The organism is Pseudomonas chlororaphis (genome assembly GCA_001023535.1).
GTDB lineage: Bacteria > Pseudomonadota > Gammaproteobacteria > Pseudomonadales > Pseudomonadaceae > Aquipseudomonas > Aquipseudomonas chlororaphis_E.
In genome coordinates this window covers 516,143-572,932 of record CP011020.1, presented here as the reverse complement: position 1 = coordinate 572,932, position 56,790 = coordinate 516,143, and the positions used below count along the sequence as shown (strand labels likewise).

General features: G+C 60.1%; 51 protein-coding genes and 3 pseudogenes (1 of these 54 running past the window's edge). 31 read left to right on the top strand and 23 right to left on the bottom strand.

From position 1 onward, the window contains the following. Window positions 1-2,161: 2,161 nt before the first annotated feature. Window positions 2,162-3,556, bottom strand: a pseudogene (locus tag VM99_02370) (hypothetical protein). A 1,289-nt stretch (window positions 3,557-4,845) separates the two neighbouring features. On the opposite strand from VM99_02370, the gene VM99_02365 reads away from it, so the two are divergent. The 5 genes from VM99_02365 to VM99_02345 are packed head-to-tail and all read left to right on the top strand — an operon-like array spanning window position 4,846 to window position 8,293. Further along, window positions 4,846-5,196: an ArsR family transcriptional regulator gene (locus VM99_02365; protein AKK01674.1), complete on the top strand. Its 351-nt coding sequence runs from the start codon at window positions 4,846-4,848 to the stop codon at window positions 5,194-5,196. 22 nt (window positions 5,197-5,218) lie between these two features. Further along, window positions 5,219-6,508, top strand: a complete 1,290-nt coding sequence (locus VM99_02360; GenBank protein ID AKJ96946.1) for an arsenical pump membrane protein — start codon at window positions 5,219-5,221, stop codon at window positions 6,506-6,508. Window positions 6,509-6,517: 9 nt separating this feature from the next. Further along, on the top strand, window positions 6,518-6,988 hold the full coding sequence (locus VM99_02355) for an ArsC family transcriptional regulator (GenBank protein ID AKJ96945.1): 471 nt from the start codon (window positions 6,518-6,520) through the stop codon (window positions 6,986-6,988). Continuing rightward, complete coding sequence (locus tag VM99_02350; protein ID AKJ96944.1) at window positions 6,988-7,722, top strand: NADPH-dependent FMN reductase; 735 nt, start codon at window positions 6,988-6,990, stop codon at window positions 7,720-7,722. Before VM99_02355 ends, VM99_02350 begins: the two co-directional genes overlap by 1 nt. Before the next feature lie 19 nt (window positions 7,723-7,741). Then, window positions 7,742-8,293 (top strand): acetyltransferase, encoded by a 552-nt coding sequence (locus VM99_02345; GenBank protein ID AKJ96943.1) that lies wholly within the window; start codon window positions 7,742-7,744, stop codon window positions 8,291-8,293. Between the two features lie 481 nt (window positions 8,294-8,774). Here VM99_02345 and VM99_02340 read toward each other — a convergent pair. After that, window positions 8,775-8,960: pseudogene (locus VM99_02340) on the bottom strand (hypothetical protein). A 197-nt stretch (window positions 8,961-9,157) separates the two neighbouring features. Between VM99_02340 and VM99_02335 the strand changes: the two are divergent. The 3 genes and pseudogenes from VM99_02335 (at window position 9,158) to VM99_02325 (ending at window position 11,114) form a co-directional block, all read left to right on the top strand. Then, the gene (locus tag VM99_02335; GenBank protein AKK01673.1) at window positions 9,158-9,721 is read left to right on the top strand and encodes a hypothetical protein; all 564 of its coding nucleotides are present in this window, start codon (window positions 9,158-9,160) and stop codon (window positions 9,719-9,721) included. Window positions 9,722-9,780: 59 nt separating this feature from the next. Then, window positions 9,781-10,170: a hypothetical protein gene (locus VM99_02330; GenBank protein ID AKJ96942.1), complete on the top strand. Its 390-nt coding sequence runs from the start codon at window positions 9,781-9,783 to the stop codon at window positions 10,168-10,170. A gap of 344 nt (window positions 10,171-10,514) precedes the next feature. Then, window positions 10,515-11,114: pseudogene (locus VM99_02325) on the top strand (magnesium chelatase). Between the two features lie 6 nt (window positions 11,115-11,120). On the opposite strand, the gene VM99_02320 reads toward VM99_02325, so the two are convergent. The 3 genes from VM99_02320 to VM99_02310 form a co-directional block, all read right to left on the bottom strand. Further along, window positions 11,121-12,335 carry a thioredoxin gene (locus VM99_02320; GenBank protein ID AKJ96941.1) on the bottom strand — a complete coding sequence of 405 codons (1,215 nt, stop codon included), beginning with the start codon at window positions 12,333-12,335 and terminating at the stop codon, window positions 11,121-11,123. Window positions 12,336-12,578: 243 nt separating this feature from the next. Beyond that, complete coding sequence (locus tag VM99_02315) at window positions 12,579-14,555, bottom strand: chemotaxis protein (GenBank protein ID AKJ96940.1); 1,977 nt, start codon at window positions 14,553-14,555, stop codon at window positions 12,579-12,581. Between the two features lie 187 nt (window positions 14,556-14,742). Beyond that, entirely contained in the window at window positions 14,743-15,663 is a 921-nt protein-coding gene (locus tag VM99_02310; protein ID AKJ96939.1) for a LysR family transcriptional regulator, read from the bottom strand. 156 nt (window positions 15,664-15,819) lie between these two features. On the opposite strand from VM99_02310, the gene VM99_02305 reads away from it, so the two are divergent. Beyond that, complete coding sequence (locus tag VM99_02305; protein AKK01672.1) at window positions 15,820-17,214, top strand: multidrug transporter; 1,395 nt, start codon at window positions 15,820-15,822, stop codon at window positions 17,212-17,214. A 106-nt stretch (window positions 17,215-17,320) separates the two neighbouring features. On the opposite strand, the gene VM99_02300 is transcribed toward VM99_02305, so the two are convergent. After that, window positions 17,321-18,985, bottom strand: coding sequence for a diguanylate cyclase (locus VM99_02300; protein ID AKJ96938.1), 1,665 nt, complete (start codon window positions 18,983-18,985; stop codon window positions 17,321-17,323). A gap of 275 nt (window positions 18,986-19,260) precedes the next feature. Here VM99_02300 and VM99_02295 point away from each other — a divergent pair, with 275 nt between their 5' ends. Together VM99_02295 and VM99_02290 are read left to right on the top strand one after the other, a co-directional pair. Next, window positions 19,261-21,270, top strand: coding sequence for an ATP-dependent DNA helicase Rep (locus VM99_02295; GenBank protein AKJ96937.1), 2,010 nt, complete (start codon window positions 19,261-19,263; stop codon window positions 21,268-21,270). Window positions 21,271-21,325: 55 nt separating this feature from the next. After that, window positions 21,326-21,898, top strand: coding sequence for a xanthine phosphoribosyltransferase (locus tag VM99_02290; GenBank protein ID AKJ96936.1), 573 nt, complete (start codon window positions 21,326-21,328; stop codon window positions 21,896-21,898). Window positions 21,899-22,025: 127 nt separating this feature from the next. Here the strand turns inward: VM99_02290 and VM99_02285 are convergent, their stop codons facing one another. The 6 genes from VM99_02285 to VM99_02260 all read right to left on the bottom strand — a co-directional run bounded on the left by VM99_02285 (window position 22,026) and on the right by VM99_02260 (window position 28,164). Then, window positions 22,026-23,948 (bottom strand): acetyl-CoA hydrolase, encoded by a 1,923-nt coding sequence (locus tag VM99_02285; GenBank protein ID AKJ96935.1) that lies wholly within the window; start codon window positions 23,946-23,948, stop codon window positions 22,026-22,028. A gap of 140 nt (window positions 23,949-24,088) precedes the next feature. Beyond that, window positions 24,089-24,502: a cytochrome C gene (locus tag VM99_02280; GenBank protein AKJ96934.1), complete on the bottom strand. Its 414-nt coding sequence runs from the start codon at window positions 24,500-24,502 to the stop codon at window positions 24,089-24,091. A gap of 184 nt (window positions 24,503-24,686) precedes the next feature. Then, entirely contained in the window at window positions 24,687-25,235 is a 549-nt protein-coding gene (locus VM99_02275) for an XRE family transcriptional regulator (protein AKJ96933.1), read from the bottom strand. 128 nt (window positions 25,236-25,363) lie between these two features. Then, window positions 25,364-26,437 (bottom strand): alanine racemase, encoded by a 1,074-nt coding sequence (gene alr / locus VM99_02270; protein ID AKJ96932.1) that lies wholly within the window; start codon window positions 26,435-26,437, stop codon window positions 25,364-25,366. Window positions 26,438-26,534: 97 nt separating this feature from the next. Beyond that, on the bottom strand, window positions 26,535-26,888 hold the full coding sequence (locus VM99_02265; GenBank protein AKJ96931.1) for a cytochrome C2: 354 nt from the start codon (window positions 26,886-26,888) through the stop codon (window positions 26,535-26,537). Next, window positions 26,860-28,164: an amino acid dehydrogenase gene (locus VM99_02260; protein ID AKK01671.1), complete on the bottom strand. Its 1,305-nt coding sequence runs from the start codon at window positions 28,162-28,164 to the stop codon at window positions 26,860-26,862. The genes VM99_02265 and VM99_02260 overlap by 29 nt, the downstream gene beginning before the upstream one ends. A 156-nt stretch (window positions 28,165-28,320) precedes the next feature. On the opposite strand from VM99_02260, the gene VM99_02255 reads away from it, so the two are divergent. Beyond that, window positions 28,321-28,809: an AsnC family transcriptional regulator gene (locus tag VM99_02255; protein ID AKJ96930.1), complete on the top strand. Its 489-nt coding sequence runs from the start codon at window positions 28,321-28,323 to the stop codon at window positions 28,807-28,809. A gap of 50 nt (window positions 28,810-28,859) precedes the next feature. Here VM99_02255 and VM99_02250 read toward each other — a convergent pair whose 3' ends face one another. Then, window positions 28,860-29,213, bottom strand: a complete 354-nt coding sequence (locus tag VM99_02250; GenBank protein AKJ96929.1) for a Fe-S oxidoreductase — start codon at window positions 29,211-29,213, stop codon at window positions 28,860-28,862. 145 nt (window positions 29,214-29,358) lie between these two features. Between VM99_02250 and VM99_02245 the strand changes: the two genes are divergently transcribed. Further along, window positions 29,359-30,672 (top strand): FAD-dependent oxidoreductase, encoded by a 1,314-nt coding sequence (locus tag VM99_02245; GenBank protein ID AKJ96928.1) that lies wholly within the window; start codon window positions 29,359-29,361, stop codon window positions 30,670-30,672. Window positions 30,673-30,790: 118 nt separating this feature from the next. Here the strand turns inward: VM99_02245 and VM99_02240 are convergent, their stop codons facing one another. Next, window positions 30,791-31,036: a hypothetical protein gene (locus VM99_02240; GenBank protein ID AKJ96927.1), complete on the bottom strand. Its 246-nt coding sequence runs from the start codon at window positions 31,034-31,036 to the stop codon at window positions 30,791-30,793. Window positions 31,037-31,212: 176 nt separating this feature from the next. Between VM99_02240 and VM99_02235 the strand changes: the two genes are divergently transcribed. Together VM99_02235 and VM99_02230 are read left to right on the top strand one after the other, a co-directional pair. After that, window positions 31,213-32,646 carry a GntR family transcriptional regulator gene (locus VM99_02235; protein ID AKJ96926.1) on the top strand — a complete coding sequence of 478 codons (1,434 nt, stop codon included), beginning with the start codon at window positions 31,213-31,215 and terminating at the stop codon, window positions 32,644-32,646. Window positions 32,647-32,707: 61 nt separating this feature from the next. Further along, on the top strand, window positions 32,708-34,273 hold the full coding sequence (locus VM99_02230) for a phospholipase (protein ID AKJ96925.1): 1,566 nt from the start codon (window positions 32,708-32,710) through the stop codon (window positions 34,271-34,273). A 27-nt stretch (window positions 34,274-34,300) separates the two neighbouring features. Here the strand turns inward: VM99_02230 and VM99_02225 are convergent, their stop codons facing one another. After that, the gene (locus VM99_02225) at window positions 34,301-35,443 is read right to left on the bottom strand and encodes an MFS transporter (protein AKJ96924.1); all 1,143 of its coding nucleotides are present in this window, start codon (window positions 35,441-35,443) and stop codon (window positions 34,301-34,303) included. Window positions 35,444-35,717: 274 nt separating this feature from the next. Further along, window positions 35,718-37,211 carry an aldehyde dehydrogenase gene (locus VM99_02220; protein AKJ96923.1) on the bottom strand — a complete coding sequence of 498 codons (1,494 nt, stop codon included), beginning with the start codon at window positions 37,209-37,211 and terminating at the stop codon, window positions 35,718-35,720. A gap of 239 nt (window positions 37,212-37,450) precedes the next feature. Between VM99_02220 and VM99_02215 the strand changes: the two genes are divergently transcribed. Further along, the gene (locus VM99_02215) at window positions 37,451-37,813 is read left to right on the top strand and encodes a transcriptional regulator (GenBank protein ID AKJ96922.1); all 363 of its coding nucleotides are present in this window, start codon (window positions 37,451-37,453) and stop codon (window positions 37,811-37,813) included. A 154-nt stretch (window positions 37,814-37,967) separates the two neighbouring features. Here VM99_02215 and rpmG read toward each other — a convergent pair whose 3' ends face one another. Beyond that, a complete protein-coding gene (gene rpmG / locus VM99_02210; protein AKJ96921.1) occupies window positions 37,968-38,123 on the bottom strand; it encodes a 50S ribosomal protein L33 in 156 nt (51 codons plus the stop codon). An 11-nt stretch (window positions 38,124-38,134) separates the two neighbouring features. Continuing rightward, on the bottom strand, window positions 38,135-38,368 hold the full coding sequence (gene rpmB / locus VM99_02205) for a 50S ribosomal protein L28 (GenBank protein ID AKJ96920.1): 234 nt from the start codon (window positions 38,366-38,368) through the stop codon (window positions 38,135-38,137). A 437-nt stretch (window positions 38,369-38,805) separates the two neighbouring features. Here rpmB and VM99_02200 point away from each other — a divergent pair, with 437 nt between their 5' ends. After that, the gene (locus VM99_02200; protein ID AKJ96919.1) at window positions 38,806-40,392 is read left to right on the top strand and encodes a peptide ABC transporter substrate-binding protein; all 1,587 of its coding nucleotides are present in this window, start codon (window positions 38,806-38,808) and stop codon (window positions 40,390-40,392) included. 135 nt (window positions 40,393-40,527) lie between these two features. Here the strand turns inward: VM99_02200 and VM99_02195 are convergent, their stop codons facing one another. Next, window positions 40,528-41,202 (bottom strand): hypothetical protein, encoded by a 675-nt coding sequence (locus VM99_02195; GenBank protein AKJ96918.1) that lies wholly within the window; start codon window positions 41,200-41,202, stop codon window positions 40,528-40,530. Window positions 41,203-41,348: 146 nt separating this feature from the next. Between VM99_02195 and VM99_02190 the strand changes: the two genes are divergently transcribed. The 4 genes from VM99_02190 to VM99_02175 all read left to right on the top strand — a co-directional run bounded on the left by VM99_02190 (window position 41,349) and on the right by VM99_02175 (window position 45,606). After that, complete coding sequence (locus tag VM99_02190; protein ID AKJ96917.1) at window positions 41,349-42,557, top strand: phosphopantothenoylcysteine decarboxylase; 1,209 nt, start codon at window positions 41,349-41,351, stop codon at window positions 42,555-42,557. 6 nt (window positions 42,558-42,563) lie between these two features. Further along, a complete protein-coding gene (locus VM99_02185; GenBank protein ID AKJ96916.1) occupies window positions 42,564-43,019 on the top strand; it encodes a deoxyuridine 5'-triphosphate nucleotidohydrolase in 456 nt (151 codons plus the stop codon). A 257-nt stretch (window positions 43,020-43,276) separates the two neighbouring features. Continuing rightward, complete coding sequence (locus tag VM99_02180; protein ID AKJ96915.1) at window positions 43,277-44,674, top strand: phosphoglucomutase; 1,398 nt, start codon at window positions 43,277-43,279, stop codon at window positions 44,672-44,674. A gap of 26 nt (window positions 44,675-44,700) precedes the next feature. Beyond that, window positions 44,701-45,606 carry an acetylglutamate kinase gene (locus VM99_02175; GenBank protein AKJ96914.1) on the top strand — a complete coding sequence of 302 codons (906 nt, stop codon included), beginning with the start codon at window positions 44,701-44,703 and terminating at the stop codon, window positions 45,604-45,606. 188 nt (window positions 45,607-45,794) lie between these two features. Here VM99_02175 and pyrE read toward each other — a convergent pair whose 3' ends face one another. Continuing rightward, complete coding sequence (pyrE, locus tag VM99_02170) at window positions 45,795-46,439, bottom strand: orotate phosphoribosyltransferase (protein AKJ96913.1); 645 nt, start codon at window positions 46,437-46,439, stop codon at window positions 45,795-45,797. Window positions 46,440-46,521: 82 nt separating this feature from the next. Here pyrE and VM99_02165 point away from each other — a divergent pair, with 82 nt between their 5' ends. After that, a complete protein-coding gene (locus tag VM99_02165) occupies window positions 46,522-47,301 on the top strand; it encodes an exodeoxyribonuclease III (protein ID AKJ96912.1) in 780 nt (259 codons plus the stop codon). 179 nt (window positions 47,302-47,480) lie between these two features. On the opposite strand, the gene VM99_02160 is transcribed toward VM99_02165, so the two are convergent. Together VM99_02160 and rph are read right to left on the bottom strand one after the other, a co-directional pair. Next, window positions 47,481-47,849, bottom strand: a complete 369-nt coding sequence (locus tag VM99_02160; GenBank protein ID AKJ96911.1) for an orotate phosphoribosyltransferase — start codon at window positions 47,847-47,849, stop codon at window positions 47,481-47,483. 30 nt (window positions 47,850-47,879) lie between these two features. Next, window positions 47,880-48,602 carry a ribonuclease PH gene (gene rph / locus VM99_02155; GenBank protein AKJ96910.1) on the bottom strand — a complete coding sequence of 241 codons (723 nt, stop codon included), beginning with the start codon at window positions 48,600-48,602 and terminating at the stop codon, window positions 47,880-47,882. Between the two features lie 249 nt (window positions 48,603-48,851). On the opposite strand from rph, the gene VM99_02150 reads away from it, so the two are divergent. The 6 genes from VM99_02150 (at window position 48,852) to VM99_02125 (ending at window position 54,146) form a co-directional block, all read left to right on the top strand. After that, window positions 48,852-49,715 (top strand): hypothetical protein, encoded by an 864-nt coding sequence (locus tag VM99_02150; GenBank protein ID AKJ96909.1) that lies wholly within the window; start codon window positions 48,852-48,854, stop codon window positions 49,713-49,715. A 12-nt stretch (window positions 49,716-49,727) separates the two neighbouring features. Continuing rightward, entirely contained in the window at window positions 49,728-50,348 is a 621-nt protein-coding gene (locus VM99_02145; GenBank protein AKJ96908.1) for a guanylate kinase, read from the top strand. Window positions 50,349-50,514: 166 nt separating this feature from the next. Next, window positions 50,515-50,778, top strand: a complete 264-nt coding sequence (locus VM99_02140) for a DNA-directed RNA polymerase subunit omega (protein AKJ96907.1) — start codon at window positions 50,515-50,517, stop codon at window positions 50,776-50,778. A 60-nt stretch (window positions 50,779-50,838) separates the two neighbouring features. Next, window positions 50,839-52,944 carry a (p)ppGpp synthetase gene (locus VM99_02135; protein ID AKJ96906.1) on the top strand — a complete coding sequence of 702 codons (2,106 nt, stop codon included), beginning with the start codon at window positions 50,839-50,841 and terminating at the stop codon, window positions 52,942-52,944. Between the two features lie 24 nt (window positions 52,945-52,968). After that, complete coding sequence (locus VM99_02130) at window positions 52,969-53,349, top strand: endoribonuclease (protein ID AKJ96905.1); 381 nt, start codon at window positions 52,969-52,971, stop codon at window positions 53,347-53,349. 56 nt (window positions 53,350-53,405) lie between these two features. Further along, window positions 53,406-54,146, top strand: coding sequence for a lipoprotein (locus tag VM99_02125; GenBank protein AKJ96904.1), 741 nt, complete (start codon window positions 53,406-53,408; stop codon window positions 54,144-54,146). 132 nt (window positions 54,147-54,278) lie between these two features. Here the strand turns inward: VM99_02125 and VM99_02120 are convergent, their stop codons facing one another. Further along, a complete protein-coding gene (locus tag VM99_02120; GenBank protein ID AKJ96903.1) occupies window positions 54,279-55,136 on the bottom strand; it encodes an oxidoreductase in 858 nt (285 codons plus the stop codon). Between the two features lie 187 nt (window positions 55,137-55,323). Here VM99_02120 and VM99_02115 point away from each other — a divergent pair, with 187 nt between their 5' ends. The 3 genes in view from VM99_02115 to VM99_02105 are tightly spaced (at most 6 nt apart) and all read left to right on the top strand, a layout consistent with a single transcriptional unit that may run on beyond the window. Further along, complete coding sequence (locus VM99_02115) at window positions 55,324-56,319, top strand: biopolymer transporter ExbB (GenBank protein AKJ96902.1); 996 nt, start codon at window positions 55,324-55,326, stop codon at window positions 56,317-56,319. Window positions 56,320-56,325: 6 nt separating this feature from the next. After that, complete coding sequence (locus VM99_02110; GenBank protein AKJ96901.1) at window positions 56,326-56,754, top strand: biopolymer transporter ExbD; 429 nt, start codon at window positions 56,326-56,328, stop codon at window positions 56,752-56,754. Beyond that, a protein-coding gene (locus VM99_02105) for an energy transducer TonB (protein AKJ96900.1) crosses the window boundary here: on the top strand, window positions 56,751-56,790 show its beginning. 719 nt of this gene lie beyond the right edge of the window; the window shows 40 of its 759 coding nt (coding positions 1-40); its start codon is at window positions 56,751-56,753; the stop codon falls past the right edge of the window. The genes VM99_02110 and VM99_02105 overlap by 4 nt, the downstream gene beginning before the upstream one ends.

Genomic DNA, 56,790 nt, shown 5'->3' with positions numbered 1-56,790 from the left:
TTAATGCATTGAGCGCTACATATACTTGTGTTTTATGATGCAAAGGATCATTGAGGGTGACGAAGCCGAAAATTAAAGAGTCGACAATACCTTTAAATAATGCGTCGGTTCCATTTTCCAAGCTAGATCCTCGCAAATGTACTTCTGCACTCTTAACATCCAGCGGGAAATAATCTGATGCTATCAGAATTTTAAGCTTTGCGAGAGCCGCCTTTCCTTGAACCGGCGGCATAGCAAGCACATGAATGACCGCATTTCTAATATGCAAACGCGCTTGCTCTGCTGAAGGATAATAAGGAACACCAAGATCCTGAAAAGAAGGGTGCGCACAACGATGTCGGTCCTCGCGCAAGCGCTCAAGGTCGACAAATTGTTGAGAGTCAAAGAATTGCAAGGTGTCTCTACAGGTTTCCAAAATTTTCCGCTCAAACTCAAGCGCCCCTTTAATGCCGTCCTGGCTTTGATTATTGATTTGAGCAATATACCCCGCATACTTAAGCTCTAGTAATTTTGCCGCGCCGTCCCCAGAAAGTGACAACTCCCTGATTTTGTCAAGCAGGTCAAATACTATAGCGATCCACGCAGTTACAATTGTTGCCCTGTATGCACCTGCTTTATAACAACGAATAGCTTCCGTTACGTGCTCACGGGATTGATCAGATCTACACCGATTTGCCAAAACCTCAATGTCGTAAAGGCCTTCATTCATATCAATACCTCGCTCTATGCAATTTGATTCTGTAACTCAGCTCTGCGCTAAAACGTTTTTACACACCCTCGGCCCAAGGCCGCAGTGGCGTTGGTGGAAGCAGCAGAGCGAAAAGGCTAGCAGGCACGCAACTGGTGCAGCCAAAATGCGGCACCATATTCAATTCGGGATGGGATTCACCGCTATTAACCTTTTTCAGCCGACCTCGCACACGGGTGGTTTAAATTGATCGCCGAACTCTTTCTCTGCGGCTTTCCTTCTTGCAATAACTTCTTTCGAAAATGCCCTAAGCTTGGCAATATCTTCAAGTATCTCCGGAGGAGCAGGCCGATTTTCTGTTAATGCTCGAGATTTGTCATGGCCAAACATCCAATTGCTAGTTTTAGTCATTTGTTGGGTGATGATATTCGCATCTGTAGGTTCAATACTAAGCTGATCCAGTCTAAGGGTTTGAACGCTATTTCTGCCTCGCGTTACGATCTGGCAAAATAGATCTTGTTCTATTAGCGCTTCCCACGCTTCCCGCAGTAAACAGTAGATCAGCGCTGCACGCTGGTTATAATTATCAATATCGCTTTCGTAAAAACCCTTGATGGCATGAGTATCTTCATCTAGTTGTTGTGCACGTTGAGCGGTACTCATACCGCGCCACGGTGCTTTGCTGTAGCAAAACCCTGAATCTGTACCATTTCTGCGTATAGTAAAGGTCGAGCGAGCAGGTCCTTTTCCGAGGCTAAGAGCGATATCATCGCACTTCCCCTCGACTTCCATAATAAGCGAAAGATCGTGTGTAAATATAATAATCTGTCGAGTTAGCGCTTCTTTCGATAGCCTCTCGGCGATTTTCTCTCGGTAAATATGATCAAGCGAGCTGACCGGATCATCCAATATTATTGGAGCGTTGTTTCTGAAAGTTTTTATTTCCGCCAAGAACGCTGATAGGGAAATTACTTTTTGTTCCCCCTCGCTCAGAATTTTTCCAGGCCGTTTAGTTGCTATAGAAAAACTGTGGGAAGTATCAGAGTCACGCACGACTGGGGAGATTTTTACATCAAGAGAAACCCCCATAAACTTCAATTCAGCCTTGAAATTTTCTATGAAATCTGGCGTGACTAGCTGTGAAATTATAGCTTTAGCTTTGGTGGAGAATTTCTGTTTCGTACTTTTTATTGCATTTAATGCGTCGGCTATTTTTTTATTGAACACAAGCGATTGCTGATATTCGATGATCAAATCTTTAGATATATGCAAGTTACGGTTTAGCTGTAGCTCAGTACGTCTACCGACATTCTCTTTATGTTTTTCAGGGGAAATCGTTTGCAATAGTTCTTGTCTTTTCTGGCTCAGCAACTCTATCAAAGTCTGCGACAGTAGATCAGCGTTTACTTCCTCGGAAGGGTATGCGGGACTTTGATCGCTGGGCTTTTCAAAGTAGTCTTTTCTTAATTTTATGATTTTAAATATAGTGCTAACTTTGTGATCACTATCAAGAATCTCTGCGAGATCGTTACAAAGTGGCTCATAAGATTCTTGATCTGGCACAACAATATCTTTAATTGCCTTTTTTGTTGCTTCAAGATTTGCAAGCGTTGTTTCGTATACCGTTTTGCTTTTGTCGATTATATACGATTCAAATCGCGACAACCTGTCTCTGGCCTCATGTTCTAGGGGCTGCATACACAACACGCACAGGGAACCATCATCAACGTTGGGGAAATCCTTGCCTACATAGGCATGGCTTTCTGAAAACTCTTTTGCAGCGTTAAAGAGTAGTTTCCATGCTGTGGTATGAACGCCTTCTAGCGGCTCCGTCATTTCTAACTTCGCGACAGCAATATCATAGGCCTGCTTCGTAACAGTTACGGCGTTCTCTAATTCAGATATTTCCCTTGCCTTTTGACTGCTAAGTATACCTAAACAGCTCTTAAGTTTCGAAATTGCCCTAGGGATACGTGTTTCGGTCAAGGCAGTAATTTTCTCAAGTTTCTTTGTGCTAGTACCGTTTTCATTTTCTTGTATGGCAACCCCCAACCTGTCTAGTTCAATCTGATTTTCATCGTTCCAAGAAAGCTTTGCTTTTATACTATGAGGAGTTGTTTCGTCAGAGATTCCCTTCAGCCATGCATGAAGGGCAGGAAATTTCTCAACATCGGATATCTCGGGAAGTTTCGCTATTTTGAGTTTTCCAGAAACTACTCTTTTAATCTCCTCGGTTATGGCGGCTACTTCATCAAATATCTCTACCCCTTTTGGCTTGTACGTGACCTGATTGTTCTTTTCTAAAAGTATCTTTCCAGAATCAGAGTCGTATACATTTATAACTGAAAGCTCTGTCAATGTTTTTCCGGGTGCCCACTCCCAAACCAATCGTTCTCCGTTCTTTATAAAAGAAATTTTTGCAGTCTGTGGACCTTTCTGGTTTTTATATACGTTTGGGAGAATTTCTGGCTCGACATGTTTGGAGAAGCAAGCATTTTTTAAAAGTCGAGTATATCCGGACTTTCCAGATCCGTTTTCACCATAGATAAGAGTGATCCCACTATGACTGAACGGAAGCGTCGATCCATTATAGATGGCGTTTATGTTTTCTACAGCATACACGCTGCATAGTTTGATTGGTTCAGATGATGGCCGATCGTCTATGATCTCGTTCTTAACAAATGGGGCTTTACAGTTTTTAAGCTCTCCATCTTCATTAATTCCGAAACTTGCGATGACGTTGCCAATAACTTGCTTAATGGAGTCCTCTGCTAATGTTCCATTTTCCAAAAGACGCCGAACTAAGTCTGCTTCCCAGTCAGAAAGGTCTGTAACGGCCCACTCAACGATTTCCTTGACAGAATTCATACGACGACATCCCTATTATTGGCATTGTGCCATCACTTCTACCTTCGCGGTACAATGATGTCCATACCCTTATAGTCGAAGAATCCATTCCCGGAGCAGGAGAGCCAAGCCATGCACATTCTGGAATGGGCGCTGCGGTGTGTTTTTACGTCGCTTAACCACTAGGCGGGATTGCGTGTAATTCAGCCCCTAACTCCACTGGCTAGCTCCGCTGAGGAGCACCACGTCCAGAGGTTCTCCGCTGTCCTGATACGACGCAGGATAGCTCCTAGGTATCACGCTCACCCTGCATTCCTCTCGCTGACCTGAATTCACTCGGTAGAAATTCGTGGATGACACCTTAGGCATCCGTTACTTTTGTAACTGTCGATGGCTAGACATCAGCCTAGGTGCTCGGGCCCACAAACGCGTTCAGGCACGGGAATTTAAAGCACCCGATATACGTGACATTGGGTAGGAATGGAGACAATGCAGCTTTCGCCTTTAAGAACGATTGTGAGGCTATTCCCGTTAGTGCCATGCCGTTCCTGTTCACATTCGGAGACCGTCATTCGCCTTATGCGGCAGGAGAGAATGGCTCTTCATCCGGTCCAGAGGCTGGGCTCTTTATCGCACCGAAAATCTTTGCACATCATGGATGGGAGTCTTGAGGCTGAATCTACTCGCGATACTGGTGCGATTCAGCGACTTCTTGCCAATCCGATACGGTGGTTCCTCCCTCTCCAGTACTATGCGTCAGTGAGTCTACGTATTAGTTCTGACCAGTAAAACAGCTTTCACAACGCTATTTGTAACGCGAAAATTTTGCGTAACAGGGGTTGTGTTACGCAAAATTTTTGCGTTACGGAGGCAGCACTACGGTAATCGTCGGGGAAAGCCATCAGGCCGTCCCTGCGGGACCAGGGAATAAAGATGACCCGGATAGAAGGGGGCAGTGATGGTGCTGAAATGGCGCTGATGAGGCACTCCTTGTATCGTGGAAATTACCCCTAGGATCTGACCACCTAATCCATAGCTGCTGACTACTCAATTGCATTCGACCTGACCAGTTATCCTGCCACTACGCTTACCGTAGTAATCCAGAAATTGCGTTCAGTGAGCAACCATTCGAGCATCCAACCTCCGCTCTCGTGCTGTGGTGAATGCTAACCCCCTCGTGTCGTGTCCCTAGGCCTACCTGTGAGCGTTGATCCCCGGATCGTACATTCCCGTCACTAGCATTTGTGCAAGCGAACCGAATGTGCTTACATTTGTATATTCGGTTTTCCACATATGCAGAGCGATTGCTTATGAGCCTTGCACCACACACATTCTTTAAATGCCTCGGAGATGAAACCCGCGCTCGGATCATGCTCATGCTTTCAGCTGAGGGCGAGCTATGCGTGTGCGAGTTGATTTGGGCACTGGACGATAACCAGTCGAAGGTTTCGAGGCATTTGGCCCAGCTGCGTGCCTGCGGGTTACTCGCGGATCGCAGGCAGGGGCAGTGGGTTTACTACCGGCTGCATCCGGAACTTGAACATTGGGCGCTTGATGTTCTGAACGTCACTACGCAGGCGCACCAGCCCTGGGTTAACGACCATCAAGGACGGCTGGCTTCCATGGAAGACAGACCCGTGCGCCAAGCATCCTGCTGCTGACCTCCTGACTTGGAACATGTCCATGCTCATCGCTGCGTCGATTTTCGTTGTTACGCTCGTGCTCGTTATCTGGCAACCAAAGGGCTTAGGCGTCGGCTGGAGCGCAGCAGCGGGTGCCGTTCTGGCACTGCTGACGGGCGTGGTGAGCTTGGGGGATGTGCCGGTTGTATGGCACATCGTCTGGAACGCTACCGCGACCTTCATTGCAGTGATCATCATCAGTTTGCTGCTTGATGAAGCGGGATTCTTCAAATGGGCAGCGCTTCATATGGCCCGCTGGGGTGGTGGAAAAGGCGGACGGCTTTTTGCACTCATGATCCTGCTCGGTGCAGCTGTCTCGGCACTGTTCGCAAACGATGGTGCAGCATTGATACTCACCCCCATCGTCATCGCAATGCTAACGGCGCTGCGCTTTAGTCCGGCATCGACCCTGGCGTTCGTTATGGCCGCAGGCTTCATCGCCGATACCGCCAGTCTGCCCATGGTGGTATCCAACTTGGTCAACATTGTTTCGGCTGACTTTTTCGGCGTTGGTTTCGGTGAGTACGCCTCGGTGATGTGGCCGGTGAACCTGGTGGCGGTTGCCGCGACGCTGTTCATGCTCTGGATGTGCTATCGCAAGGACATTCCCGCCCAGTACGACGCGAATCAACTTGAGGCGCCGGCGTCGGTGATTCGTGATCGGGCGACCTTCATTGCGGGCTGGTGGGTACTTGGCCTGCTGCTAGTTGGTCTGTTCGCACTGGAGCAGGTAGGTATCCCCATCAGCGCCGTTGCTGCTGCATGTGCAGTGATCCTCCTGGTCATCGCCGGAAAAGGCCACATAATCTCCACGAGAAAGGTCATAAAACACGCGCCCTGGCAAATTGTCTTGTTCTCGCTGGGTATGTATCTGGTGGTCTATGGCCTGCGCAATGCCGGGCTGACTGACTCTCTCTCCGGGATGCTGAACACTTTCGCCGAGCATGGACTGTGGGCCGCTACTTTGGGCACGGGTATCACCGCTGCGCTGCTGTCCTCGATCATGAACAACATGCCGAGTGTGCTTATCGGCGCACTATCCATTCAGGGTAGCGACGCTTCGGGGCTGATACATGAGGCCATGATCTACGCCAACGTCATAGGTTGCGATCTCGGCCCAAAGATCACGCCTATTGGAAGCTTGGCCACACTGTTGTGGCTGCATGTTCTGGCACAGAAAAATATCCGCATCACCTGGGGCTACTACTTCAAAGTCGGCAGCATCCTCACCCTCCCGATCTTGCTGGTAACGCTGGCGGCACTGGCGTTGCGGCTGAGCATCCCCGTTTAGGAGAAAGCCATGAAAATACTATTTATGTGCACGGCCAACAGTTGTCGTAGCGTTCTCTCGGAGGGGCTGTTCAACCATCTCGCGCCGAGCGGCTTTACCGCCGTAAGTTCAGGCAGCTTCCCAAGCGGGCAACTGAATCCACGCGCCGTCAGCACGCTGCGAGCGCTGGGTATCGACACCGCAGATCTTTACAGCAAAGGCTCAGAGGTCTTTTCGTATTCACCACCAGATGTTGTGATCACCGTCTGTGACAAGGCCGGGGGCGAACCATGCCCGGTCTATTTTGGACCTGCTGTCAAAAGCCACTGGGGTCTTGCCGACCCTTCGGATGTGGAAGGAACAGACAGCGAAATCCAGGCCGCATTTGGCGCGACCGTCGACCAGATCAGAAAGCGTTTCGAGGCATTCTTCAGTCTGGATCATTCCGCGCTTTCACCGCAGGAACTAAAGCGCGAGTTAGATCGAATAGGTGAGCTGTAATGGACGAATTCTCCACGGATATTAGTCCGGATCTTCCAAATCTGGATCTGTCACTGGTTGATATCCCCTCAATGAATCTGCTTCAGGGCCACGATCATTTGGCCCATAAGCCACGTATTTTGTTGTTGTATGGTTCAACCCGTGAGCGCTCTTTCAGCAGGCTACTGACCCAAGAGGCAGCACGCATCCTGACCCTAGTCGGAGCCGAAGCCGTGATCTTTGATCCCTCGGGTCTGCCTCTACCTGATGACGCTCCGGAAGACCATCCAAAGGTCAAAGAGCTAAGGGATCTGGTTCTATGGTCGGAGGGACAGGTGTGGTGTTCGCCAGAGCGCCACGGCGCGATGTCTGCTGTGTTCAAAGCCCAAATCGACTGGATTCCACTCACGATGGGTGCTGTCCGGCCCAGCCAAGGCAAGACGCTGGCCGTCATGCAGGTCTGCGGTGGATCACAGTCCTTTAACACGGTAAACCAACTGCGGATACTCGGGCGCTGGATGCGGATGATCACCATCCCAAACCAGTCATCAGTACCCAAGACCTTCCTGGAGTTCGACGACGCAGGCCGTATGAAGCCATCTGCGTACTACGACCGCGTGGTGGACGTGATGGAGGAGCTAATGAAGTTCACGCTAATGGTTCGGGGCCGGGAAACGTATTTGGTAGATCGCTACTCGGAGCGTAAGGAAAGCGCCGAGGCACTCTCGAAACGCGTCAATCAAAGGTCGATTTGAGCCACTAAGGGAATAGAGGATGAGCAACGCTACAGTAAGGATTGCGCATGTTTCGGACGCGCAAGCCATCCAGGCAATCTATGCACCAATGGTTGAGAGTACTGCGATTTCGTTCGAGCTTGAGCCGCCTTCAGTCGAAGAGATGGCCAAGCGGATTGAGTCGACTTTGCCGACTTATCCGTATCTGGTAGCAGAGCGAGACGGTCAGGTCATCGGCTATGCATACGCCAGTCAGCATCGTGCTCGTGAGGCGTATCGCTGGTCGGTCGACGTCACCGTTTATATCTCGCCAGAAGCGCACCGTCGCGGTGTTGGCAGGGCTCTTTACGAAGTATTGCTGCCGACACTGAAGAGGCAAGGTTTTCACGCAGCCTACGCCGGGATCGCACTGCCCAACGAGGGCAGCATAGGGTTGCACGAAGCGCTGGGCTTCGCTCACATCGGTACTTATCCAGAAGTAGGATTCAAGCAAGATGCGTGGCATGACGTCGGGTACTGGCGCATTGCGCTGGATGCGACTCATCAGCCGAAACCGCCCGTGCCTTTCAGTGAAATCAATCAGTACATTTAGTCCAGCGCAACCCTTCTGAATGGGCCTCGACCAGCGAGATCAAGTGCGAGTGGCCCTTCAAAAGCAAACCCCTACCAACCTCTTGCCGAAAGGGGGTTGGACGCTCTTACTTGTGGCGCCAATTCAGCGTGACCTTTGTCGGATCTACGAGCTGTAATCAGTGCCGAATGCAATCGACTGGTTAGAAGGAATGGAAATGACTGGTCAAGTCGAATGCAGTTACACATATCGCAAACGATAGGGCGCTTATCTAGTTTGAGATGACGTCATGTCCAGACTACATAGACTGTGGAGCTAGAAATATTCAGCCATGCCGAAGAAGGCCATGCGACATAAAACGATGTGTGTCATAGCACAATGGGTGCTTTCACTTTGCGCTAGGATCGATGAATCCTGCGAAACCTACCTGTCTCTCAATTTCCCGCAGCGTTTGAATCAAGGGCTCTGATGGACGCATAAAATGCTTAGCCAAGATCACCGGGACAGCCTCATGCACTTCAAGTCGCTCACAGAGCTGAGCCAACACAGCAATCGACGGCGCGCGTTTTCCTCTCTCAATGTCTGATAAGTACTGAATCGATAGCACACCAAGAAAATCTTTTTGCGTAAGCCCCCTGCTAAGGCGTAAAGCCTGCACAGCACGGCCAAATGCCTCATTGAAATCCATCGATAGCTGCCTAGAACCAAAGCTAGCATTGGACAGGCGCGTAGGGTATTTTGGAATCAACGATAGGCGAAGTTAAGATATATCTTTACGATTGGCTGCCTTATCACTTTGGCCTGGTTTTCTCTGTTTGCGCCCAGATTTGGGCATTACGGAACACACAGGCCTTCGCTTACAACTCGTTCGATGGGTGTAATGACATGAATGACAAAATCGACGCAGCTATATTAAAGCTAAAAGCTGACGCCAGTGACGTGGCGTTTACGGGCTTTGTCACGAATGCTCACGTCGAACCGCCTTTAATGTTGGCGGGAGAAATCTGGAGCCATGTGAATGCCGAGCCGTCTGGGAAATTCGCTGACGGCCACCGAATTGAGACTTCTGATATCGTCCAAATCCATGCTCTTGGCGACAGTCTGTGGGTTACCACTAGAAGCGGAAGCATTTACGGAATTTTATCCTTCACACCACTTGGCTGGACTTACTTGAGCGATTTTTACCAAGCTGACTACAAGCTCAATCCAAGAAACCAGACCACCACGAGCTTTTATATGCCTAGCCCTACAGCAGGGAATGCCCGTTTGGCAAAAAGGCGTCCTGAAAGGACGAAGACTGAGTCTGTAAGGCTCACAGGAAAGGCGCTAAAGCGTGAGCTTCTTGGGCCCAAACCTGACCCAAAGTACATGAGCCAGATGAACGCTTTCGTTCATGAAACGGTAGAGGTGCTGAAGCGAAATGGTGTGAAAATCACAAGCCATGAATAGTGATCTCCATTTGTAATCACGGTTTTCGTAGATCTCACAACTGCTAATGGAACACCGATATGACTACGCAAGTGGACCTCATAGGGGATCTCCAGAAACGCTACCCTGACGCGTTTAACGGTCAGCACACCAGCATGTTCACGTTTGACTGTGGTGAGGGATGGCTCGACGTTGTCGGCACTCTTTGCTTTCTTCTCGCTGAAGCTAATCGGCGCGAAGGAAAGGCACCTACTTTCCTGCTAAGTGTGACGGAAAAATTTGGGACGTTACGAGTCATGGTATCGAGCCGTGAACCTGAAGCGCGCCAGTTGATCGCGTTTGCAGAACATCACTCGACACGTGTCTGCGAAATCTGCGGTGCAAAGGCTAGGCTTTTGTACAGCGACGGATGGCAAAGGACGCGGTGTGATGCTCACTCTCTCACAGTCAGGACAACTGAGGACGATTAGTAAAGTGCAAAAAATGCACATTCCAAAATTTCCATTACTCGCTTTATGCCGATGGTCATCTGTCTTGACCGCATCAGCACTGGGAAATGTAAGCGGTTGCAAGGGGTAGCCTAGGGGGATGGCATGGATTTATATCCATGTGATGAGGTTTTCAGCATGGTGCTCGTAGGTCAATAGCTTGCCCAGATGACTTGTGGCTCAATTCGATTTCTGAGCATGGACGCAGGAATTTCAGAGGTTTGTCCTTCGAAAACTTAAAAATGTTGTGTCTGCTAATAGCTCCACACCCCTGCTAACACTGAAAAAGCGTTCCTCTATCACTGACAACATTTGCTGAAAAATCGCTAAACAGCAAAATGCCGGAGTTCGACCGCAAGGTCCTGGAAGTGTTGAGGGAGCCGTTGGAGTCGGGGCACATCGTGGTATCCCGCGCCCGTGACCGGGTGCGTTTTCCCGCTCGCTTCCAATTGGTGGCGGCGATGAATCCTTGCCCCTGCGGCTACCTGGGCGAACCCAGCGGCCGTTGCGCCTGCACGCCGGACATGGTGCAGCGCTATCGCAACAAACTCTCGGGCCCGTTGCTGGACCGCATCGACCTGCACCTGACCGTAGCCCGGGAAGCCACGGCCCTGAACCCCAAGCGCGAATCCACCGACGACACTGCCAGCGTCGCCGGGCAGGTGGCCCAGGCGCGAGAACAGCAGCACCGACGCCAGGGTTGTGCCAATGCCTTCCTGGACCTGCCGGGGCTGCGCCGGCATTGCACGTTATCCACACCCGACGAAGCCTGGCTGGAAACCGCCTGCGAACGGCTGACCCTTTCGCTGCGGGCGGCGCACCGTCTGCTCAAGGTCGCCCGGACACTGGCCGACCTTGAGCAGGCGGTGAACATTCGCCGTGAGCACCTGGCTGAAGCGTTGCAGTACCGCCCCGCGACAGCGTGAGCCGCATCAGGGCTTGGTCAGGTCCACCAGCGGCGTTTCGCGCACCTCGGTCTTCTGGCCGTTCTGGATGGTCTCGATGCGCTTGAGGGCCTTGTCCACGGCACCCTTGTCCGCCAGCAGGCTGTAGTGGATCTGGAACTGCCGGTGTTCTTTTGGCCCGATGGTCGGCACCAGGCCCAGCGGGCGTTGATAGTGGCGGTTATAGGAAAAACTGGTACCTGGCTCCAGCCCGGTCACGTAGCCCTGGCCTTGGGTGTCGGTGTTTTTCCACAGGGAGAACACCGGGAGCGTGGCGGTGTTGAAGCCCACCGAAACACCGAGGCTGCCGGCCTTGTTGTGCAGCACGGTGAGCGTGTCGCCCTTGGCGTCGGCGTAGGGCACGACGTTGTAGACGGTTTCATCGTAATCCTTGGTGGGTGCGCGGTAGGTCTGCCAATCGGCCAGGTCGCCCTTGGCCTTGTCGTTGAACGGCGAGACCTGCTTGACCGGGGCCGCGAACCGCGCACCCTGCTCCAGGAATGGGGTGCTGAAATTGCTGTGGTACAGGGCCTGGTATTCCTTCGGATAATCACCGTTGTTGGTGAGCGTGTCGCTGAGCGCGAACGTCACGCTGCCGGGCTCGGTCACCAGTTCGGTCTGTACCGAGAAGTCGACCTTCTTGAACGCCTGCTCCTTCAACTCACCCCGCAGGGTGATGGCGTAAGGCGGTTTTTCATCGATGTGCAACGTGACCTTGTTGGCCGGGATGTTGGCAGCGCGACCATGCAGGGTCAGCAGCTCGCCGTTATCCGTGCCGGGGTGGCCGACCCACTCGTAGCCGCAGCGGGTGACCAGCTCGTTGAAACCTTCGAGCCAGCCCAACCCGCCGCGGCCGTTGAGCTCGATGAAGGCCGGGTTGACGACTTCCTTGACCGGAGAGTCCCAGCCCATGCGCACACTCCCCACCGAGGCCTGCAGCACGTTCATGCCCCGGGTCGGCACGACAGAAAGCTTCAGGGTGCCGTTGTCGATGTCGACAACGCTGACGCCTTCCTGGCGACCACCGTGCAAGGTGCGCATCGTCACGGAAAAGGGTTTGTCGGTCTTCACGCCCAACTGCTGGCTGGTGACTTGCCAGGGTTGAGCGGCTTTATCGGTGTCCAGCAGGACGTAGTCCCACGCCATGGCATGGGATGCAGCGCCCAAGGCGCCGAGGGTGACGAACAGTTTGAGCGGAGTCATGGACTTGGCCTTTTATTGGAGTTGTGCGGTTTTTATAGACTTGAAGAAACGTTTCAGCAAGCCTAAAAACGCGCATAACCCCAAAAAAGGAAAGCATCGTAACGGAGGGGAGCGAGCCTGCTCGCGACAGCGAGGACTCCGCAAAAGCAGAGGCTGACCATAACGCTGCCTTCGCGAGCAGGCTCGCTCCCCCACTGGACAGCAGTGATCGGGAGCACGCTTGCTCGCGGCAGGCGCCAGGGTTCAGCGGAACCGATCAACCTCTTGGCGCAGGTCCTGGGCCAGTTTTTCCAGTTCCTTGGCGGTGAGGGCCAGGTTGGAGACGACCTGGCGTTGCTCACTGTTGGCCATGGCGATGCTCTGCAAGTTGCTGCTGAGCAAGGTCGCGGTGCTGCTTTGTTCCTGGGTGGCGGTGGTGATGGCGGCGAATTGCTGACCAGCCGAGCGGCTCTGCTCGTCGATGCGTGCCAGGGCCGAAGCAACGTTGGCGTTACGCGACAGGCCTTCCTGCATGAGCAGGTTGCCTTGCTCCATGGTGCTGATGGCGTTGCCGGTTTCCTGCTGGATGCTGTTGATCATGCCGGAAATCTCGTCCGTGGCCTGCCGGGTACGAGACGCCAGGCTACGGACTTCATCCGCCACCACGGCAAACCCACGCCCCTGCTCGCCGGCACGGGCGGCTTCGATGGCGGCGTTCAGGGCCAGCAGGTTGGTCTGCTCGGCGATCGAAGTGATCACGCCAACAATGCCGCCGATTTCCTGGGAACGCTGGCCCAGGGTATTGATGACCGTGGCGGTGCTGTTCAGCGCGCCGGCGATCTGCTCCAGGGACGAAGAGGCTTCATCCATCGAGGTCCGGCCGATCCGCGTCTGCTGGGCGTTTTCCTGGGCCAGGCGTTCGGTGTTGCCCATGTTGTCGGCAATGTTCAACGACGTAGCGCTGAATTCCTCCACCGCGCCGGCCATGCTGGTGATTTCGCCGGACTGCTGCTCCATCCCCTCGTACGCACCGCTGGACAAGCCCGACAGGGCCTGGGCCCGGCTGTTGACCTCCTGGGAGGCCTTGCGGATGTGCTCGACCATGGTCGACAGGGCCTGGCTCATCTGATTGAACGCACGGGCCAGTTGGCCGATTTCGTCGTGACTGGACACGTTCAGGCGCACGCTCAGGTCGCCGGCACCCAACGCTTCGGCCTGGCGCACCAGGTCACCCAGGGGGGCCAGCTTGCTGCGCAGCAGCCACATCGCCGCGCCGACCGCCAGCAACATCGCCAGCAAGCTGCCAATGGCCAGTTGCGTGCCGACGCTCCAGGTCACTTCGCGAATCTCAGCCTTCGGCATGCTCGCCACGACCGCCCACGGTCCGCCTTCGAACGGCACCGCGACGCTGTAGAAATCTTCGGCGGTGTCGCTCCAGAACGCGCCCTTGCCCGGCGTTTTCACCAGGCCCACGACCGTCGTCACCGCCGAATCGAGCGCCTGGACGCCCGCCGGTGGCACCAGCCATTTGTTTTGCTCATCCAGCAGGGCCAGCGAGCCGGTCTTGCCGATGCGGAAACGCTTGAGGTTCTCGAACTGCGCGTTCTGCGCGTCGGTGTAGTCGAACCCCACATAGAGCGCGGCGATGATCTTGCCGCTGCTGTCACGGACCGGGCTGTACTGGGTCATGTAGTAACGACCGAACAGCAGGACACGGCCGATGTAGCTCTGCCCACCCATCAGGCGGGCGTAGGCCGGGCTGGCATGATCGAGCACGGTGCCGATGGCGCGCGAACCGTCCTGCTTGGCCACCGACGTGCTGATGCGGATGAAGTCGTCGCCGCTGCGCACGAATATCGTGGCGGTACCGGCGGTCATCTGCTTGAACTCGTCAACTTCCTTGAAGTTGTTGTTCAGCATTTCGCCGCCCAGGTCCAAGCCGGGGGTCTGCACGCCTGCCACGGTCACCGACTGGTCCGGGTGCACGCTCAGGCCCGCGCTGAAGCGTTTTTCGAACAGGCCGGCCAAACGCTGCGTGCTCTCACGCAAGGTGCCGTGGAACGTATTGAGCTGGTCGGCCATCAGGCGCGCTTCGCTGGCCAGGTGTTCTTCACGGGTGGCGAGGTTGGCGGTGTCCAGCGAGCGCAAGGCGAAGACGGTACTGCCGGAGATCACGATCGCCAGTATCACGGCGAGGGCAAGGCCTAGCTGTGAGGCGATCCGGGCACGGGGTTGGGACATGACGGCTCCTGGCCGAGACTCTGGATCATCCTGATCACGTCGCACGCTCGGCATTATTTCGAAATAAGGTAGGTGGTTTGCCCTTTCTGAACGAGGGTTCCATGTTCACGGATTCGGCAGCGCCACCGAATACTTGAGCGATCTGGAAGGAATAATGCCAAGTGGCTAGCCCCTGAAGTGCAACGTTTCAGCCAAGACGCTCCACCGCAGGCAGTTGCATGGCCTTGACCTCGCTCTGGAGAAAGTCACTGAGCCGCCGCAAACGGTCACCTCCCGGGCGGGTTTTCGGCCACACCAGGTAATAGTGCTCACCGCTGGCGACAGCGGTCGGCCAGGGCAGACTCAAGCGCCCCTGGGCCACATCCTCGGCCACCATCAGCAGATCCCCCATGGAGACACCGTACCCACGCGCGGCGGCAATCATGCCCAACTCCAGGGTGTCGAACACTTGTCCGCCCTTGAGCGACACCTGGTCGGACAAGCCCATGCGCTCCAGCCAACTGCGCCAGTCTCGGCGATCCGGCGTGGGGTGCAGCAACTCGGCCTTGGCCAGTCGCTGCACATCCCAGGGTTGATCGTTCAGCAGATTCGGCGCGCCCACCGGAATCAGTTCCTCGGGAAACAACAGGCTGGCCTCCCAGTCCACGGGAAAATGCCCGTTGCCCAGCAAGACCGCGCAATCGAACGGCTCGGTGTTGAAGTCCACCGCATCGATGTCCATCCAGGCGCTGGTCAGTTGCACTTCGTTGCCGGGCTGCAAATGCCGGAAGCGGCTCAAGCGCGCCAATAGCCAGCGCATGGTCAGGGTCGAAGGCGCCTTCATCCGCAAGATGCCGTCTTCACCGTGCAAGGTATGGCACGCCCGCTCCAAGGCCATGAAGCCGTCGCGCACACCCGGCAGCAGCAACCGCGCCGCTTCGGTCAGTTGCAGGTTGCGCCCGCTGCGATGAAACAAGCGACAGGCGAAATGCTCCTCCAGCGTACGAATATGCCGGCTGACCGCGCTCTGGGTAATCGACAGCTCCTCAGCGGCGCGAGTGAACGAGCTGTACCGCGCCGCCGCTTCGAATGCCCGCAGCGCATAAAGAGGGGGAAGACGACGAGACAAGGGAAAAACTCCGGGAGCGATTGGCACACCCTAACAGAACTTCAGTTGCATGAGTTTTAATCATGTCAGCGATCGTTTTTATCCTTTTGTGCAGACCGTCGTGAACGCCGAGAATCGTTGCTTTACTGCCTCATTCGAACAGGGAGCGTGATGATCATGCGGCATCCGGTGCGTACCGAACTCTGGGCCATCCTGCGGTTGGCGGGGCCGCTGATTGCCTCGCAGTTGGCGCACATGCTGATGGTGCTCACCGACACCGTGATGATGGCGCGCCTGAGCCCTGAAGCCCTGGCTGGAGGCGGCCTCGGGGCAGCCAGTTACTCGTTCGTGTCGATTTTTTGCATCGGCGTGATCGCGGCGGTGGGGACGCTGGTAGCGATCCGCCAAGGCGCGGGAGACATCGAGGGCGCCACCCGCCTGACCCAGGCCGGGCTATGGCTGGCCTGGCTGATGGCGCTGGTGGCGGCTTTGCTGTTGTGGAACCTCAAGCCGGTGTTGCTGCTGTTCGGCCAGACTGAAACCAATGTGCTTTCCGCCGGCCAGTTCCTGCTGGCGCTGCCGTTTGCCCTGCCCGGCTACTTGAGTTTCATGGCCCTGCGCGGCTTCACCAGCGCCATTGGCCGGGCCACGCCGGTGATGGTGATCAGCCTCGGCGGTACGGTAGCCAATTTCCTGCTCAACTACGCCCTCATCACTGGCCTGTTCGGCTTGCCCAAACTGGGCCTGATGGGCATCGGCCTGGTCACGGCGATCGTCGCTAACGGCATGGCCCTGGTGCTGGCCTGGCACATCCACCGGCACCCGGCCTATCGCGCGTACCCGTTGTTGGACGGCCTGTTTCGCCCCAACCGTCAATACCTCAGGGAACTGTGGCGCCTGGGCCTGCCGATCGGTGGCACCTACGCCGTGGAAGTCGGACTCTTTGCGTTCGCGGCGCTGTGCATGGGCACCATGGGCAGCACACCGTTGGCGGCGCATCAGATCGCCCTGCAGATCGTCTCGGTGGCATTCATGGTCCCGGCGGGCATGTCTTATGCCATCACCATGCGCATCGGCCAGCACTATGGCGCCGGGCAGTTACCCAAGGCGCGCCTGGCCGGGCGGGTCGGGATCGGCTTCGGCGCGGCGGTGATGCTGGCGTTCGCCATGGTCTTCTGGCTGCTGCCCCACGCGCTGGTCGGCCTGTTCCTGGACCACAACGACCCGGCGTTCGCCGAGGTGATCAACCTGGCGGTGAGCTTGCTGGCGGTGGCGGCGTGGTTCGAGCTGTTCGACGGCGCGCAAACCATCGCCATGGGCTGCATTCGCGGGCTCAAGGACGCCAAGACCACCTTCCTGGTTGGCCTGGGCTGTTATTGGCTGATTGGTGCGCCGGCGGCGTGGTGGATGGCTTTCCACCTGAACTGGGGCGCAACCGGTGTCTGGTGGGGCCTGGCACTGGGCCTGGCCTGTGCAGCCGTGAGCTTGACGCTGGCGTTCGAATGGAAGATGAAGCGGATGATCAGGGGCGGGTCGGGATCGCAGAGTTTCGCGGCCATTCAGGTCGACTGACAGCCGTTGTGGGAGCGGGCTTGCTCGCGAATGCGGCGTGTCAATCAAAGTCTCCCTGACTGAACCGGCGCATTCGCGAGCAAGCCCGCTCCCACAGGGTATCGTATCAAGCCGTGACCTCGGTCGACTTGCCATCGAACGTCAGGTACTCCACCAGTTCGGGCAACGGCAACGGTTTGCTGATCAGGAAGCCCTGCACCTGATCGCAGCCGAAGCCCCGCAGCAAATCCAGTTGTTCCGGGGTTTCCACCCCCTCGGCCACCACCTCCAGCTTGAGGTTGTGAGCCAGGTTGATCATGGCGTGGACCAGCTTGCGGTTTTCTTCGCGTTGCTCCATCCCGCCGACGAAGCTCTTGTCGATCTTGAGCAAGGCAATGGGCAGGCTGTTGAGGTGCACGAACGAAGAGAACCCGGTGCCGAAGTCATCCAGGGAGAAGCGCACGCCCAGTCGCCCCAAGGCGTCCATGGTTTGCCTGACCAGTTCGCTGCGGCGCATCACGGCGGTTTCGGTCAGTTCGAATTCCAGCCACTGGGCCTCGACACCCCGTTCGGCGATCAACCGGCTCAGGGTTGGCAGCAACTGGCTGTCCTGGAACTGCCGGAACGACAGGTTGACCGCCATGTGCAACGGCGCCAGCCCGCGCTCGCGCAGTGCCTGCATGTCCCGCAGCGCCCGGGAAATCACCCAGTAGCCCAGCGGCACGATCAGGCCGCTCTGCTCCGCGAGCGGCACGAACTCGCTCGGCGGCAGCAGGCCACGTTCCCCGTGACGCCAGCGTACCAGCGCCTCCAGGCCCACGATGTTGCCGCCATCGAGGTTCAGCCGGGGCTGGTAATGCAACTCCAGCTCGTCGCGACGCAACGCCCGGCGCAGTTCGCTTTCCAGGTCGGCGAGGCTGCGAGCATTGCGGTTGATCCGCTCATTGAAGATATGAAAGGTACAGCCCTGGGTGCTCTTGGCCTGCTGCATGGCGATGTGGGCATGCCACATCAGCGGATCGGCGCCGGCCTGGGCCCGGGCGTGGGCGATGCCCAGGCTACAGCCGATCAGCAGGCTTTCGCCGTCTATCCAGTAGGGTTCGGCCATGGCCTCGGTGATGCGCTCGGCCATCCACTCGGCCCGCTGCGGCGCGCGCCGGGTGTCGATCAGCAAGGCGAATTCATCGCTACCCAGCCGCGCCAGCCGGTCACCGGCCTCGAGCGCGCCCTTGAGTCGCGACACCACCTGCAGGATCAGGCGATCACCGGCCTGGTGGCCGAGGGCGTCGTTGGCGTGGCGAAAATTGTCCAGGTCCAGGTGCCCGAGGGCCAGGCCGCGGCCGTCGTTTTCAGCCAGGCGCGCCGCCAGCAGGGTCTGGAAGCCCTGGCGGTTGGCGATGCCGGTCAGCGGGTCCTGCTCGGCGAGGCGCTGCAAGGTATTTTCCAGTACCCCGCGTTCGCGCACATGCCGTAGGCAACGGCGCAGGGTCGCGGTGTCGAGGGCATCACGCACCAACCAGTCACTGACACCATCTGGGACCGTCGCAGGCTCATGCTCGAGCAACAGAATCGTGGGCAGACGGCAACGGCCCGGCGCCGGCTGCAATGCGGTGATCGTCAGCAGCACGGCGTTGCGATTGTCTTCGAACAGGCTGCTGACGGACTCCCAGCTCGGTGCGCTGATCAGGACGACCGAGGGCCCCATGGGTGCCAGGCACTCGCGCAAGACCGCTGACCACTCAGGCGTTTCGGCCAATAACAGCAAACGCAAGGGTTCGACAGGCGTTGACAAGCTGACTCCCTAGACTCTGCAAGGTGGTTGGCGCGGGGCATTATGACCTGCCGACGGGCAATGACCAATGCTACTGGTTCTCAAACACGTGCTTTCGGTAGATTTTCTTCTACGCGAAGTCGTACGTTAGACGCAAATTCGCCCCATATCCTGCGTTAAAGTGGCAGAAGCGGCAAATGACAATGCTGTAGGGGTCACAAGTCGGACAGAGCAGCACAATTCTGTGAGCCTGTTAAAATGCCGGCCCATTTTGCAAACGACTCCCTGACCCTGTCATGTCCCGACTCAATCCCCGGCAGCAAGAAGCCGTGAACTATGTCGGCGGCCCTCTTTTGGTGCTCGCCGGTGCAGGCTCCGGCAAGACCAGCGTGATCACCCGCAAGATCGCCCACCTGATCCAGAACTGCGGCATCCGTGCCCAGTACATCGTCGCCATGACCTTCACCAACAAGGCCGCCCGGGAAATGAAGGAGCGGGTCGGCACCCTGCTGCGCAGCGGCGAAGGCCGTGGCCTGACGGTCTGCACGTTCCATAACCTGGGCCTGAACATCATCCGCAAGGAGCACGCGCGGCTGGGCTACAAACCGGGCTTCTCGATTTTCGACGAGACCGACGTCAAGGCCTTGATGACCGACATCATGCAGAAGGAATACTCGGGCGACGACGGCGTCGACGAGATCAAGAACATGATCGGCGGCTGGAAGAACGACCTAGTGCTGCCGCCAGAAGCCCTGGAAAACGCCCGCAACCCCAAGGAACAGACTGCCGCCATCGTCTACGCCCACTACCAGCGCACGCTCAAGGCGTTCAACGCGGTGGACTTCGACGACCTGATCCTGCTGCCGGTCAAGCTGTTCCAGGACCACGCCGACATCCTCGAAAAATGGCAGAACAAGGTCCGCTACCTGCTGGTGGACGAATACCAGGACACCAACGCCAGCCAGTACCTGCTGGTGAAGTTGCTGATCGGCAAGCGCAACCAGTTCACCGTGGTGGGCGACGATGACCAGTCGATCTATGCCTGGCGCGGCGCCCGCCCGGAAAACCTGATGCTGCTCAAGGAAGACTACCCGTCGCTCAAGGTGGTGATGCTGGAGCAGAACTACCGCTCCACCAGCCGCATCCTGCGGTGCGCCAACGTGCTGATTTCCAACAACCCCCACGAGTTCGAAAAGCAACTGTGGAGCGAAATGGGCCACGGTGACGAAATCCGCGTGATCCGCTGCCGCAACGAAGACGCCGAGGCCGAACGCGTGGCCATGGAAATCCTCAGCCTGCACTTGCGCACCGACCGGCCCTACAGCGACTTCGCGATCCTGTATCGCGGCAACTACCAGGCCAAGCTGATCGAACTGAAACTGCAGCACCACCAGATCCCCTATCGCCTGTCGGGGGGCAACAGTTTCTTCGGGCGCCAGGAAGTGAAGGACCTGATGGCCTACTTCCGCCTGATCGTGAACCCGGACGACGACAACGCCTTCCTGCGGGTGATCAACGTCCCACGCCGGGAAATCGGTTCGACTACCCTGGAAAAACTCGGCAACTACGCCACCGTGCGAAAGATCTCGATGTACGCCGCCACCGACGAGATCGGCCTGGGCGAGCACCTGGACAGCCGTTTCACCGATCGCCTGGCGCGGTTCAAGCGCTTCATGGACAAGGTCCGCGAGCAGTGCGCGGGCGAAGACCCGATTTCGGCGCTGCGCAGCATGGTCATGGACATCGACTACGAGAACTGGCTGCGCACCAACAGTTCCAGCGACAAGGCGGCCGACTACCGCATGAGCAACGTGTGGTTCCTGATCGAGGCGTTGAAGAACACCCTGGAAAAGGACGAAGACGGCGACATGACCGTCGAGGACGCCATCGGCAAACTCGTGCTGCGGGACATGCTTGAGCGCCAGCAGGAAGAGGAAGACGGCGCCGAGGGCGTGCAGATGATGACGCTTCACGCGTCCAAGGGACTGGAGTTCCCTTACGTGTTCATCATGGGCATGGAAGAAGAGATCCTGCCGCACCGCTCCAGCATCGAAGCCGACACCATCGAAGAAGAACGGCGCCTGGCCTACGTCGGCATTACCCGGGCTCGTCAGACGCTGGCCTTCACCTTCGCCGCCAAGCGCAAGCAATATGGCGAAGTCATCGACTGCGCGCCCAGCCGCTTCCTCGATGAACTGCCGCCGGACGACCTGGCCTGGGAAGGCAACGACGACACGCCGACGGAAGTCAAAGTGGTGCGTGGCAACAGTGCCCTGGCCGATATACGTGCGATGTTGAAGCGTTAGAATCGACTACTTTTTACTGACCCCAGGCGCCGCCGGCGTCATCAGAGGAGGCTTCATGGAAGCCCTGCACCAGAAAATCCGCGAACTCGGCATCGTGCTTTCCGATCAAGTCCTGAAAGTCGACGCGTTCCTGAACCACCAGATCGACCCGCAGTTGATGAAGCTGATCGGCGACGAATTCGCCGCGCTGTTCAAGGATTCCGGCATCACCAAGATCGTTACCATCGAAGCCTCGGGCATTGCCCCGGCGATCATGACCGGCCTGAACCTCGGCGTGCCGGTGATCTTCGCCCGCAAGCAGCAATCGCTGACCCTGACGGAAAACCTGCTGTCGGCCACCGTGTATTCGTTCACCAAGAAGACCGAAAGCACCGTCGCCATCAGCCCCCGGCACCTGACCAGCAGCGACCGGGTGCTGATCATCGATGACTTCCTGGCCAACGGCAAAGCGTCCCAGGCGCTGATCTCCATCATCAAGCAAGCCGGCGCCACCGTGGCCGGGCTGGGAATCGTGATCGAGAAATCCTTCCAGGGCGGCCGTGCGGAACTGGATGCCCAGGGCTACCGCGTCGAGTCCCTGGCCCGGGTGAAATCCCTGGCCGGTGGCGTGGTCACCTTCATCGACTGATCGCCCACCGCCTATCCCTTGTGGGAGCGGGCTTGCTCGCGAATGCGGTGTATCAGCCAGAGATATGTCGACTGAAACTCCGCATTCGCGAGCAAGCCCGCTCCCACAAGGGGACCCCGGTTAGGCCCTATTGTGCAGTGGCCTTGAGCCCCGCCAGCAACAAGCGCTGGAACAAGTCCTCCTTCAGCCCCTCGGTGCTCGCCAGTTGCATCCGCTCCAGATGCTCGGGGTACAGAGAGGGCTCCGGGGCATCCAGCGCGGCCTTGCCCAGCTCCAGCATCTCGCTGAGCTTGAACTTGCTCTTGAGCCAGTTCAGCGCCCGCAGCAAGTCCCGCTCTATCCCATCGAAGTCGCAGCCCAGCGGGTATTCGGGGAACAGGTTCGGATGCCGTGCCTGGATCGCCTGCAAACGCTCTGGCGTGTTGTCGGCGAACCGTGGATCGAGGCGGAAATCCTTCGGTAATTTGCCGGCATTCTGGGCCTGTTCGATCAGTCCCGGCTGAAAGCGTGAATCGCTGATATTCAGCAGTGCCTCGATCACCGCGGCATCGGTCTGGCCGCGCAGGTCGGCGATACCGTACTCGGTCACCACGATGTCCCGCAGATGCCGGGGAATCGTGCAGTGGCCGTATTCCCAGACAATGTTCGAGCTGATCTCCCCGCCCGCCTCACGCCAACTGCGCAACAGCAGGATCGAACGCGCGCCTTCCAGTGCATGGCCCTGGGCGACGAAGTTGTACTGCCCGCCCACGCCACTGAGCACTCGCCCATCCTCCAACTGATCGGCCACGCCGGCGCCCAGCAGGGTCATGGTGAAGACCGTGTTGATGAAACGTGCGTCGAGTCGCTGCAGTCGCTTGAGCGGCTCCTGGCCGTACAACTCGTTGATGTAGCTGATGCGGGTCATGTTGAATTCGAGCCGCCGGGCATCGGGCAACTCATGCAGGCGCTGGTAGAAACTGCGCGGGCCGAGGAAGAATCCGCCGTGTATGCAGACGCCGTCGGGTTGCGCGGCCTCGTCGAGGGTGCCGGCGTTGGCCTGTTCCTGGGTGGCTTCGTCGGGGTAGACCTTGCGCCGGATGATCCCGGCTTCCGCCAGGACCAGCAAACCGTTGACGAACATCTCGCTGCAGCCATACAGCCCTTTGGCGAACGGCTGCACCCCACCTTCGCGTTCGATCAATTGTGCCCACTGGCTGAGATTCAGGTCCGTCAGCAACGCCTGGTAGCCGGCATTGTCCGCCTGGCGCGCCAACAAGGCGGCCGTCAATGCATCGCCCATGGCGCCGATGCCTATCTGCAACGTCCCGCCGTCACGCACCAGCGTGCTGGCGTGCAGGCCGATCAGGTGATCCTGGAAGCCCACCGGCATGTTCGGCGTGGAAAACAGCGTGTGATTGTCTTTCTCGTCGATCAGCAGGTCGAAGCCGTCGATGCCGACTTCGGCGTCACCCGGCATGTAGGGCAAGTCGCTGTGCACCTGGCCGACCAGTAGGATGGTCTCCCCGGCTGCTCGCCGCTTGGCGATCATGGGCAACAGGTCCAGGGTGATGTCCGGGTTGCAGCTCAGGCTCAGGCGGTCCGGGTGTTGTGGGTCGCTGGCCACCAGTTGCGCCACCAGGTTCAACCCGGCGGCATTGATGTCCCGGGCCGCGTGGCTGTAGTTGCTGCTGACGTAGTCTTGCTGGGCCGGCGCGCTGTTCAACAGGCTGCCGGGCTGCATGAAGAACTGCTGGACGCGAATATTGGCCGGCAGGTCGCCTTGATGCAGCGCCGAGAGGTAATCCAGCTCCGGGTAGTCGCCGAAAACCCGCTCGATGAATGGTTCGAGGAAGCGTTTTTGCAAGCCGTCGCCCAGGTTCGGCCGCCCCAGGCTCAGGGCCGTGTAAATCGTCAACTGGCGCTCGGGCAATTCAGCGATGCGCCGGAACAACGCATTGGCGAACAGATTGGGCTTGCCCAGCCCCAGCGGCATGCCGAGGTGGATATGGGCGGGCAGGCGCTCAAGCACGTCCTCCACCGCCTGCTCGATTGAACACAACTGCACCATCCGACCCTCCGAGACATTGCCCTGAATGTGGCTTGGACCGAACTTGCCGGGTCTTGGTTGCGCCGAACCGCTCGCAAGGGTTGTTCACAGGCGCAAAAAAGCCGCTCGTAAGCGGCTTTCCTGTGGCAGGTGGCAGCGAATTACAGGCCGGACATCTCTTTGATGGCGCCCTTGAGCTCGTCATCCGTGCAATCGGCGCATGTGCCTTTCGGCGGCATGGAGTTGATGCCGGTAATCGCCTTGGCGAGGATGCCGTCGAGCCCGCCCTGATGATCAGCGCGCTCTTTCCACGCTGCCTTGTCGCCAATTTTCGGCGCGCCCAGCAGACCGGTGCCGTGGCAAGCATTGCAGTGCTTGGCAATCACGTCTTTCGGCGCCTTGGCGCCTCCCGCACCACCTGCGGCGGCGGCGACTTCCATACCCTTGCATTCCTGCCCCTGAACGCAGACCTGGCCGACGGGTTCGAGGCGCTTGGCGATTTCGTCGTTGGTCGCCGCTTGGGCGCTGACTGCCCATAGGGCCAATGCGGTTGCTGGTACAGCCAGCATTTTCATAATTAGGTTCACGCGTACACCCTCAATGGTGGCTAGTCACGCCTGCGGCCACGGTTTGCAGGCGGGCGCAAGTATAGCGGTAAGCCCGTCACACTGAAACAACCCTAAAGTCACAAGGGTCTTGTTCGTGGTGACCACTTACCCCCCCGGGCGCCTCTGCCGTGTGGGCTTGGCGCCTCTTTCCTTAGAAATTGGCCGGTGTGGCTGCGCTGATCAGTCGCGCCGGCGCATCGAACGGATTACGAAAACGATGAGGCTTGGTGCTTTCAAAATAGTAGCTGTCGCCCGCCTCGAGCACGAACGTTTCCAGACCCACCACCAACTCCAGCCGCCCTTCCACCAGGATCCCGGTTTCCTCGCCCTCATGGGTGAGCATTTCCTCACCGGTGTCGGCGCCAGGCGGGTAGATTTCGTTCAGGAAGGCGATCGCTCGGCTCGGATGGGCCCGGCCCACCAGCTTCATGGTCACGGCGCCGTCGGAGATGTCGATCAGTTCGTTGGCTTTGTAGACGATCTGGGTCGGTTTCTCCTGAAGGATTTCCTCGGAGAAAAACTCGACCATGGACATGGGAATCCCGCCAAGGACCTTGCGCAGCGAGCTGATCGAGGGGCTGACGCTGTTCTTCTCGATCATCGAAATGGTGCTGTTGGTGACGCCCGCACGCTTGGCGAGTTCACGCTGGGAAAGGCCTTTGAGTTTACGAATGGATTGCAGTCGTTCACCGACGTCCAATGCTGGAGCCTCCAGGGAATCAGGTTGTGTGGAAAGTGAGCGTTATCATGGCGACAGCGTTCAGTATTTACAACACTTTGACCCGAATCCTGTGCGGCGAAGCGACTTTCGGTAGGGCACGCCGGGCATCAGCGCCCGGAATAGAGCCGTGGCACCCGTCGCAGGTTGCAGAAAATCTGGTAAGGAATCGTGTCGGCGGCCTTCGCCACGTCGCTGGCAAGCACGTTCCTGCCCCACAGCTCCACGGTCGAACCCAGCCCGGCCTGGGGGACGTGGGTGAGGTCGACGCACAACATGTCCATCGACACCCGCCCGACCAGTTGGCTGCGCTGCCCCGCCACCAGCACCGGCGTACCCGTGGGCGCCTGGCGCGGATAGCCGTCGGCATACCCCATGGCAACCACCCCGACCCGGGTCGGTTGCGTGGTCACGAAGCGGGCGCCGTAGCCCACGGGCTCGCCGGCAGGCAATTCGCGCACGCTGATGATCTTCGACTCCAGGGTCATCACCGGTTGCAGGCGCGCAGCGACTTCGTTGGGCTCCTCGAACGGCGTGGCTCCGTAGAGCATGATGCCCGGCCGTACCCAGTCGCTCGGCATCTGCGGCCACCCGAGCACGGCAGGGGAATTGCGCAGGCTGATCTGCGCCGCCAGCCCTTGGCGAGCCGCTTCGAAGACTGCCAGTTGGTGAGTGCTGCTGGGATCGTGCAGCTCGTCGGCCCGGGCGAAATGGCTCATCAGGACGATCTTCGCCACGTTGCCACTGGCCAGCAGGCGACGATAGCCGGCCTGGTAGTCCGCCGGGTGCAAGCCGACCCGATGCATGCCGGAGTCGAGTTTGAGCCAGACCGTGATCGGTTTGCTCAGCCGTGCCTGCTCAAGCGCTTCGAGCTGCCAGAGCGAATGCACCACGCACCACAAGTCATGCTCGATGATCAGCGACAGCTCATCGGCTTCGAAGAACCCTTCCAGCAACAGGATCGGCCCGCGGATCCCGCCGGCACGCAGTTCCAGGGCTTCTTCGATGCACGCCACGGCGAACCCGTCGGCCGTGTCCTGCAGCGCCTCGGCGCAGCGCACCGCACCATGCCCATAGGCATCGGCCTTGATCACCGCCAGGGCCTTGGCCCCGGTGACTTCGCGGGCCAATTGGTAATTGTGACGCAGGGCTTGAAGGTCGATCAGGGCACGGGCAGGACGCATGGCGGCAGGCTTCTAGGCGGTCATGAATAAAAAACCGGTGCTGGCCGAGGGTGCGAACCACCGACAGCACCGGAAGAGGGATCTGTTTGACTGAGGCTTAAGGCAGCGCGGCCACCACCGACAACTCCACCAAGATTTGCGGCTCGCACAGCTTGGCTTCCACCGTGGCACGGGCCGGGGCGGTGCCCTTGGGCAGCCATTGGTCCCAGACGGCGTTCATGCCGGCGAAGTGAGCGTCGATGTCCTTCAGGTAGATCGTCACCGACAACAGGCGGCTCTTGTCGGTCCCGGCCAGGTCGAGCAACCGCTCGATGTTGGCCAGGGTCTGGCGAGTCTGCTGTTCAATACCGGCGCTCATGTCGTCGCCGACCTGCCCCGCCAGGTAAACGGTGCCGTTGTGCACGACGACCTGACTCATGCGGTCATTGGTGAGCTGGCGCTGGATTGACATGTTTCGCAGACTCCTTTTTTTGGCTGCCATAACGGGAAATATCGAGGCCTTCTGCGCTGATCTGCGGCTTTTTCTTCGCCATCAGGTCGGCCAGCAGACGGCCGGAACCACAAGCCATGGTCCATCCGAGGGTGCCATGGCCGGTGTTCAGGAACAGGTTCTTGAACGCGGTGGCGCCCACGATCGGCGTGCCGTCCGGGGTGGTCGGGCGCAGGCCGGTCCAGAAGCTGGCCTGGGCCAGATCGCCGCCCTGAGGATAAAGGTCGCCCACGATCATCTCCAGGGTTTCACGCCGACGCGGGTTGAGGGACAGGTCAAAACCGGCGATTTCAGCCATGCCGCCCACGCGAATGCGGTTGTCGAAACGGGTGATCGCCACCTTGTAGGTTTCGTCAAGAATGGTCGAGGTCGGCGCCATCGACGGGTTGGTGATCGGGACGGTCAGGGAGTAACCCTTGAGTGGATACACCGGCGCACGAATCCCCAGGGGTTTGAGCAATTGCGGCGAATAGCTGCCAAGGGCGAGGACGTAGCGGTCGGCGGTTTCCAGCTTGCCGTCGATCCACACTCCGTTGACGCGATCGCCGGCGAAGTCCAGGCGCTGGATGTCCTGGCCGAAGCGGAACTGTACGCCGAGCTTCACGGCCATTTCCGCCAGGCGCGTGGTAAACAGCTGGCAGTCGCCGGTCTGGTCATTGGGCAGGCGCAAGGCACCGGCCAGGATGTCCGTGACGTTGGCCAAGGCCGGTTCGACCCGGGCGATGCCTTCGCGGTCGAGCACTTCGAAAGGCACGCCCGACTCTTTGAGCACCGCGATGTCTTTTGCCGCGCCATCGAGCTGGGCCTGGGTGCGGAACAGCTGGGTGGTACCCAGGCTCCGGCCTTCGTAGGCGATGCCGGTTTCGGCACGCAGCTCATCGAGGCAGTCGCGGCTGTACTCGGAGAGGCGGACCATGCGCTCCTTGTTGATGGCATAACGGCTGGCGGTGCAGTTACGCAGCATCTGCGCCATCCACAGGTACTGGTCGATGTCGGCAGTGGCCTTGATGGCCAGCGGCGCATGGCGTTGCAACAGCCACTTGATGGCCTTGAGCGGCACACCTGGCGCGGCCCACGGTGAGGCGTAGCCCGGCGACACCTGCCCGGCGTTGGCGAAGCTGGTTTCCATGGCTGGCGCCGGCTGACGGTCGACCACCACCACTTCAAACCCGGCTCGCGCCAGGTAGTAAGCACTGACGGTACCGATGACGCCGCTACCCAAGACCAGAACGCGCATGTTGTTGCCCTCATCGCGGATAACCGCTGACGTTTTGTTGTACATACCTTCGATGGACGCAGTGTAAAAAAGAATAGCCAGTGCTTTTCACTATATAACTGCCTATATTTGGCGAGAATTCTCGGCAAAAACCCTTTTCACGGAGGCGCATCACCTGTGCGTACCAATACCCAGACCAAGCGTGAGCTGGACAAGATCGACCGCAACATCCTGCGCATCCTCCAGGCGGACGGGCGGATCTCCTTCACCGAACTGGGGGAAAAGGTCGGCCTGTCCACCACGCCCTGTACCGAACGGGTGCGGCGCCTGGAGCGTGAAGGCATCATCATGGGCTACAACGCACGGCTCAATCCCCAGCACCTGAAGGGGAGCCTGCTGGTGTTCGTGGAAATCAGCCTCGACTACAAGTCTGGCGATACGTTTGAAGAATTCCGACGCGCCGTGCTGAAATTGCCCCACGTGCTGGAGTGCCACCTGGTGTCAGGCGATTTCGACTACCTGGTGAAGGCACGGATTTCCGAGATGGCCTCGTACCGCAAGCTACTGGGGGACATCCTCCTCAAGCTGCCCCATGTGCGCGAATCCAAGAGCTACATCGTGATGGAAGAGGTGAAGGAAAGCCTGAGCCTGCCGATTCCGGATTGAGGCCCTTCGCGAGCCGGCTCGCGAAAAGGCACTCGAGGATTCACCCACCGTCAGACCAGCACCTGGCGATTGGACGCCATGTATTGATGGATCTGCCGCTCGACCCGAGGATGAATCAGCTCCACCGGTCGCCGCCCGTTGGGGCATGGCAAGGTCGCCGTCGTGCCGAACAGCCGGCAGACCAGCGGTCGCTCGTCATACACGGTGCAACCGCTGGGCCCCAGGTGCACGCAATCGAGCGCCTCAAGGGCGGCATCCTGTTCGGCGCGGGTCTTGCGCGGCAAACGGGCCATTTCCTCCGGCGAGGTGGTCACCGGACCACAGCAGTCGTGGCAGCCGGGAACGCACTCGAACGAGGGGATCTGCTGGCGCAGCGTGCGGATTTTCTGACTGTTGCAACTCATGAAAACGACTACCGACGAGGACACAGAACGATTCTGCCCTAAAACCCTCATCCCAGACACCGCCAGCCGACCGCTGTTGCTCGGGGATGAATCCGCGGCTTATGCTCCGTCAAATTTCTCAAACACCACAATCAGGATTACGCACATGAACGCCCGTGTTCAGCAACCGGTCCCGAGCCACGCGCACGCCGCCTCCTATTACGCCGCCAGCAGCTTGCCGCAACCGGACCATCCGTTGCTGCAGGGCGAGTGCGTGGCGGACGTGTGCGTGGTGGGCGGCGGGTTTTCCGGGCTGAACACCGCCATCGAACTGGCCGAACGCGGCATGAGCGTGGTCCTGCTGGAGGCCCACAGGATCGGCTGGGGCGCCAGCGGCCGCAACGGCGGCCAGTTGATCCGGGGGGTTGGCCATGGCCTGGAGCAATTCGCCCCGGTCATCGGTTCCGACGGCGTCCGTCAGATGAAACTCATGGGCCTTGAAGCCGTGGAAATCGTCCGACAACGTGTCGAGCGTTTTCAGATCCCCTGCGACCTGACCTGGGGCTACTGCGACCTCGCCAACAAGCCCGGCGACCTGGAAGGTTTTGCCGAGGACGCCGAAGAACTGCGCAGCTTGGGTTATCGCTACCCGACCCGGCTCCTGCAAGCACACGAAATGCATAGCGTGGTGGGTTCGGACCGCTACGTCGGTGGCCTGATCGACATGGGTTCGGGCCACCTGCATCCGCTGAACCTGGCCCTGGGCGAAGCCGCCGCCGCGCAACAGCTTGGGGTCAGGCTGTTCGAGCAGTCGGCGGTCACCCGCATCGATTATGGCGCCGAAGTAAAAGTGCACACCCGGCAGGGTTCGGTCCGCGCCAAGACACTGGTGCTGGGCTGCAACGCCTACCTCAACGGACTCAACCCAGAGCTCAGCGGCAAGGTGCTGCCCGCCGGCAGCTACATCATCGCCACCGAACCCCTGAGCCACGCCCAGGCCCAGGCCTTGTTACCGCAGAACATGGCGGTGTGTGACCAACGGGTGGCACTGGACTACTACCGTCTCTCGGCGGATCGTCGCTTGCTGTTCGGTGGCGCTTGTCATTATTCAGGTCGCGACCCGCAGGACATCGGCGCCTACATGCGGCCGAAAATGCTCAAGGTGTTCCCGCAATTGGCGAACGTGAAGATCGATTACCAGTGGGGCGGGATGATTGGTATCGGCGCCAACCGATTGCCACAGATCGGCCGGCTCAAGGACCAACCCAACGTGTATTACGCCCAGGCCTACTCCGGTCATGGCGTGAACGCCACGCACCTGGCCGGCAAACTGCTGGCCGAAGCTATCAGTGGGCAACAAAGCCGCGGTTTCGACCTGTTCGCCCAGGTGCCGCACATGACCTTCCCTGGCGGCAAGCACCTGCGCTCGCCGCTGCTGGCGCTGGGAATGTTATGGCACCGGTTGAAAGAGTTGGTTTAACCCAAAAAACCGTGGCGAGGGAGCTTGCTCCCGCTCGGTTGCGCAGCGACCGCAAAATCTCAGGGTTGCTGCACGACCCAGCGTGAGCAACCGCCCTCGCCACAAGTTCCTTATCGTTTCAACCCCGCCAGAACGGCTTGAGCCCCTCTTCCCGCGCCTGCTCCCGGTCCAACCCGATGTCACGCAACTGTTCGGGTGTCAGCGTCAATAAGGCTTTGCGTGTATGCAGGCGCAACCAGAACAGGTCCCAGCGGCTCAGGTGGGCCGGCGCATTGCGCGACATCGTGTTGCGCAGCCCCTTATCCTGCCCTGCCACCAGTTCCTGACTGTGTAACGTCAGCCGCACATCGCTCAAGCCGTTCATTTTTGTCGCTCCTGTTTACTTGGGTAGCCAGAGGTTCCATGATGTGCGAACGGCAGAAAGCGATACAGATTCAATCGTTTTGTTTTACTTCCATACAGATTGAGCCTTTCGCGCACTGAATCGTCGTTTTCCAACCCAACTGTATTGGTTGCCGTAGTCCTCCTCGAGAATGCGCCATGACTCTCTACGTGAACCTCGCCGAATTGCTCGGCACCCGCATCGAACAAGGCTTCTACCGCCCGGGCGACCGGCTGCCATCGGTACGAGCGTTGAGCACGGAGCACGGCGTCAGCTTGAGCACGGTGCAGCAGGCCTATCGCGTGCTGGAGGACAGTGGCCTGGCGATGCCGAAACCCAAGTCCGGTTATTTCGTACCGGTCAGCCGCGCGCTGCCGGACCTACCGGTGGTGGGCCGTCCCGCCCAGCGGCCCGTGGATATTTCCCAGTGGGACCAGGTGCTGGAACTGATACGCGCGGTGCCGCGCAAGGATGTGGTGCAGTTGGGACGGGGCATGCCGGACATCAACTCGCCGACCATGAAGCCGCTGTTGCGCAGCCTGGCGCAGATCAGTCGTCGGCAAGACATGCCAGGGCTGTATTACGACAACATCTACGGCAACCTGGCGCTGCGTGAACAGATTGCCCGGCTGTTGCTGGATTCAGGTTGCCAGTTGGGCGCCAACGATCTGATTGTCACCACCGGCTGTCACGAAGCGCTGTCTGTCAGCATTCGCGCCACGTGCGAGCAAGGCGATATCGTCGCCGTGGACTCCCCCAGCTTCCATGGCGCCATGCAAACCCTCAAGGGCCTGGGCATGAAGGCGCTGGAAATCCCCACCGACCCGCTCACCGGTATCAGCCTGGAGGCCCTGGAACTGGCCTTGGAACAATGGCCGATCAAGGCCATACAGTTGACGCCCAGTTGCAACAATCCGTTGGGCTACATCATGCCGGAAGCCAACAAACGCGCCCTGCTGACCCTGGCACAGCGCTTCGACGTGGCGATCATCGAAGACGATGTGTATGGAGAACTGGCCTACACCTACCCACGCCCCCGCACGATCAAGTCCTTCGACGACGATGGCCGGGTCCTGCTCTGCAGTTCCTTTTCCAAGACCCTGGCCCCTGGCCTGCGCGTGGGCTGGGTCGCGCCCGGCCGGTACCTGGAACGGGCGCTGCACATGAAGTACATCAGCACCGGCTCCACCGCCCCACAGCCCCAGATCGCCGTGGCCGAATTTCTCAAGGGCGGGCATTTCGAACCACATTTGCGCCGGATGCGCGCGCAATACCAGCGCAATCGCGACGTCATGATCGATTGGGTCAGCCGCTATTTTCCGCCAGGCACCCGCGCCAGCCGGCCCCGGGGCAGCTTCATGCTATGGGTCGAACTGCCGGAAGGCTTCGACACCCTCAAGCTCAACCGGGTCCTGCATGATCAGGGCGTACAGGTCGCCGTCGGCAGCATCTTTTCCGCCTCCGGCAAGTACCGCAATTGCCTGCGGATGAACTACGCTGCCAAGCCAACGGCCCAGATCGAAGAGGCCGTGCGCAGGGTGGGCGCCGCCGCTATCGCGTTGTTGAACGAAACCCAGCGCGACGCCGTCTGATCTGTACGCCGGGAAGCGGCATCCAACAGCCCATCAACGCAATCGAGCGGAACGATCCTACGTGAGATCCAGACCGATCCTGCCAGCGCTACTGCTAGTCGCCTCGCTGCTGGGCGGCTGCGCCAGTCTTGATGTCACCCGCGAGCCCTCCCAGGCACTACCGGCCAGCGAATCCTCCTTTGGCCGCTCGGTCCAGGCCCAGGCGGCGCCCCATGAAGGGCAGTCGGGCTTTCGCCTGCTCCCCGACAGTACCGACGCGTTCATCGCCCGGGCCGAGTTGATCCGCCACGCCCAGAGCAGCCTGGACTTGCAGTACTACATCGTCCACGACGGCATCAGCACCCGGATGCTGGTGGACGAATTGCTCAAGGCCGCGGACCGCGGTGTGCGAGTGCGGATCCTGCTGGACGACACCGCCAGCGACGGCCAGGAAGAAACCATCGCGACCCTGGCCGCCCACCCACAGATCCAGGTCCGCCTGTTCAACCCCTTGCACCTGGGCCGGGCCACCGGGGTGACCCGCGGCCTTGGACGCCTGTTCAACCTGTCGCTGCAACACCGGCGCATGCACAACAAGCTGTGGCTGGCAGACAACAGCATGGCCATCGTCGGCGGCCGCAACCTGGGGGATGAGTATTTCGACGCAGAACCCAACCTGAACTTCACCGACATCGACCTGCTCGGGGTCGGCCCGGTGGCCGAACAACTGGGCCACAGCTTCGACCAGTACTGGAACAGCGCCCTGAGCAAACCCATCGAACAGTTCCTGTCCCATCGCCCCACGCCCAAGGACCTGGCCGACAGTCGGGCGCGCCTGCAAGCGTCCCTTGAACAGACCCAAAAGGAAAATCACGCGCTCTACCAGCAACTGACCACCTACAAGACCCAGCCACGCCTGGACACCTGGCGCAACCAGCTGATCTGGGCCTGGAACAAGGCGATGTGGGACGCGCCGAGCAAGGTGCTGGCCAAGGACGAGCCCGATCCGCAGTTGCTGCTGACCACTCAACTAGCGCCAGAGCTGACGGGCGTCAGCAAAGAACTGATCATGATTTCCGCCTACTTCGTCCCGGGCCAGCCAGGGTTGGTCTACCTGACCAGTCGCGCCGATGCCGGCGTGTCGGTGAGCCTGCTGACCAACTCCCTGGAGGCCACCGACGTGCCGGCGGTGCATGGCGGGTATGCGCCGTACCGCAGGGCCTTGCTGGAGCACGGTGTGCGCCTGTTCGAACTGCGCCGACAACCGGGCGAAACCGGCGGCCGCCCGCACCTGTTCTACAGCAGGTCCTACGGCGAGTCGGACTCGAGCCTGCACAGCAAGGCGATCATTTTTGACCGGCAGAAAGCCTTTATCGGTTCGTTCAATTTCGACCCGCGCTCGGTGCTGTGGAACACCGAGGTCGGCGTTTTGGTGGACAGCGAAGCGCTCGCCGGCCAGGTGCGTGAGCTGGCCCTGCAAGGCATGGCCCCGGCCTTGAGTTATCAGGCACGACTGAAGGACGACACCCTGGTCTGGACCACCGAAGACAACGGCACGCTACACGACCTGGACCACGAACCCGGCAGTTGGTGGCGCCGCTTCAATGCCTGGTTCGCCAAGACCGTCGGCCTGGAGCGGATGCTGTAGCCCGCGTTATCCGGCGTAGCGAAGTGATCACGCCGCTTGCGTGGCGCCGAACGCACCCTGGCGCAATAACAGGATCACCAGGCCGAAGGCCCCCGCCGCCATGAACAAGGGCAACGCATGCCCACTGATCCACTGGCTGCCGGCCCCCGCTGCCAGCGGACCGACCAGGCAACCGATCCCCCACAACTGCGCGACATGGGCATTGGCCCGCACCAGCGCATCGTCACGGAAACGCTCGCCGATCAGAATCAGCGACAGGGTAAACAAGCCACCTGCGCTGGCGCCGAACAGGATCCACAGGGGCCAGATCAACGGCGTATCGATCAGTACCGGCACCGCCAGGCTCGATAGCATCAACAACACCGCACAGCCGGTGAACAAGGTGCGGCGGGACATGTAGTCGGCCAGGGCGCCAACGGGCAATTGCAGTAAGGCATCGCCCACCACCACGGTGCTGACCATCGCCAATGCCACCTCGGCACTGAAGCCCTGGCGCAGGCAGTAGACCGGCAGCAATGTCAGGATCATCGCTTCGAAGGCGGCGAACAACGACACTGCCCAGCCAATCGCCGGCAAGCTTCGGCAAAACGCCCACAGGTCGCCCAACGTGACATTGCCGGCCTCGCTGCTGGGCGCGCCGCTGCGCCCCAGCAACAACAGCGGTGCAACCAAGAGCAGGCCGACGCCCACCCAGAAGCCATAATCGTGATCGGTCCCCAGCACGCCGAGCAGCAACGGCCCGGACAACTGGCTCAAGGCATAGCTGCAGCCGTACAACGCCACCAGTCGTCCGCGCCATTGTTCAACGACCAGTTGGTTGATCCAGCTCTCACCGAGGATGAAGACCAGGGTCAGCACCACGCCAATCAACAGGCGCAACACCAGCCAGACCGGATAACTGGGCATCAGCGCCAGCAAGCCGATCGACAGCGCGCCGCCCCACAGGCACAGGCGCATCAACGCCGCGGTGCCAAAGCGCGCAGCCAGCCGGCTCGACACCTTGGCCCCCAGCAACACGCCCACCGCCGGCATGGCGGCCATGACGCCGATGGCGAATGAACCATAGCCCCAGCCTTCCAGGCGCAACGACACCAGCGGCATGCTGACGCCCAAGGCCAGGCCGACGCTCAGGACAGACGCCAACACGACGAAGTAAGTCGCCCAACGCATTTGCACGCTCCTGTGGAGGGGTATCGGTGCAGGTATCACTCAAAATATTGTGGGAGCGGGCTTGCTTGCGAAGGCGGAGTGTCAATCAACTAGCTGTTGAATGTTAAACCGCTTTCGCGAGCAAGCCCGCTCCCACAGGGGATGTGTCTACCGCAAATCTTGCGCTCATCCTCGACCAATGTGGGAGCGGGCTCGCTCGCGAAAGCGGGGTGTCAGTCAACTTAGCCGTTGATGTTAACCGCCTTCGCGAGCAAGCCCGCTCCCACAAAAGGGGTCAGAGCTTGATCCAGGTCGCCTTCAGCTCGGTGTATTTGTCGAAGGCATGCAGCGATTTGTCACGACCGTTGCCCGACTGCTTGAAGCCACCGAACGGTGCAGTCATGTCGCCGCCATCGTACTGGTTGACCCAGACGCTGCCGGCGCGCAGGGCCTTGGCGGTCAGGTGAGCCTTGGAAATGTCCTTGGTCCACACCGCCGCCGCCAGGCCATACGGCGTATCGTTGGCAATCTGGATCGCTTCTTCGGCAGTGTCGAAGGCAATGACCGACAGCACTGGGCCGAAAATTTCTTCCTGGGCGATTTTCATGGCGTTGCTCACGCCGTCGAAAATCGTCGGCTCGACGTAGGTGCCGCCGGTTTCCTCGAGGATCCGCTTGCCGCCCGCCACCAGCTTGGCGCCGTCACTGTGACCGGCTTCGATGTAGGACAGCACGGTGTTCATCTGTTGGGTATCCACCAGGGCGCCGACGTTGGTGGCCGGGTCCAACGGATTACCCGGCTTCCAACCCTTGAGGGCCTCGATCACCAGCGGCAGGAAGGTATCCTTGATGGAGCGCTCCACCAGCAGGCGCGAACCGGCGGTGCAGACTTCACCCTGATTGAAGGCGATGGCGCTGGCGGCGGATTCGGCGGCGGCCTGCAGGTCGGGGGCGTCGGCGAACACGATGTTCGGGCTCTTGCCACCGGCTTCCAGCCAGATGCGTTTCATGTTGGATTCGCCGGCGTACACCATCAACTGCTTGGCGATTTTGGTGGAGCCGGTGAACACCAGCGTATCCACGTCCATGTGCAGGCCCAAGGCCTTGCCGACGGTATGCCCGTAGCCGGGCAGCACGTTCAGCACGCCCTTCGGAATACCGGCCTCGACCGCCAGGGCAGCGATACGCAGGGCCGTCAGCGGGGATTTTTCCGACGGCTTGAGCACCACCGAGTTACCGGTGGAGAGGGCCGGGCCGAGCTTCCAGCAGGCCATCATCAATGGGAAGTTCCACGGCACGATAGCGCCCACGACCCCGACCGGCTCGCGCGTCACCAGGCCCAGTTGATCGTGGGGCGTCGCCGCCACTTCGTCGTACAGCTTGTCGATGGCCTCGCCGCTCCAGCTCAACGCCTGGGCCGCGCCAGGCACGTCAATGTACAGCGAGTCGCTGATCGGCTTGCCCATGTCGAGGGTTTCCAGCAGGGCCAACTCTTCGGCGTTCTGCTTGAGCAGGCTGGCGAAACGAATCATGGTGGCTTTGCGCTTGCTGGGCGCCAGGCGCGACCAGACGCCGGAATTGAAGGTTGCGCGGGCGTTTTCCACGGCACGCTGGGCGTCGGCCACGTCGCATGCGGCGACTTTGCCCAAGAGGCGGCCATCGACCGGGCTGAGGCAATCAAAGGTTTCGCCGGACACTGCATCCGTGTATTCACCGTTGATGAAAGCGCGGCCTTCGATCTTCAGGTCGCGGGCACGTTGTTCCCAGTCGGCACGAGTCAGGGTGGTCATACGAGTGTCCTCCTCTTATTGAGTCAGAACGCCGCGCAACGCAGCGCTCAAAGAATTCTGCCCGGCCAGCCTGTTCGGCGCTGTTTTCGGCAGAGGGCACCCGCCACCCTAAACCAGCGGCCGGTGAAGTTTCAATATATTTGACATAGCGGTGGCAAACCGCCTTGCGATGTTCGTTTTAATAAACATAGACTCTGGCTCTTCCAGCCATTCGCGCCGTCATTCACGGGGATTACCGCATGAGCATCCAGGACATCGTCGATTTCAGCCACGCCACCACTGCCGCCGACCGCTACCGTCCGGACCCGGCCAAGGTACTCAAGGGCGATCCCGAACAGGCGGTGTACAACCACTACAACAGCCCGTGTGGCCAAATGAATGCCGGGGTCTGGGAAGGCGCCGTGGGCCAGTGGACGGTCAACTACACCGAGCATGAGTATTGCGAAATCGTCCAGGGTGTTTCCGTGCTGCGGGACAACGATGGGAACGCCAAGACCTTGCGCGCAGGTGACCGCTTCGTGATCCCGGCGGGCTTCAAGGGCACCTGGGAAGTGCTGGAACCGTGCCGCAAGATCTACGTGGTGTTCGAACAGAAGGCTTGAAGCCTTGGGATCAAGGGTGCATCGCCCCACACGGGCCATGTGGTGCCTTTGTGGGGGCGAGCTTGCTCGCGAAGAGGCCCGGACAGCCAAAAAAACCAACAAAAAAGGCCCGTATCGTGAGATACGGGCCTTTTTTGTAAGAGGGAAAAATCAATTACTTGATTTTGCCTTCCTTGTAGATCACGTGCTTGCGAACAACCGGATCATATTTCTTGATCTCGATTTTGTCCGGGGTAGTACGCTTGTTCTTGTCGGTAGTGTAGAAGTGACCAGTACCGGCGCTCGAGATCAAACGAATCAATTCACGCATGATTAGCTCCCTTAAACCTTGCCATCGCGGCGAAGTTCGGCCAGCACGACATCAATGCCGCGCTTGTCGATGATACGCATGCCTTTGGCAGATACGCGCAGACGTACAAAACGTTTCTCGGACTCAACCCAGAAGCGGTGATGCTGCAGGTTCGGCAGGAAACGACGACGGGTTTTGTTGTTTGCGTGGGAAATGTTATTCCCAGTCACCGGACCCTTACCGGTAACTTGACAGACTCTCGACATGCCTCAGCCCTCTAAAACCACATGCCCAACCCGGCATGGGTTGGCCGCTTAATCTCTCAGTCATTTGGCGCCAGGCGCCGCGTTTCTTTAAGGGTCTTACCGGCTACACCTACAGTGAAGGAACCGGGCCCCTAGAAAAGAGCGCTGCTTTATACCAGAAAGACCACGGTGCAACAACAACCGATGTGATTTGTCTTTGCGGCAGAACACCGTTCAACCGTCCGGGACGGCTGGGGCAAAGGCCGGCGCAGCCCGTGACCGCTCGTCGCTGCGCGCAGGTTTTTTTAACCTGCGCCAGGTTTGAGCCCATCACGCACCGCCACAGGGTGCCGGAAAATGCAAAAAGGGGATAGTCATTTGCCAGCGAGCCCACTAGGGTAGGCCTTTTCCAGACTGCACTCGCAGATGGGCCTTCGACTTGCACAAGGAAACTGCTCATGCGCCTCGCTGCCCTACCATTGTTGCTCGCCCCTCTGCTGATCAGCCCATTGGCCCAGGCGGCCGCCCTGAGTGTTTGTACCGAGGCGAGCCCGGAAGGGTTCGACGTGGTCCAGTACAACTCGCTGACAACCACCAACGCCTCTGCCGACGTGCTGATGAACCGCCTGGTGGACTTCGACACCGCCAGCGGCAAGGTGGTCCCCAGCCTTGCCAAGAGCTGGGAGATCTCGACCGACGGGCTGACCTACGTGTTCAAACTGCGCCCCCAGGTCAAGTTCCACCACACCGACTACTTCACGCCGCGTCGCGACCTGACCGCCGAGGACGTGAAATTCAGCTTCGAGCGCATGCTCGACCCGGCCAACCCCTGGCACAAGGTGGCCCAGAGCGGCTTCCCCCACGCCCAGTCCATGCAACTGCCCACGCTGATCAAGAAAATCGACGCGCTGGACCCGTTGACCGTGCGCTTCACCCTCGACCATGCCGATTCGACGTTCCTGGCAACGTTGAGCATGGGCTTTGCCTCTATCTATTCGGCTGAATACGCCGACCAATTGATGAAGGCCGGCACCCCGGAAAAGCTCAACAACCAGCCGGTCGGCACCGGCCCGTTCATTTTCAACCGGTTCCAGAAGGACGCGACGATCCGCTACAAGGCCAACGACGCCTATTTCGACGGCAAGCCTCAAGTGGACCCACTGATCTTCGCCATCACGCCGGATGCCAACGTGCGCTTGCAGAAACTGCGTCGCAATGAATGCCAGATCGCCCTGTCGCCCAAGCCACTGGACGTGCAGGCCGCGCGCCAGGAACCGACGCTGGCCGTGACCCAGACCGACGCCTTCATGACGGCCTTCGTGGCGATCAACAGCCAGCACCCGCCACTGGACAAACCTGAGGTGCGCCAGGCCATCAACCTGGCGTTCGACAAGGCCAGCTACCTCAAGACCGTCTTCGAAGGCACTGCGCAGGCGGCCAACGGGCCCTACCCGCCCAACACCTGGAGCTACGCCAAAAACCTGCCCGGCTACACCCACGACCCCGCCAAGGCTCGCGAACTGCTGGCCAAGGCCGGTTTGAAGGAAGGCTTCCAGACCACCCTCTGGACCCGCCCTTCCGGCAGCCTGCTGAACCCGAATCCGAGCCTTGGCGCCCAGCTGCTGCAATCGGACCTGGCGGAAATCGGCATCCAGGCTGAAATCCGGGTGATCGAATGGGGCGAGTTGATCCGTCGGGCCAAGGCCGGCGAACACGATCTGCTGTTCATGGGCTGGGCGGGCGACAACGGCGACCCGGACAATTTCCTCACGCCGCAGTTTTCCTGCGCGGCGGTCAAGTCCGGCACCAACTTCGCGCGCTACTGCAACCCCGACCTGGACAAACTGATCAGCGCCGGCAAGACCACCGGCGAGCAAGGCGTGCGCGCCAAGCTCTACGAGCAGGCCCAGGCACAGATCCAGCAACAGGCCCTCTGGCTGCCCCTGGCTCACCCGACGGCCTTCGCCCTCACCCGCAAGGAAGTGCAGGGTTATTCGGTCAGCCCGTTCGGTCGCCAGGACTACGCCAAGGTCACCCTCAAGTAACCACCTGTATGCATTGAAACCTGTGGGAGCGGGCTTGCCCGCGAAAGCGGTGGGTCAGCCAGCACGGATGTCGCCTGACACGACCTCTTCGCGAGCAAGCCCGCCCCCACAGAGTTTGCCATTGCCAGATCGCGGCTACATCCACCCGTACTCCACCATCGACAGCGGCTCCCCATCGCCGACGATGAAATGATCGAGCACCCGCACGTCAATCAACTCCAGCGCTTGCTGAAGGCGCCCGGTGAGCACCCGGTCGGCCTGGCTCGGCTCGGTATCGCCGGAAGGATGGTTGTGACACAGGATCAACGCGGCGGCATTGTGGGCCAGGGCGCGCTTGACCACTTGCCGTGGATAGACGCTGGCGCTGTCGATCGAGCCGCGAAACAGCGCCTCATAGGCCAACACCCGATGCCGGGAATCCAGGAACAGGCAGCCGAACACTTCATGGGGTTCATGGCGCAACACGGCCTTGAGGTAGTCGCGTACAACCAGCGGGCTCTCCAGCACCGACTCTCGTCGCAGGTCCTGGGCCAGATGTCGGCGCCCCATTTCCAGGACCGCTTGCAACTGCGCGAACTTCGCCGGCCCCAAGCCCAGTTGCATGCTGAATGTACGCAGGTCGGCGTCCAGTAAACCGCGCAGGCAACCAAATTGATGCAGCAGGTGTCGAGCCAGGTCTACTGCACTCTTCCCGCAAACCCCGGTTCGCAAGAAGATCGCCAACAGCTCGGCATCCGAAAGACTCGCCGAACCCAATTGCAACAACTTCTCCCGCGGGCGCTCGGCCGCCGGCCAATCTCGAATACTCATAGGACCTCCTGGTCTGTGGCGCACCGCTGTTCCATAGCGGTCGCTGTGATATCGTAGCCCATCTTTTTTGCAGGCGATTCGCACCCTGGCAGGCTGTTGCCGAAGGGTTCGCACTGCACTGACCACTGAAATCGAAAGGCAGGCCTATGCAGCGGCTGTATCGGAAACGCATCGTTCTGGGCGTCGGCGGCGGCATTGCTGCCTACAAGAGCGCCGAGCTGGTTCGCCGACTCATCGACCAGGGCGCGGAAGTACGGGTCGTCATGACCCGCGGCGGCAGTGAATTCATCACCCCGCTGACCATGCAGGCACTGTCCGGCCACCCGGTTCACCTGGACCTGCTCGACCCCGCGGCCGAGGCAGCCATGGGCCATATCGAACTGGCCAAGTGGGCCGACCTGGTGCTGATCGCCCCGGCGACCGCCGACCTGATCGCCCGCCTGGCCCAAGGCATCGCCGACGACCTGCTCACCACCCTGGTGCTCGCCACCGACGCCGTGGTGGCCGTCGCCCCAGCCATGAACCAGGCCATGTGGCGCGATCCGGCCACCCAGGCCAACCTGCAATTGCTCGAAAGCCGTGCACTGAAGGTCTTCGGCCCGGCCTCCGGCAGCCAGGCCTGCGGCGATGTCGGCATGGGCCGCATGCTGGAAGCCACCGACTTGGCCCAATGCGCCGCCGACTGCTTCCAGCGCCAGGCCCTGACCGGCAAACACGTGCTGATCACCGCCGGCCCGACCCAGGAAAACATCGACCCGGTGCGCTACATCACCAACCACAGCTCCGGGAAAATGGGCTTCGCCCTGGCCGAAGCCGCGGTGGAAGCCGGCGCCCGGGTGACCTTGATCACCGGCCCCGTGCACCTGCCCACGCCGGACCGGGTCACGCGCATCGACGTCGTCAGCGCCCGGGACATGCTCGCGGCGTGCGAAGCCGCCATCCCCTGCGACCTGTTCATCGCCTCGGCAGCGGTCGCGGACTACCGCCCCGAAGTCGTCGCCCCACAGAAATTGAAGAAAGACCCTACGAGTGGTGACGGCCTGCTGCTGCAGATGGTGCGCAACCCGGACATCCTTGCCAGTATCGCCACCCGCCCCGACCGGCCGTTCAGTGTCGGCTTCGCCGCCGAAACCGAACACCTGCTCGATTACGCCGCGCGCAAGCTCAAGGACAAGAACCTCGACTTGATCGTCGCCAACGACGTCGCCAACCCGAGCATCGGCTTCAACAGCGAGGAAAACGCCTGCAGCGTGATCGATCGCCAGTTGCACGCCACCCTTTTCGCCCAGACCAGCAAGGGCAAGATTGCCCGCCAGCTGATCACCTTCATCGCCGAACGTCTGAACCAGGTTTAAATCTCCATGCACGCTCTACAAGCCAAGATCCTCGATCCACGCATCGGCAACGAATTCCCGTTGCCGCAATACGCCACGCCCGGCTCCGCCGGTCTCGACCTGCGGGCGATGCTCAAGCAGGACACCCTCCTGGAACCGGGCCAGACCCTGCTGATCCCGACCGGCCTGTCGGTGTACATCGGCGACCCGAACCTGGCCGCGCTGATCCTGCCGCGCTCGGGCCTGGGCCACAAACACGGCATCGTGCTGGGCAACCTGGTGGGCCTGATCGACTCCGACTACCAGGGCGAGCTGATGGTGTCGTGCTGGAACCGTGGCCAGACGGCCTTCAACATCGCCGTGGGCGAACGCATTGCGCAACTGGTGCTGGTGCCAGTGGTGCAGGCTCATTTCGAACTGGTCACGGAATTCGACGAGAGCCAGCGCGGCGCCGGCGGTTTCGGCCACTCCGGCAGCCACTGAGCCGGCGGTTCGTGGCCGGGCGTGCTGCCCGGCCCGTTTATTAAGCTTCTGTTTCAGGGCGAAAAATGCGCAATGGCTTTCTGCTAGGTTTCCCATCCGGAATCAATGTATTAGGCGACCGAGCTCGGGATAACGCTATCTCATGGCATTTTCCCACCACGAACTCTCTGTCAAAAACGCCGTCATACCCTTCAGCTTGAGCCTGCCGACGCCCCTCGTCGGCCTGTCCAGTCACCCTCTGATAGAGCGCCCCGCCCATGAACACCCCAGCTGCAATCGCCCCGATCTTCCCTGACAGCATCTTCCGCGCCTACGACATCCGTGGCGTGGTACCGGAAACCCTCACCGCCGAAACCGCCTACTGGATCGGCCGCGCCATTGGCTCCCAGAGCCTGGCCCAGGGCGAACCGAACGTGTGCGTCGGCCGCGACGGCCGCCTGTCCGGCCCCGAGTTGGTCGCGCAATTGATCAAGGGTATTGCCGACAGTGGCTGCCACGTCAGCGACGTGGGCCTGGTGCCGACGCCGGCGCTGTACTACGCCGCCAACGTCCTGGCCGGCAAATCCGGCGTGATGCTCACCGGCAGCCACAACCCCTCGAACTACAACGGCTTCAAGATCGTCATCGCTGGCGACACCCTGGCCAACGAGCAGATCCAGGCCCTGCACACCCGCCTCAAGACCAACGACCTGAGCAGCGGCAAAGGCAGCGTGACCCAGGTCGACATCCTTGGGCGCTACAACGATGAGATCGTCAAGGACGTGAAGCTCGCCCGTCGCCTGAAAGTGGTGGTCGACTGCGGCAACGGCGCCGCCGGCGTGATTGCCCCGCAACTGATCGAAGCCCTGAACTGCGAGGTCATCCCGCTGTTCTGCGAGGTGGATGGCAACTTCCCCAACCATCACCCGGACCCGGGCAAGCTGGAAAACCTGCAAGACCTGATCGCCAAGGTCAAGGAAACCAACGCTGACCTGGGCCTGGCCTTCGACGGCGATGGCGACCGCGTCGGCGTGGTCACCAACACCGGCAGCGTCGTGTTCCCGGACCGCCTGCTGATGCTGTTTGCCAAGGATGTCGTGGCGCGCAACCCGGATGCCGAGATCATTTTCGACGTCAAGTGCACCCGTCGCCTGGTGCCACTGATCAAGGAATATGGCGGTCGCCCGCTGATGTGGAAGACCGGTCACTCGTTGATCAAGAAGAAAATGAAACAGAGCGGCGCCCTGCTGGCCGGGGAAATGAGTGGCCACATCTTCTTCAAGGAGCGCTGGTTCGGTTTCGACGACGGCATCTACAGCGCCGCGCGCCTGCTGGAGATCCTCAGCAAGGAGCCCTCCAGCGCCGAAGACCTGTTCGCGACCTTCCCGAACGATATTTCTACGCCGGAAATCAATATCCATGTGACCGAAGAGACCAAATTCAGCATCATTGATGCACTGCACGACGCTCAATGGGGCGAAGGCGCCGAACTGACCACCATCGACGGTGTGCGGGTCGACTATCCCCAGGGTTGGGGCCTGGTGCGCGCGTCCAACACCACGCCGGTGCTGGTCCTGCGCTTCGAGGCCGACAACGAAGCCGAACTGCAGCGCATCAAGGATGTGTTCCACACCCAACTCAAACGTGTTGCACCTGATCTTCAACTACCGTTCTGATTTTTGAAGCACCACCGGAGCCCTGAATGACCCTCGAACGCGAAGCCGCCGCCAATACCGCCAAGGTCCTGTCCGAAGCGTTGCCTTACATCCGACGCTATGTCGGCAAGACCCTGGTGATCAAATACGGCGGCAACGCGATGGAAAGCGAGGAGCTGAAAACCGGCTTCGCCCGCGACATCGTGCTGATGAAGGCCGTGGGCATCAACCCGGTGGTGGTGCATGGCGGTGGCCCGCAGATCGGCGACCTGCTCAAGCGCCTGGCGATCGAAAGCCATTTCATCGATGGCATGCGTGTCACCGACGCGCAGACCATGGATGTGGTGGAAATGGTCCTGGGTGGCCAGGTCAACAAGGACATCGTCAACCTGATCAACCGCCATGGCGGCAGCGCCATCGGCCTGACCGGCAAGGATGCCGAACTGATCCGGGCGAAAAAGCTCACCGTGACCCGCCAGACCCCGGAGATGACCCAGCCGGAAATCATCGACATCGGCCAGGTGGGCGAAGTGGTGGGCATCAACACCGACCTGCTGAACCTGCTGGTCAAGGGCGACTTCATCCCGGTCATCGCGCCTATCGGCGTGGGGGCCAACGGTGAGTCGTACAACATCAACGCCGACCTGGTGGCCGGCAAGGTGGCCGAGGCACTGAAAGCCGAGAAGCTGATGCTGCTGACCAACATCGCCGGCCTGATGGACAAGTCGGGCAAGGTCCTGACCGGGTTGTCGACCCAACAGGTCGACGACCTCATCGCCGACGGTACGATCTACGGCGGCATGCTGCCAAAGATCCGCTGCGCGCTGGAAGCGGTACAGGGCGGCGTCGGCAGCTCGCTGATCATCGATGGCCGGGTGCCGAATGCGATCCTGCTGGAGATCTTCACCGATACCGGCGTGGGTACGTTGATCAGCAATCGCAAGCGTCCTTAAGCGATTCCGGTAAAAAAAGACCCCGCTCAACCTGGTTGAGCGGGGTCTTTTTTTCACGGTTTACCGGTCAAGGCAAACTTATGTGGGAGCGGGCTTGCTCGCGAAAGCGGCAGGTCAGTCAACACAAGGTTGAATTTGCCATCGCATTCGCGAGCAAGCGCGCTCCCACAAGGGATTGTGCAAGCCGATCAAACGCCGAACTGCGCCCGATAAGCCTCAACCGCCGGCAAATGCTGTTTGAGCTGGGGGTCATCAGCCAAGAATTCCAGCACCTGGGTCAGCGACACAATGCTGATCACCGGAATGCCAAAGTCGCGCTCCACTTCCTGGATCGCCGACAACTCACCATTGCCACGCTCCTGGCGGTTCAGCGCGATCAGCACGCCGGCGGCCTTGGCGCCGTCCTGGGAAGCGATGATCTGCATCACCTCGCGAATAGCGGTGCCGGCGGTGATCACGTCGTCAATGATCAGGACGTCGCCGGTCAGCGGCGCGCCCACCAGGCTGCCGCCTTCACCGTGGGCCTTGGCTTCCTTGCGGTTGAAACACCAGGGCAGGTCGCGCTCGTGATGCTCGGCCAGGGCGACGGCGGTGGTGGCGGCCAGCGGGATGCCTTTGTAGGCCGGGCCGAACAGGACGTCGAACGCAATACCGCTCTCGACGATGGCCGCTGCATAGAAACGCCCCAGCTGCGCCAGGGCCGAACCGCTGTTGAACAGGCCGGCGTTGAAGAAGTACGGGCTGGTGCGTCCGGACTTGAGGGTGAACTCACCGAAGCGCAAAACCCCGCGATCGATGGCAAAACGAATGAAATCGCGCTGATACGCCTGCATGAAAAAAGCCTCAAATACCGCGGATTTAGCTAAATAGGTACACGCCGTGTATCATACACGCACGTGATTTTTGGGGCCATTTATGCGGATCATCAGTGTGAACGTCAATGGTATTCAGGCTGCAGTCGAGCGTGGTTTGCTCAGTTGGCTGCAAGCACAGAATGCCGACGTCATCTGCCTGCAGGACACCCGCGCCTCCGCCTTTGAACTGGACGATGCAGCCTTCCAACTGGATGGTTACTTCCTTTATGCCTGCGATGCCGAAGTCCCCGCCCAGGGTGGCGTGGCTTTGTACTCGCGGCTGCAACCGAAGGCTGTCATCAACGGTCTCGGTTTCGAGACGGCGGACCGCTACGGGCGCTACCTGCAAGCCGATTTCGACAAGGTCAGCATCGCGACCTTACTGCTCCCTTCGGGACAGAACGGCGATGAAGATTTGAATCAGAAATTCAAGTTGATGGACGACTTCGCCCGTTATCTTGATAAACAGCGACGCAAACGTCGCGAGTACATCTATTGTGGCTCGCTGTACGTGGCGCAACAGAAGCTGGATATCAAGAACTGGCGCGACAGCCAGCAATCTCCTGGCTTCCTGGCGCCGGAACGGGCCTGGATGGACGAGATCATTGGCAACATGGGCTATGTCGATGCCCTGCGCGAAGTCAGCCGCGAAGGCGACCAGTACAGCTGGTGGCCGGACAGCGAGCAGGCCGAGATGCTCAACCTCGGCTGGCGTTTCGACTACCAGTTGCTGACGCCCGGCCTGCGCCGCTTCGTACGCAGCGCTCGCCTGCCGCGCCAGCCTCGGTTCTCGCAGCACGCGCCGCTGATCGTGGACTACGACTGGACGCTGACGATCTGAGTGTCGTTTCGCAGCCACAAAAAAACCGACAGTCGATGTCGGTTTTTTTGTGGCCACTGAAAATCAACGGTGGGAGCGAGCTTGCTCGCGATGACGATGGATCGGCCAACATCGATATTGAATGAACAGCCGCAATCGCGAGCAAGCTCGCTCCCACAGGGCAAGGCGCTAGCTGATCGCTATTTGACCAGCCGCCAGGTAAACGGATACCGATACGGCTGTCCTTCATTGGCCTTGACCCCGGCGATGATGGTCAACACCAACGCACCAATGGCCACCAGACCGAACAGGAAGAAGCCAATCACCACGATCATCAGCAGCAGACTGATCGCCGAGGCGATCGCCACGGTGATCTGGAAGTTCAGCGCTTCCTTGCCTTGGGCATCGATGAACGGGTCGGACTCACGCTTGAGCTGCCAGAGCACCAGCGGCCCGATTAGCGTACCGAACGGAATCCAGATCCCCAGCAAGGCGGACAGGTGACAAAACATTGCCCATTGACGCGCCTCTTTGCTCGGCTGGGGCAGCAGGACTGGCTCATCACTCATGTCGCTCTCCTTGTCTGAAGCGTGAATCGATCAGTCAGCCAGGGCGGCCTTCTGCAATTCGAAGATCTGACTCATGCCGTTCTTCGCCAGTTCCAGCATAGCGTTCAATTCTTCCGGCTGGAACGGCGCGCCTTCGGCGGTGCCCTGCACTTCGATGAAGCCGCCGGCGCTGGTCATGACCACGTTCAGGTCGGTCTCGGCAGCCGAGTCTTCCAGGTAGTCCAGGTCCAGGACCGGCTCGCCCTGGTACATGCCCACGGACACCGCGGCGATCATCTGCTTGAGCGGGTCGCCGCCCTTGAGGCCGCCACGCTTCTTGATCACTTTCAAGGCATCGACCAACGCGACCATCGCGCCGGTGATGGACGCGGTGCGGGTGCCGCCGTCAGCCTGGATCACGTCGCAATCGACGTACAAGGTCACGTCGCCCAGCTTGGACATGTCCAGCGCGGCGCGCAGCGAACGGCCGATCAGGCGCTGGATTTCCAGGGTGCGCCCGCCCTGCTTGCCACGGCTGGCTTCGCGCTGGTTACGCTCGCCGGTGGCCCGCGGCAGCATGCCGTACTCGGCGGTCAGCCAACCCTGGCCCTGGCCCTTGAGGAACCGCGGCACGCCGTTCTCGACGCTGACGGTGCAGATCACCTTGGTATCACCGAATTCGACCAGTACAGAGCCCTCGGCGTGTTTGGTGTAGTTGCGGGTAATGCGGATCGAGCGGAGCTGATCGGCAGCGCGACCACTTGGACGTTTCATAGGGAACACCTGTACTGAGGACGGAAAACTGCCGGCATTATAAAGCCGTGTGCCGCGCGAGGGCAGTTCTAAAAAGCCGGCGCGACGAGTGCAGCCTCTCAAACGCCCGGCCGACGGGTTGCAGCGCTTTGTCACAGGCACGGTTTGGGGGCACACGCTTCACTGCGCTACAATCCTGCGCCTTTGCTGCCCGCCGGGCTCAATCCACAGATTCTCAGGTCGTGTCGGCCTGCAATGCGAGGAACCTCCATGGTGCACAGCATGACCGCCTTCGCCCGCGTCGAAAAAGCCGGGGCTCAAGGCACGCTGAGCTGGGAACTGCGCTCGGTCAACAGTCGCTACCTGGAACCGCACCTGCGCCTGCCCGAATCCTTCCGCGACCTGGAAGGCGGCGTGCGTGAAGCGCTGCGCCAGGGCCTGTCCCGGGGCAAGCTGGAATGCACCCTGCGCTTTACCGAAGAAAGCACCGGCAAACCCTTGCAGGTGGATCGCGAACGCGCCGCGCAACTGGTGGCTGCCGCCGAAACCGTTGTCAGCCTGATCAGCAACCCCGCCGCCCTGAACCCGCTGGAAGTACTGGCCTGGCCCGGCGTGCTGGTGGGTGACGCCAGCGATCCGCAGGCACTGAACGCCGAGGCCCTGGCGCTGTTCAACCAAGGTCTGAAGGAACTTAAGGCCGGGCGTGAGCGCGAAGGCGCGGAACTGGCCCGGCTGATCAACGAGCGCCTCACCGCCATTGAAGAAGACGTCAGCACCCTGCGCGAACTGGTTCCGCAGATGCTCGCCACCCAGCGCCAGAAAGTCCTCGACCGCTTTGCCGACATGAAGGCCGAGCTGGACCCGCAGCGCCTGGAACAGGAAATGGTCATGCTCGCGCAAAAAAGCGACGTGGCCGAAGAACTGGATCGCCTGAGCACCCACATCATCGAAGTCCGCCGGGTGCTCAAGTCCGGTGGCGCGGCCGGTCGCCGCCTGGACTTCCTGATGCAGGAACTCAACCGCGAAGCCAACACACTGGGCTCCAAGGCCTTCGACCCGCGCAGCACCCAGGCTGCGGTCAACCTCAAGGTGTTGATCGAGCAGATGCGCGAACAAGTACAGAACATTGAGTAAGGCTAACCCGACATGACCCACAGCACCGGCACCCTGTACATCATTTCCGCGCCTTCGGGCGCCGGCAAGACCAGCCTGGTCAAGGCCCTGATAGACGCCGAGCCGCAGATCCGCGTCTCCGTGTCCCATACCACCCGCGCCATGCGCCCGGGCGAAGTGAACGGGGTGAACTATCACTTCGTCGACCGCGAAGAGTTCGTGAGGATGGCCGAGCACGGCGACTTCCTCGAGCGCGCCGAAGTCTTCGGCAACCTGTACGGTACCTCGCAGAGCTACCTGCAGCAGACCCTGGACGAAGGCCACGACCTGATCCTGGAAATCGACTGGCAAGGCGCCGAGCAGGTGCGCAAGCTCATGCCCCAGGCCCGCTCGATCTTCATCCTGCCGCCAAGCCAGCAAGCCTTGCGCCAGCGCCTGACCAACCGAGGCCAGGACAGCGACGAGATCATCGAAGGGCGGATGCGTGAAGCGGTCAGCGAAATGAGCCACTACGTCGATTACGATTACCTGATCATCAACGACGATTTCGCCCACGCGCTGGACGACCTGAAGGCGATATTCCGCGCCAGCCAGCTGCAGCAGAAACGCCAGCAGCAGCGTTTCGGTAAATTGCTGGCCGAACTGCTGGGCTGAGAAGCCCTTCCCAAAACCGCTGCGACGGCTTTACATTGGTACTCGCAGCGCGCCGAGGGCTTGCTCAAAAAATCAGCGCTTCCCTAAACGCTGGTGTTTTTTTAAACTGTCGAGTCCGCTTGCCCAACCGGGCAGCGCGCATATTGCATTCGCTCCGAGGAATACCATGGCCCGCGTAACCGTTGAAGACTGCCTAGAACACGTGGAAAACCGCTTTGAGCTGGTCATGCTCTCTACCAAGCGTGCCCGTCAACTGGCCACCGGCGGCAAAGAGCCATTGGTCCAGTGGGAAAACGACAAGCCTACCGTGGTAGCGCTGCGTGAAATCGCCGAAGGCCTGATGAGCTACGAGTTCATCGCCAACGCTGAAATCGTCGAGGACGAACCGCTGTTCGCAGCGTTCGAGGACGAGTCCAACGAGGCGGTCTAAGCCTATGCCTGGTCGACGTAGCACGGCGCGGGGTCACAGCAGACGGCAGGAGTCATCATCATGCCGAGCATAGACGCCCTCGCCGATCGCTTATCGGCCTACCTCGGCACAGACCAGGTCAACCTGGTCCGCCGAGCCTATTTCTACGCCGAACAAGCCCACGACGGCCAGCGCCGCCGCAGCGGCGAGGCGTACGTCACGCACCCGCTTGCCGTGGCGAACATCCTGGCCGACATGCACATGGACCATCAGAGCCTGATGGCGGCCATGCTCCATGACGTGATCGAAGACACCGGTATCGCCAAGGAAGCGCTGCAGGCGCAGTTTGGCGAAACCGTGGCCGAGCTGGTCGACGGGGTCAGCAAGCTGACCCAGATGAACTTCGAGACCAAGGCCGAGGCCCAGGCCGAGAACTTCCAGAAAATGGCCATGGCCATGGCCCGCGACATTCGCGTGATCCTGGTCAAGCTCGCCGACCGCCTGCACAACATGCGCACGCTGGAAGTACTGTCCGGCGAAAAGCGCCGCCGCATCGCCAAGGAAACCCTGGAGATCTACGCGCCCATCGCCAATCGCCTGGGCATGCACGCCATCCGTATCGAGTTCGAAGACCTGGGCTTCAAGGCCATGCACCCGATGCGTTCGGCGCGGATCAACCAGGCCGTCAAGCGCGCCCGGGGCAACCGCAAGGAAATCGTCAACAAGATCGAAGAGTCCCTGAGCCATTGCCTGGCCATCGACGGCATCGAAGGCGACGTCAGCGGGCGGCAGAAGCACCTCTACGGCATCTACAAGAAAATGCGCGGCAAGCGCCGGGCCTTCAACGAGATCATGGACGTCTACGCGTTCCGGATCATCGTCGACAAGGTCGACACCTGCTATCGCGTATTGGGCGCCGTGCACAATTTGTACAAACCGCTGCCGGGGCGCTTCAAGGACTACATCGCGATCCCCAAGGCCAACGGCTACCAGTCGCTGCACACCACGCTGTTCGGCATGCACGGCGTACCCATCGAAATCCAGATCCGCACCCGCGAAATGGAAGAGATGGCCAACAACGGCATCGCGGCCCATTGGCTGTACAAATCCAGCGGTGACGAACAGCCCAAGAGCACCCACGCCCGGGCCCGGCAATGGGTCAAGGGCGTATTGGAAATGCAGCAGCGCGCCGGCAACTCCCTGGAATTCATCGAGAGCGTCAAGATCGACCTGTTCCCCGACGAGGTCTACGTCTTCACGCCCAAGGGCCGGATCATGGAGCTGCCCAAGGGCTCCACGGCCGTGGACTTTGCCTACGCAGTGCACACCGACGTCGGCAACAGTTGCATCGCCTGCCGGATCAACCGCCGCCTGGCCCCGTTGTCCGAACCGCTGCAAAGCGGCTCCACGGTGGAAATCGTCAGCGCCCCCGGCGCCCGGCCGAACCCGGCGTGGCTCAACTTCGTCGTCACCGGCAAGGCACGCACGCACATCCGCCACGCCTTGAAACTGCAACGCCGCTCCGAGTCGATCAACCTCGGCGAACGCCTGCTGAACAAGGTACTGAACGGCTTCGACAGCTCGCTGGACAAGATCCCGACCGAGCGCGTGCAGGTGATGCTCCACGAATACCGCCTCGAGCTGATCGAAGACCTGCTCGAAGACATCGGCCTGGGCAACCGCATGGCCTACGTCGTCGCCCGCCGCCTGCTCGGCGAAGGCGAACAGTTGCCGAGCCCCGAAGGCCCGCTGGCGATTCGCGGCACCGAAGGCCTGGTGCTCAGCTACGCCAAATGCTGCACACCGATCCCGGGCGACCCGATTGTCGGCCACTTGTCCGCCGGCAAGGGGATGGTGGTGCACCTGGACAACTGCCGCAACATCAGCGAAATCCGCCACAACCCGGAAAAATGCATCCAGCTCTCCTGGGCCAAGGATGTCACCGGCGAATTCAACGTCGAGCTGCGGGTCGAGCTGGAGCACCAGCGCGGCCTGATCGCCTTGCTGGCCAGCAGCGTCAACGCCGCCGACGGCAATATCGAGAAAATCAGCATGGACGAGCGCGATGGTCGCATCAGCGTCGTCCAACTGGTGGTCAGCGTCCACGACCGCGTGCACCTGGCCCGCGTGATCAAGAAACTGCGCGCCCTGACCGGCGTCATCCGCATCACCCGGATGCGCGCGTAGCCTGTTCATTACAAGGAGTCATTCATGACCAAGACCGTTATCACCAGCGACAAGGCCCCGGCCGCCATCGGCACTTACTCCCAGGCGATCAAGGCAGGCAACACCGTGTACATGTCGGGCCAGATCCCCCTGGACCCGAAAACCATGGAGCTGGTGGAAGGCTTCGAAGCCCAGACCGTGCAGGTCTTCGAAAACCTCAAGGCCGTGGCCGAGGCCGCTGGCGGTTCATTCAAGGACATCGTCAAGCTGAACATCTTCCTCACCGACCTGAGCCACTTCGCCAAGGTCAACGAGATCATGGGCAAGTACTTCGACCAGCCTTACCCTGCCCGCGCGGCCATCGGCGTGGCAGCCCTGCCGAAGGGCGCCCAGGTTGAGATGGACGCGATCCTGGTCATCGAGTAATCAGGCCGGCGCAGCGTCCCCCCGCTGCGCCGTTTTCGTCTTGAAAGGATTCCACCATGCGCAATGCGCTTGCTCTTTCGCTGGTCGCCCTGTTCCTGGGCGGCTGCGCCAGCGACCCTGCCGACCGTGACATCAGCGGCACCTGGATCAACCAGGCCGCCATCGACGCTGCCGCCAAAGGCGGCCCACTTCGCGAAGCGCTGCAGGCTTATGGCCCGAACCTGGAATGGGACATCAACACCCGGGCCGGCCAGGCACGCTACACCAACGGTTTTGAAAACGTCGAAGGCAAGTTGCTGGGCGAAGAAGACGGGGCATGGAAAGTCGACTTCTACGGCAGTTCCGCCAGCGAACTGAAACGCGACGGCGACCAGTTGAACCAGGCCGCCAACGAGAACGAACCGCAGCAGGTGTTCGACCGCGCACAAGTCCAGGTACCGGACGGCGCCCCCATCGGCGCCAGCTTCGAGCGAGCGCTGTACGCCGCCTACCTCGGCGGCACTTGGCGCATCGTCAACGGCCCCGGCCAAGGCGCGATCGTGCAGTTCCAACCCGATGGCCAGGTCAGCGGCCTGCCGGGCGCTGATCGCTACGCCCTGTGCCTGGCGGGCGATTGCGCCTCCATGAGCGGCGGCAACGACAACATCTGGCTGCAACAGAACGGCCAGGGCAACACCTGGATCTTCGCCCGCGACGGCAAGAAACTGGAAATCTTCCAGACCATCAACGCCGCGCTGGCCGATGAAATGCCGTCGTTCACGCCCGGTGACCGGCGCTGGGTGCTGGAGAAGCAGTAGCCCGACCCAGCAGCAACAACCCTGTGGGAGCGGGCTTGCTCGCGAAGGCGGCACGACAGTCAACGAAGACAGTCGATGCCAGGCCCCTTCGCGAGCAAGCCCGCTCCCACAGTTGTTCTGGGGCTATGGAATTCAGCAGCGCCCTTCCAGGATCGCCGCATACCCCTGGCGAAAACTCGGATACTGCGGCGTCCAACCCAACGCCTTCGCCCGGGCATTGCTGCAGCGCTTGCTGCCGGCACGCCGTACGCTGGCGTCTTCGGCCCATTGGGTGACGCCCATGTACTCACGCAACCAGCCCACCACCTCGGCCAGCGGCGCCGGAGCGTCGTCGACCCCGATGTAGCAATCGTCCAGCCTCTTGCCCTGGCGATCCGCTTCCAGCAGGAATGCCAGCAAACCCGCTGCATCGTCGGCATGGATGCGATTGGCGTATAGAGGAGGGTCGACGACAACGCGATAGCCCTGGCGCACCTGGCTCAACAGCCACTCACGGCCTGGGCCATAGATGCCGGTCAGGCGCACGCGACTGGCGGGAATGCCGCTGTCCAGCGCCACTTGCTCGGCTTCAAGCATCAGCCGGCCGGAATACCCCTCCGCTTCGGTAGGCGAGTTTTCGTCGACCCACTCGCCCTTCTGCTGCCCATAGACACTGCTGCTGGAAACAAACAGCAGGCGCCGTGGTTGCTGGCCGTGCTGCTTCAACCACCCCAGCACATGCTCAAGCCCCTCGATGTAGGCCGCTCGATAGCCGGCCTCGTCATGGTCGGTGGCCGCGGCACTGTACACCAGGTAATCCAGCGGCCCGGTGGGCCAGTCGGCCGGGCACTGCGCGCTGAACAGATCACCGGCCACACCGCTCACCCCGGCGGGCAGGTGAGCGACCGTACGTCGCAGGCCATGGACCTGCCAGTTTTCGGCCACCAGCCGGCGAGCCAACCGGCCGCCGATATCGCCGCAGCCGGCGATCAAAACAGAAGGCGCGGACATCAACATCTCCTTTAGTAAAGCCGCAGACTAGCCTCGCAAAGGGATGAGCGGCTAGCAATGAAGGAAAAAAAGATACTCTATTACTTTTGTTAACAAGAATTACTTGCAATAATGCACGCCACTTTTGTTCTCGGCCCCACGAGGCCTGGAAGAACATCCATTTTTTTTCCTCTCAGGTCCGGCCAGCATGAAACACGCCCTATTATCCGCTTCGCCAACCAACCGACCTCGCGCCTGGCGCGCCATGGCAGCCCTGCTGCTCGGCCTGCTGCTGGCACCTGCCGCCGCCTTCGCCGATCAGGCCGCCCCTGCGACCGTCAATGAGCCCGCGGCCAATACCCAGGCAGACGTGCCGAGAAACCCCGACGGCAGCGTCGACACTTCATCCTTGCCGCCTGAAGTGCAAAAGGCTCTGGCTGGGCTCGGTGAAGCCGCCAAGCAGATGGAAGAAGAACAAAAGGCCGACAACTCACTGGGCATGGCCCATGACCTTTCGCCCTGGGGCATGTACAAGAACGCCGACATCATCGTCAAGATCGTGATGATCGGCCTGGCCATCGCCTCGATCATCACCTGGACCATCTGGATCGCCAAAGGCTTCGAGCTGCTGGGCGCCAAGCGCCGCTTGCGGGGCGAGATCGCCGCGCTGAAAAAGGCCACCACCCTCAAGGAAGCCAGCGCCACCGCCGCCAAGGAAGGGACGCTGGCCAACCTGCTGGTCCATGACGCGCTCGAAGAGATGCGCCTGTCGGCCAACAGCCGCGAGAAGGAAGGCATCAAGGAGCGCGTGAGCTTCCGCCTGGAGCGCCTGGTCGCCGCCTGCGGTCGTAACATGAGCAGTGGCACCGGCGTGCTCGCCACCATCGGCTCCACCGCACCGTTCGTCGGCCTGTTCGGCACCGTGTGGGGCATCATGAACAGCTTCATCGGCATCGCCAAGACCCAGACCACCAATCTCGCCGTCGTGGCCCCCGGCATCGCCGAGGCCCTGCTGGCGACCGCATTGGGCCTGGTCGCGGCGATCCCGGCCGTGGTCATCTACAACGTCTTCGCCCGCTCCATCGCCGGCTACAAGGCCCAGGTCTCCGACGCCTCGGCCGAAGTCCTGCTGCTGGTCAGCCGCGACCTCGACCACCTGCCACCCGAGCGTGGTTCGCAACCGCACATGGTGAAAGTGGGGTAATCGGCCATGGGCCTGCATTTGAAAGAAGGCGCAGACGACGATCTGGCCGAGAATCACGAAATCAACGTCACGCCGTTCATCGACGTGATGCTGGTCCTGCTGATCATCTTCATGGTGGCCGCTCCGCTCGCCACCGTGGACATCAAGGTCGACCTGCCGGCCTCTACGGCCAAGCCATCGCCGCGCCCGGAAAAACCGGTGTTCCTCAGCGTCAAGGCCGACCAGCGCCTGTTTCTCGGCGAAGACGAGGTCAAGACCGAGAACCTCGGCGCGACCCTCGACGCCAAGACCCAGGGCAAGAAGGACACGACGATCTTCTTCCAGGCCGATAAAGGCGTGGATTACGGCGACCTGATGAGTGTGATGGACGCCCTGCGCGGTGCCGGCTACCTGAAGGTCGGCTTGGTCGGACTCGAGACGGCGCCGAAGAAATGATCACGACGCGCCAAAAGCTGACGCGTTACAGCGGTA

What these genes read in the sequence shown, in the direction of transcription:
- VM99_02360 (AKJ96946.1), top strand. Translation starts at nt 5,219, where the DNA reads ATGCTCATCGCTGCGTCGATTTTCGTTGTTACGCTCGTGCTCGTTATC.
- VM99_02335 (AKK01673.1), top strand. Translation starts at nt 9,158, where the DNA reads ATGAATGACAAAATCGACGCAGCTATATTAAAGCTAAAAGCTGACGCC.
- alr (AKJ96932.1), bottom strand. Translation starts at nt 26,437, where the DNA reads ATGCGTCCTGCCCGTGCCCTGATCGACCTTCAAGCCCTGCGTCACAAT.
- VM99_02145 (AKJ96908.1), top strand. Translation starts at nt 49,728, where the DNA reads ATGACCCACAGCACCGGCACCCTGTACATCATTTCCGCGCCTTCGGGC.
- VM99_02305 (AKK01672.1), top strand. Translation starts at nt 15,820, where the DNA reads ATGCGGCATCCGGTGCGTACCGAACTCTGGGCCATCCTGCGGTTGGCG.
- VM99_02165 (AKJ96912.1), top strand. Translation starts at nt 46,522, where the DNA reads ATGCGGATCATCAGTGTGAACGTCAATGGTATTCAGGCTGCAGTCGAG.
- VM99_02235 (AKJ96926.1), top strand. Translation starts at nt 31,213, where the DNA reads ATGACTCTCTACGTGAACCTCGCCGAATTGCTCGGCACCCGCATCGAA.
- VM99_02140 (AKJ96907.1), top strand. Translation starts at nt 50,515, where the DNA reads ATGGCCCGCGTAACCGTTGAAGACTGCCTAGAACACGTGGAAAACCGC.
- VM99_02265 (AKJ96931.1), bottom strand. Translation starts at nt 26,888, where the DNA reads ATGTCAATCCAGCGCCAGCTCACCAATGACCGCATGAGTCAGGTCGTC.
- VM99_02330 (AKJ96942.1), top strand. Translation starts at nt 9,781, where the DNA reads ATGACTACGCAAGTGGACCTCATAGGGGATCTCCAGAAACGCTACCCT.
- VM99_02290 (AKJ96936.1), top strand. Translation starts at nt 21,326, where the DNA reads ATGGAAGCCCTGCACCAGAAAATCCGCGAACTCGGCATCGTGCTTTCC.
- VM99_02320 (AKJ96941.1), bottom strand. Translation starts at nt 12,335, where the DNA reads ATGACTCCGCTCAAACTGTTCGTCACCCTCGGCGCCTTGGGCGCTGCA.
- VM99_02250 (AKJ96929.1), bottom strand. Translation starts at nt 29,213, where the DNA reads ATGAGTTGCAACAGTCAGAAAATCCGCACGCTGCGCCAGCAGATCCCC.
- pyrE (AKJ96913.1), bottom strand. Translation starts at nt 46,439, where the DNA reads ATGCAGGCGTATCAGCGCGATTTCATTCGTTTTGCCATCGATCGCGGG.
- VM99_02280 (AKJ96934.1), bottom strand. Translation starts at nt 24,502, where the DNA reads ATGAAAATGCTGGCTGTACCAGCAACCGCATTGGCCCTATGGGCAGTC.
- VM99_02285 (AKJ96935.1), bottom strand. Translation starts at nt 23,948, where the DNA reads ATGGTGCAGTTGTGTTCAATCGAGCAGGCGGTGGAGGACGTGCTTGAG.
- VM99_02115 (AKJ96902.1), top strand. Translation starts at nt 55,324, where the DNA reads ATGAAACACGCCCTATTATCCGCTTCGCCAACCAACCGACCTCGCGCC.
- VM99_02345 (AKJ96943.1), top strand. Translation starts at nt 7,742, where the DNA reads ATGAGCAACGCTACAGTAAGGATTGCGCATGTTTCGGACGCGCAAGCC.
- VM99_02365 (AKK01674.1), top strand. Translation starts at nt 4,846, where the DNA reads ATGAGCCTTGCACCACACACATTCTTTAAATGCCTCGGAGATGAAACC.
- VM99_02355 (AKJ96945.1), top strand. Translation starts at nt 6,518, where the DNA reads ATGAAAATACTATTTATGTGCACGGCCAACAGTTGTCGTAGCGTTCTC.
- VM99_02200 (AKJ96919.1), top strand. Translation starts at nt 38,806, where the DNA reads ATGCGCCTCGCTGCCCTACCATTGTTGCTCGCCCCTCTGCTGATCAGC.
- VM99_02185 (AKJ96916.1), top strand. Translation starts at nt 42,564, where the DNA reads ATGCACGCTCTACAAGCCAAGATCCTCGATCCACGCATCGGCAACGAA.
- rpmB (AKJ96920.1), bottom strand. Translation starts at nt 38,368, where the DNA reads ATGTCGAGAGTCTGTCAAGTTACCGGTAAGGGTCCGGTGACTGGGAAT.
- VM99_02120 (AKJ96903.1), bottom strand. Translation starts at nt 55,136, where the DNA reads ATGTCCGCGCCTTCTGTTTTGATCGCCGGCTGCGGCGATATCGGCGGC.
- VM99_02130 (AKJ96905.1), top strand. Translation starts at nt 52,969, where the DNA reads ATGACCAAGACCGTTATCACCAGCGACAAGGCCCCGGCCGCCATCGGC.
- VM99_02160 (AKJ96911.1), bottom strand. Translation starts at nt 47,849, where the DNA reads ATGAGTGATGAGCCAGTCCTGCTGCCCCAGCCGAGCAAAGAGGCGCGT.
- VM99_02245 (AKJ96928.1), top strand. Translation starts at nt 29,359, where the DNA reads ATGAACGCCCGTGTTCAGCAACCGGTCCCGAGCCACGCGCACGCCGCC.
- VM99_02295 (AKJ96937.1), top strand. Translation starts at nt 19,261, where the DNA reads ATGTCCCGACTCAATCCCCGGCAGCAAGAAGCCGTGAACTATGTCGGC.
- VM99_02220 (AKJ96923.1), bottom strand. Translation starts at nt 37,211, where the DNA reads ATGACCACCCTGACTCGTGCCGACTGGGAACAACGTGCCCGCGACCTG.
- VM99_02135 (AKJ96906.1), top strand. Translation starts at nt 50,839, where the DNA reads ATGCCGAGCATAGACGCCCTCGCCGATCGCTTATCGGCCTACCTCGGC.
- VM99_02110 (AKJ96901.1), top strand. Translation starts at nt 56,326, where the DNA reads ATGGGCCTGCATTTGAAAGAAGGCGCAGACGACGATCTGGCCGAGAAT.
- VM99_02240 (AKJ96927.1), bottom strand. Translation starts at nt 31,036, where the DNA reads ATGAACGGCTTGAGCGATGTGCGGCTGACGTTACACAGTCAGGAACTG.
- VM99_02215 (AKJ96922.1), top strand. Translation starts at nt 37,451, where the DNA reads ATGAGCATCCAGGACATCGTCGATTTCAGCCACGCCACCACTGCCGCC.
- VM99_02195 (AKJ96918.1), bottom strand. Translation starts at nt 41,202, where the DNA reads ATGAGTATTCGAGATTGGCCGGCGGCCGAGCGCCCGCGGGAGAAGTTG.
- VM99_02150 (AKJ96909.1), top strand. Translation starts at nt 48,852, where the DNA reads ATGGTGCACAGCATGACCGCCTTCGCCCGCGTCGAAAAAGCCGGGGCT.
- VM99_02125 (AKJ96904.1), top strand. Translation starts at nt 53,406, where the DNA reads ATGCGCAATGCGCTTGCTCTTTCGCTGGTCGCCCTGTTCCTGGGCGGC.
- VM99_02315 (AKJ96940.1), bottom strand. Translation starts at nt 14,555, where the DNA reads ATGTCCCAACCCCGTGCCCGGATCGCCTCACAGCTAGGCCTTGCCCTC.
- VM99_02190 (AKJ96917.1), top strand. Translation starts at nt 41,349, where the DNA reads ATGCAGCGGCTGTATCGGAAACGCATCGTTCTGGGCGTCGGCGGCGGC.
- VM99_02350 (AKJ96944.1), top strand. Translation starts at nt 6,988, where the DNA reads ATGGACGAATTCTCCACGGATATTAGTCCGGATCTTCCAAATCTGGAT.
- VM99_02180 (AKJ96915.1), top strand. Translation starts at nt 43,277, where the DNA reads ATGAACACCCCAGCTGCAATCGCCCCGATCTTCCCTGACAGCATCTTC.
- VM99_02225 (AKJ96924.1), bottom strand. Translation starts at nt 35,443, where the DNA reads ATGCGTTGGGCGACTTACTTCGTCGTGTTGGCGTCTGTCCTGAGCGTC.
- rph (AKJ96910.1), bottom strand. Translation starts at nt 48,602, where the DNA reads ATGAAACGTCCAAGTGGTCGCGCTGCCGATCAGCTCCGCTCGATCCGC.
- VM99_02260 (AKK01671.1), bottom strand. Translation starts at nt 28,164, where the DNA reads ATGCGCGTTCTGGTCTTGGGTAGCGGCGTCATCGGTACCGTCAGTGCT.
- rpmG (AKJ96921.1), bottom strand. Translation starts at nt 38,123, where the DNA reads ATGCGTGAATTGATTCGTTTGATCTCGAGCGCCGGTACTGGTCACTTC.
- VM99_02175 (AKJ96914.1), top strand. Translation starts at nt 44,701, where the DNA reads ATGACCCTCGAACGCGAAGCCGCCGCCAATACCGCCAAGGTCCTGTCC.